Below are 57,671 nucleotides of genomic sequence, written 5' to 3'. Positions count from 1 at the left end.
GAAACTAGAATATAGAGAATAAACTCTAGAATCAGGAAACAAGACAATCGTCATCCCGGACCTGCCCGTCCGGCAGGCGGGCTTTTTTCAGGATCTCATCCAGCTGAGAACGTGATGAGAGGAATGAATGACAAAAGAAAAAGTCTAACTTCTAAAAAAGGTCGCGCCAAAAAATAAAACGATTCCCTGGGAAAGTCCACAGGGGTATATGATAATAATTTGGTTTCGAATAGTTTACTATTAAAATAATACGAAACCGTAAACTCTCGATTGTCGAGATGAATAAAAAGAAAGTAACTGCCGTTTTTGATATTGGGAAAACCAACAAGAAATTTTTCCTGTTCGATAAGCATTACCAAGAGGTATTTCGGGATTACACACGTTTACCCCTTACGGTAGATGAAGACGGTTATCCCACCGAAGATATCACGCTCTTACAGCAATGGATCAAAGATACCTTTCATTCGGTTTTGGAAAGTGAGCAGTACGAAGTGAAGTCGATTAACTTTTCAACGTATGGAGCCAGTTTGGTGCATTTAGATCATCACGGCAATGTGTTGACGCCTTTATACAACTACACGAAATCGATTGAGCCGGAAATTACCGATGAGTTTTACGCAAACTATGGCGATGAATTAAAGATTGCTGTAGAAACAGCTTCGCCACAATCGGGAATGTTGAATTCTGGCTTGCAATTATTTTGGTTGAAGAAAAAATACCCGGAGATTTTTAAAAAAATCAGGTACACGCTTCATTTACCACAATATTTGTCATTTTTATTTACCGGAATTCCGGTGAGTGAATACACGTCGATAGGCTGCCATACCAATTTATGGGATTATGAGAAGGAAGATTACCATAATTGGGTATATGAGGAAGGTTTTGATCAGTTATTGGCTCCCATTGTACCCACAGCCAGTAGCATTAATACTTCTTATAAAGGCGAAAAGATAAAAATTGGCGTTGGGATTCACGATAGTTCTTCGGCATTATTACCTTACATTTTGAGTAAAAAGAAGCCCTTTTTACTGCTTTCAACAGGAACTTGGAGTATTTCGCTAAATCCTTTTAATGAAGAAAGTCTAGGCGAAGAAGACATCAAGAATAATTGCTTGAATTACTTGCGTGTAGATGGAAAACGCGTAAAAGCATCCCGCTTTTTTATGGGAAATGAATACCGGATTCAGGTCGAAAAATTAGGCGAATACTATGGGAAAGAATATGGCTATCATCGCGAAGTTCAGTTTGACCAAGATTTGTATTTACGCCTGATTGAAAAACCTTCGATTTATTTCAAATTTGAAGGAATTTCACTAAAACGTAAAGAATTGCATCAAACCGATTTGAAACCTTTTGCCACGTTTGAAGAAGCCTATCATCAATTAATGATCGAGTTGATGGAATTACAAATCCATACCATTCGAAATGCGATTGGAAACTCCCCCATCAACAAAATATATATCGACGGTGGATTTACCGACAACGATGTATTTATGAAATTAATGGCCCATCATTTTAGTGAATTTAAAGTATTATCAACACATTCCCCTTTAGGTTCGGCCTTAGGAGCTGCGATGGTGATTTCCAATAAAAAGGTAGATTCGAAATTTTTAAAAGAAAACTACCGAATGAAGAAGTTAGTTCCACTCTTGCTGACGAAGTAGTTATAAGTAGTGAGAATTGAGCGCTTAGAAAATAGAAATTAGAATATAGACATAGACTAAACAAGAAACAGGAAACAATAACCAAGACAAGCGCCATGCCGGGGCTTGATCCGGGATCTCATCCAGTTAAGAACGTGATGAAATCCTTAACGGCGGCTGAGTGATTGCGACATAGGAGCAATGGTATCGAAGCCAGAGTGGAATGAAAAAGTAGGAAGTTAGAAAATAGAGAATCAACAAGAAACAAAAATTGTCACTTCGAGTGATTTTATTATAGCGATAGCGGAAATAAAATAGTATCGAGAAGTAGTGAGAAACGAGGTCTCGATACAAATTTCAATGATCATTGAAATTCTCTCGACCTAAAAAGAAAGTAGAAACTAGAATATAAAGCTATAACTATAAAACCAAGCTATTAACCGTAAACAGTCAATTAAAACAAAACAATGGCCTTTCCATTTAACACCGAATATCCCTCTATAGAATCGCTTCGGGAGCGTGCCCGAAAGCGTATGCCGCGTTTTGCGTTTGAATACTTAGACGGAGGCTGTAACGAAAACATCAACATAAAAAGAAATACTGATGAAATCAGGGAAATTCAGCTAAAACCCCGATACCTGAAAAATTACAGTAATTCAAGATTAGAAACCGAATTATTCGGACTAAAATACGATGCGCCTTTTGGCATTTCCCCCATCGGATTGCAAGGTTTGATGTGGCCCAACGCTCCGGAAATTTTAGCCAAAGCCTCTTTAAAGCATAACATTCCGTTTATCTTAAGTACGGTAACAACCACCAGTATTGAGCGTGCCAGTGAACTCACCGAAGGTCGCGCTTGGTTTCAGCTTTATCATCCCACGGAAGATTGGTTGCGCGATGATATTTTAAAACGTGCAGAAGCCGCTGAAGTACCGGTGTTGGTGATTTTGTGTGATGTACCCACCTTTGGGTATCGTCCTAAAGAAATTAGAAACGGCTTGGCGATGCCACCGCAAATGAATTTTAGGAATGTATTACAAGTGATGGGAAAACCGGCCTGGGCAATGCAAACTTTAAAGCATGGCGCACCCAATTTTGCCACGATGAAAAAATACATGGATAAGGGCATGAGCATTAAACAGCTAGGCGCTTGGATGAATGCCACTTTTTCCGGTCGGTTAAATGAAGAAAAAATCAAACCATTACGTGATTTATGGAAAGGAAAACTGGTTTTAAAAGGCGTAGTTTCTGATGAAGACGCAGAAGAAGCCATTCGATTAGGTTTCGACGGAATTATCGTTTCCAATCACGGTGGCCGACAATTAGACGCCGGGGAATCGACCATCAAACCACTTTCGCATATCGCTGAAAAATATAAAGACCGCATCACGGTAATGATGGACAGTGGCATACGTTCCGGTCCTGATATCGCTAGGGTAATGAGCAGTGGTGCCGATTTCAGTTTCTTGGGCCGATCGTTTATGTATGGCGTAGGCGCTTTAGGCGAAGAAGGCGGCGATCATACCATTGCGATGCTAAAAATGCAATTACAACAAGTCTTAGAACAGGTTTGCTGTGAGAAAGTAACCGATTTACCGAAGTATCTGGTGAAAGAATAGTTACTAGTAGTTAGGTATTAGAAAATAGACGCTAGATATTAGAACATAGAAACATAGAATCAAGAACCAAGACGTCAAAGCGGCGGCTGAGTGATTGCGACATAGGAGCAATGGTACCGAAGCCAAAGTGGAATGAAAAGGTAGGAAGTTAGAATTGAGAAGTTAGAAAATAGAGAATGAACAAGAATCAAGAAGTGTCACTTCGAGTGATTTTATGGCAGCGTTAGCAGAGATAAAATCGTATCGAGAAGTAATAAGAAACAAGGTCTCGATACAAATTTCAATGATTATTGAAATTCACTCGACCTGACAAGAATTGAGAACATAGAGAATAGACGAGAAATAAGAATCAGGAACCAAGAACCAAGACGTCAAAGCGGTGGCTGAGTGATTGCAACGCAGGAGCAATGGTACCGAAGCCAGAGTGGAATGAAAAGGTAGGAAGTTAGAATTGAGAAGTTAGAAAATAGAGAATGAACAAGAATCAAGAAGTCAAAGCGGCGGCTGAGTGATTGCGACATAGGAGCAATTGTATCGAAGCCAAAGTGATGCTGAATAAATAGAATATAAACCCAAGAATCAGGACAAGCGTCATACTGAACAGGCTGGCTTGATCCGGAATCTCCTCAAGCTGAGAATATAATGAGATTCGGAATTACAACAGAATGAAAAACTCACAACTTCAACTAAAACAATTGAAGTCTTAGGGTAAATAAATAGAAAAAGATTATTATTAGTACCAAAAAGCTTAAATGAAAAACCAATGAGTCAGGCACAAATAGAGCAAGAAGTTATTGAAGCGGAAGTTTCAGGAGAATTTGAACGCGCACGTGTACCGGAATCCAAGTTAAAAAGTTGGAAAAGCTTTTTAGGAATGTACGCCGGGGAACACGCTGCAGGAACTGAATTTGTGATAGGTCCCTTATTCCTTACCACCGGAGTGAGTGCTTTTGACTTAATTATTGGCCTGCTTTTAGGGAATTTAATGGCCGTGTTAAGCTGGCGTTTTTTAACCGCAGAAATCGGAACAAAATTTAGATATACGCTGTATTACCATCTCGAAAAAATCTGCGGAAAGCAATTGGTGACGGGTTATAATCTGGCAAATGGAATATTATTTTGTTTTCTGGCCGGGGCAATGATTACCGTTTCTGCTACAGCTGTTGGCGTTCCTTTTAATATGGAAATGCCAAAGTTAACCGATACCATGCCCAATAGTGCTACTTGGGTGATTATTGTATTGGCGATTGGCGCGGTAATTTCTATCATCGCAGCAAAAGGGTATAGCACGGTGGCAAAAGCTGCCAATTGGATGAGTCCGATTATCGTACTTGCTTTTGTGCTTTGCGGAGTGGTTTCTATAGTCAATTTAGACGTTCATAGTTTTTCTGATTTTTGGAATATCTGGGGAGAAGGAAGTGAACCTTTTCCCGGACAAATAAAATATACGTTCTGGCACGTTTTCCTTTGGTCTTGGTTTGCCAATGCCGCAATGCATATCGGGATGTCAGATCTTTCGGTGTTTCGATTTGCTAAAAAAGCACGAGCAGGCTGGACCACCGCTGCAGGAATTTATATTGGTCACTACATTGCGTGGATTTCCGCCGCATTATTATACGCGGTGTATTTAAAATCACCGGAAGCCCAGTCAATTTTAGCGGGTGGCGAAGCACCTTCGGTAGCTCCAGGACCTTTAGCCTATAATGCAATTGGCGTCTTCGGGATTATCGCAGTAGTTTTAGCGGGATGGACCACGGCCAACCCCACGATTTACCGAGCCGGATTGGCTTTTCAGGCGATTATTCCAAAAGTTTCTACCGCTTGGGTCACTATTATCGCCGGAACAGTAGCCACTATCGCCGGATTGTTTCCTGCCTTTGCGATGAAATTATTAGGTTTTGTGGCACTCTACGGATTCATTCTAGCACCCATCGGAGCCATTATTGTCTTTGAATACTTCTTCGGTAAGAAATTCGGTATCCAATCCTTCTATGCCGAAAAGTCGGGAACCAAATTTAATCAGGCGGTCTTTTGGGCTTGGGTGATTAGCTTTGGCATCTTCTACTTTATTTCGGTTCAGTTTGATGTATTTTTATCCTTTCTTACCCTTCCCGCTTGGCTTTGCTGTGGATTTTTATATTTGGTTTTTAGTCGGGTAGTGCAGAAGAAAAAGATTACTTAAATTAATCTGCGTTAGGGATAGAACGCTTTGTTTGAGCTCTTTTAAAATTTCTGTTCCTACAGTAATTTTAAAAAGCGAGTAGTGATAGCCCGCCCCCTTGACCATAGGAAAGGGAAACGCCAAAAAAATAATAGTTATAGAACAGGAACGTACAGGATACCCGCTATCTGATTTCCTCTTAAATTTGAGTAGTAAACTTAGATTTTCATAAAGTAAAACTGTCAAGTAAATAGCAGTTTTTGTGTTTGTGCTTGCCATCACTCCATTAGGGTGATGGTTTTTTTATTCAGGTAGGAGCAGGATAGGAATTTTGGTAAATTCAAAGATCTTAGCATAAAACCAATAGACTTGATGAAAAATAGATTTTTAGGGATGTTCATCCTTTGTATACTACTTATTTCCTGTAAAGAAAAAAGCAAGGAAAATCCTCCGAATACTGCTACTTCCACCTCAAAAAACCTTCCACCGGATTGGATTGCTAAAGTAGGAGCGAAAGCTTTTCCCATAAAAGAACAAACCTACTGGGTAAACGATTACGGTGTAAAGAACGATTCTACTAGCTTAAATACCGAAGCCATACAAAAAGCGATTGATGATTGTGCCCAAAAGGGAGGAGGAAGAGTAAGTTTTCAACCGGGAATTTATTTATCGGGTTCCATTTTTGTGAAAGCAGGCGTGCATTTAGAAATCCCTAAGGGCGTAGAAATTCGCGGGAGCGAAAACATAAATGATTATCCTGAAATTGATACTCGTGTGGCCGGAATCGAGATGAAATGGCCGGCCGCCTTAATTAATGTGCGAAACCAAAAAAATGTAAAGATAGATGGGGAAGGTTTAGTTAACGGACAAGGAAAGGTCTTTTGGGATTACTACTGGAATTTGCGCAAAGAATACGAACCTAAAGGCTTACGTTGGATTGTAGATTACGATGCAAAACGCCCTCGAACTTTTTTAATCTCGAATTCGGAAAATGTTTTCTTGGAGCAGTTAAATATTCAGAAAGCCGGTTTTTGGACCATTCAGGTATTGTATTCCAAGTATGTGACGGTAGATGGGGTGACCATTAGAAATAATATTGGAGGACACGGGCCGAGTACCGATGGCGTCGATATCGATTCTTCCAAATGGATTTTAGTGCAAAATTGCGATATTGATTGTAACGACGATAATTTTTGTTTAAAAGCCGGTCGCGATTGGGATGGTCAGCGGGTGAATAAATCTACTGAATATGTGGTGATTCGGGATTGTATTGCCCGAGCAGGTTCCGGACTTTTTACCATTGGAAGCGAAACTGCCGGAGATATTCGTCATGTATATGCTTCTAATATTAAAGGTTTAGGGACTAAAAATGGTTTAAATATAAAATCGGCCATTACCCGAGGCGGAACCGTAGAAGATGTGTATTTAGAAAACATTGAAATGGATAGCGTTCGTACCTTTATTGAAGTTTCGATGAATTGGAACCCGAGCTATAGCTACTCTAAATTACCTGAAGGCTACGATATTGATTCGGTACCCAAACATTGGCGAACACTATTAAAAGAAGTAAAACCCAAGTCGAAGGGAATCCCCACTTTTAAAGATATTTCTCTAAATAATATTGAGGTGCGTGGCGCTAAAAGGGCGATTAATGTGAATGGATTGGAAAATTCTTATATCACCAACTTCCATTTAAAAGATGTGCACATTCAAGCAGCTACCGCGGGACAAATTAATTACAGTAAAAACTGGAACTTAGAAAATGTAAGCCTGCAAACCGACGATAATTCTAAGGTGAAAATAGAGCATTCGCCGGGTGTACAATTACCAGATTCACTATACATTCAATAACCTCAGAAACGCTTTTTTATGCGGAATGTTTTTAGAAACATCAGCTTATGTATGCTTCTTGTTCTCTCTGTGGAACTGGTGGCACAAGAAAATTATTGGCACCAAGAACCTCGGGAAATCCACTACCAACCTAATGGAAACGCTTTTGAGTTGGTTCATGGAAACCGAAAATTTAATCGAGCACTTTATGGGACCAATACAGGTTTTCGGGTTGAAGCCGGGGATTTACCGGAGTTTGCGATGTATATGCCGGGAATGGGCGGTAATTTTCAATTAGGGATTTCTTCTGATAAAAAAAGCAAATGGATTACTGAAGCCAATCATATCAAAACCTCCTACATTCCGGGAAGAATGGAATATAGCATTGAAGATGAAATCTTGCAAGGAGGAAAACTTCACTTACAAATCCTCGCTTTAGCTGATGATGAAGGTTTTATTCTACAAGTAATTCCTGAAAATATCCCTGCGGAAGTTGATTTAATTTGGGTTTATGGTGGCGCCAGCGGAAAGAAATTTCATCGTGATGGTGATATCGGTGCCGACCCGGAATCGGTTTTTTACCTGCAACCCGATTATTGTGAGCATAACGATTTTGAAATCACCAAGAATACCTTTCAGTTAGATTATGCTTGGGATGCTAAAAACAAGGAAACCCGAAAAATGATGACGGGCGTTTTCCCTGATGCTGAAGTAAAATTAGCCGATGTACATCAATTGGAAAATCCACTCAATTTATGGAATTCTACTGCGGAAGAATTACCGGTTTTAGTCGGAAAAATCAATGATTTGAATGCTGAACTTTATTGGGAAATTGGTAACGAGCTTCAAATTAGAAACAAATCACAGAAAGATCTTCAGCAAGATTTTAAAAAAGCTTTTTCAAAAGCAGAAGAATTAGCAAATCGTGTTCAACTTAAAACGCCAGACCCGTATTTAAATACGCTGGGCGGAGCTTTAGCTACCGCTGCCGATGGTATTTGGGAAGCGCCCGCTTATTTGCATGGTTCAGTAGCTTGGCGAATGCATCTCAATGCTTGGCGTGGTGCCTATGTAGCCGATCCTTTAGGTTGGCACGATCGAGCAAAAACGCATTTTTCCAGTTACGCCAATTCACAGGTGTTAGAACCTGAAAGCGGACCGGTAGTTCCCGATACTTCCCGCCATTTTGCCCGACAAAAAGAAAAAATAGGGACTTCCATGTTTAGTCGTGGATATATTTCTCGTCATCCTAATAAAAATACAGTCGCTCATCATTACGATATGAATTTGGTGTTTTTCGATCAGTTATTGAAACATTTTCAGTGGAGTGGTGATGTGGAATACATTAAAGAACTATGGCCGACATTGAAACGTCATCTCGCTTGGGAAAAACGAAATTTTGATACTGACGGCGACGGACTTTATGATGCTTATGCAGCTATTTGGGCGAGCGATGCCTTGCAATATTCCGGTGGGGGAGTGGTCTATACTTCGGCTTATAATTATAGCGCTAACAAAATGGCCGCGAAACTGGCGAGCATTATTGGTGAGAATCCACAAGCTTATGAAGAAGAAGCTGAAAAAATCAAGAATGCTATTCAGCAAGAATTATGGATTCAAGAAAAAGGAATTTTTGCGGAGTATAAAGATTTGTTAGGGGAACAAAACCTGCACGAACAACCGGGAATTTGGAGTGTTTACCATACGATTGATGAAGGTGTCCCTTCAGAAAAACAAGCTTTACAAATGCTGAATTATGTATCGACTGAAATTCCACATATTCCGGTAAAAGCAGAAGGCTTAGATCGAGATTTATCATTGATTTCTACCACCAATTGGCAACCTTATACCTGGTCGGTGAATAATGTAGCACTGGCTGAAAATCTACATATGGCCTTGGCGTATTGGCAAGGCGGTAATACAGAAAAAGCTTACGATTTATGGCAAAGCGCATTGATCGAAAGTATGTATTTGGGTGCTTCTCCCGGCGGTTTTCAGCAGTTGTCGTTTTACGATGCGATTCGTGGGGAACTGTATCGTGATTTTGCCGATCCTATCGGGATGGCCGCTCGAAGTTTAGTAGGAGGTCTATTTGGGATTCAACCGAATGCTTTAGAAAATGAATTAAAAATCACTCCCGGTTTTCCAAAAGAGTGGAAGGAAGCTTCTTTACAACTCCCGAATATTGCTATTGAATTTCAGCAAAACGGGAATTCGAAATTTTATAAAATTCAGCAAGATTTTTCCAAGGAATTAGATTTAAAAATGGAAGTGGGAATTACTTCGGAAAAAATCGAAGAAGTGTTGGTCAATGGAAAATCAATTCCTATCACATGGAAAAAAGTAGCCTACACTTCTCCAAAATTAATTATTGAAGCTCCTTATGCTGAAAATTATGAAGTTGAAATCAAGCAAAGCGGAAATGACCTAGAAAATCCAGAATTACCTTCCAAGATCGCTGCCGAAGAAACTTTACACTTAAAGCTGAATGAAGCTAAAATTGTTGGCATGGATGATCCGCAAAAGATCATTAAGAATTACAATCTCAAATTAGGCGAATTTCAACTCAATAGTTCTTTAGGAAATAAAAGTTTTTTTGTGAAATTGCAACAAGGCGAGCAACGTTGGTGGAAAATGATAGCTATGGAAATCGTACCAAAATTAGAGGTCATCGAGCAACAAATTTCGGGCAATCAATTGCAGCTGAGTCTAAGAAATAATACTTCGGCAAGTATTGCCGGAAAAGTGATGTTGAATTCAGCCAAAAAGAGTGAAAAAAAGATTGAGTTAAAAACTAATTCAGTAACTGAATTTAAAATCCCGATAGCCTATGTAGTTTCAGGAACTAATCACATTCAGCTAGATTCAAAAAGCGAAACTTACGACTTAGATTTTCAAAATTGGGATATCAGAACTTCAACAAAATCAAAATTTGAAACGATTGATTTGAGTTCCATTTTTAACAGTGAAGTCAGCGATATTTTTACCGATCAGTATCAGGAGCCAAGACCTTTACGCCCTAGCTTGCAATTGCCCACTACCGGAATTGGTAACTGGTGTTACCCGTGGATTGCCAAAGAAGTGCATATCGACGATTCAGGATTACGTGAAAAAGCAGGTGAAAACCAACAACTATTGACTCCGCAGGGAATTCCGTTTCAAACGCCTTCCGCAGAAAAACAAGAAAATATTGCTTTCGTATCCAATTGGGAAGTTTATCCAAAACAGCTAGCGATTCCGCTTTACGGGAAAGCTTCCCATGCCTATTTAATGATGGCCGGGAGTACAAACCCCATGCAAAGTAGGTTTGTGAACGGAGAAGTTATTGTCACTTATCAGGACGATTCTACAGAAATTCTAGAACTCAAAAACCCAGAAAATTGGTGGCCAATAGAACAGGATTATTATGTAGACGGTTATGCGTTTACTACCGATGCACCGAAACCACCACGTGTTTATCTGAAAACCGGAGAAATAACGAGGGAATTTGATGATTATTACAACATTCACGGTTATTCGAATAAAGGAATTAACGGGGGAGCTGCCACGATCTTAGACTTGCCGCTGAACCCAAAAAAGAAGTTGAAAAGCCTCATTTTTAAAGCACGAGCTAATGATATAGTGATAGGATTGATGAGCTTAAGCTTAAAACGAAAGTAATGAAACGAAGAACTTTTTTGCAGCAAAGCAGTTTAGCAGCCATGGCGAGTTGCTTGCCTTGGCAATCTATTTTACGGCTTTATAGCGATCCGGAGTTGTCTTCTTTTGAAAAGCGCTTAAGTCCGGTAGGAAGAGCCTTGGAATTTGAAAATCAATATGTGTGGTGCAATAGTCCTATAGAAGGTCCTGATGGAAAAATCCATGTGTTTTATTCTTGCTGGCCCAAGAGCGAGTCGATGAGCGGATGGACTCATGCTTCGGAAATAGCCCATGCAGTAGCCGAAAAACCTGAAGGGCCTTACGAATATGTAGCGACCGTTTTGTCTCCGCGAGGCAAAGGGTTTTGGGATGCCACGACTTGCCATAACCCAAGCATTCATTTTGTAGACGGGAAATATGCGTTGTTTTTTATGGGCAATTCTAATGGGAAATTGGACACTCAGCGTATTGGATTGGCTACGGCTGATTCGCTTTATGGCCCTTGGGAACGACCCGATGAGCCTCTTTTATTTCCCGGGGAAGCAGGAAGTTGGGACGATCACTGCACGACCAATCCTTCTTTTCTAAAATTTCAGGATAAATATTGGTTGTATTACAAATCTTTTGATTCAGAAGGTTATTTGCATCCAAAATTCAGTATTCGAGGAAATCGGAAATACGGATTAGCAGTGGCCGATCGATTGGAAGGTCCCTATCAAAAATATAAAGGCAATCCGGTGATTGATTTTTCAGGTATGGGAAATAACGAACAATGTGAAGATGCTTTTGTCTGGCGTGAGAATGGCAAGTTTAAAATGCTGGCGCGTGATTTAGGAACTTTTGGAATTGATAATGGTTTGTATATGGAATCTGATGACGGCAAGCATTGGAGCAAACCGAAAATAGGTTATCAACCATTGGAAAAATATGTGAGCCAACCTCCTGCACCCAAGCACTTGAATCGCTATGGCAGGGCAGAGCGCCCACAAATTCTATTTCAAAATGGGAAGCCGAGCTATCTATTTACCGCCTCACAAGGTGGGAAATACGAAACTGCTTCTTCTTTTATTTTTAAAATTGATTAGCAAGGAATTATAAAGAGCGTCATCCTGAACCTGACCGTCCGTCCGGCAGGCTTGATTCAGGATCAGATCCTACTGATAATATGATGAGCTACTTAACGGCGGCTGAGTGATTGCGAGGTAGGAGCAATTGTATCGAAGCCAGAGTATTAGGGTATAGAAGTTAGAATATAGACTAAATAATGAGAATCAGGAGACAAAAAGAAGTGTCACTTCGAGTGATTTTATTACAGCGTTAGCGGAAATGAAATCGTATCGAGAAGTAATAAGGAACAAGGTTTCGATATAAATTTAAATAGTGATCGTAAGCCTTGATTTCCTGAGCGTCCGTCCGGCAGGCGGGCTTGATTCAGGATCAGATCCTACTGATAATATGATGAGCTACTTAACGGCGGCTGAGTGATTGCGAGGTAGGAGCAATTGTGTCGAAGCCAGAGTATTAGGATATAGAAATTAGAATATAGACTAAATAATGAGAATCAGGAGACAAAAAAGAAGTGTCACTTCGAGTGATTTTATTACAGCGTTAGCGGAAATGAAATTGTATCGAGAAATAATGAGGAACAAGGTTTCGATATAAATTTTGATTGAACCAATGAAATTCATTTGATCTGAATGCTAGTTAGAGCATAAAATAAGATGCCAGAATTAGGAAAAAAGAAGCAAAACAACCGCCTTTAAGTAGACGAAAAATGATAAAATTCTATAAATGACCCAATACTAAAAACCAATAATAACCCTTACCTTATGAAAAAATACATTTCCTTACTTTGCTTCAGCTTGTTGCTGTTGAGTTGTGCTGAAGAACAGAAAAAAGAAGTGAAATCTTCGCCACAAGAACAATTCTCTAAAATCGACCGTCAAGCGGTTATTGCTAGAAATAACATACAGATTAACCAACTGGATACCCTCGCTTCCTTAAGTGTTGGTAACGGTGCGTTTGCGTTTACCACCGATGTTACCGGATTGCAAACTTTCCCAGATACCTATCAATATGGTGTTCCGCTGGGAACAGAGTCGGAATGGGGTTGGGATTCTTTTCCAAATACTGAAAATTACAAGTTTGAAGAAACCTTGGAAGATTACGATCAATACGGTCGAAAAGTGAGCTATTCGGTACAAAAGAAAGGAGAACGAGCTAGCAAGGCTGTCGATTTCTTTAGATCGAATCCGCATCGCGTACAATTAGGAAATCTAGGATTCGATTTGGTGAAGAAAAATGGAGAAAAAGTACGGCCGGAAGACCTAACCAATATCGAACAGGAACTGAATGTGTGGACAGGAGAAATTACCAGTAGGTTTAAGCTGGAGGGAATTCCGGTAGAAGTCAAAACTGTTTGCGATCAAAAGGAAGATATCATTGGGGTTGAAGTGAATTCTGAATTGATTGAAAACAAGCAGTTAAAAATTAGACTTCGATTTCCTTATCCTACCGGTGGTTGGACCGATTTGGGAACACAGTGGGAAGCTGAACATTTAGATTTCCCAAGTGAAATTTCAGCAAATGAAAAAAATCACGCCATAGTCACACGTCAAATGGATTCGTTAAACTATAAAGTTGGTTTTAACTGGCAAGGAGAAGCAAAATTCAGTAAAAAAGAAGATCAGTATTTTGAGTTAATTCCGCAGCAAAACAAGTTTTCGTTTACCTGTCAGTTCACCAATAAAGCCATCAATAAAGAAACTGATTTTAGTTCTGTAGAAACAAGTAGCAAAAATGGTTGGGAAGAGTTTTGGAAGAGTGGTGGAATTGTTGATTTTTCTGCGTGTACCGATGAACGTGCTCCGGAATTAGAACGTCGCGTGGTTGTATCGCAATACCTCACCAAGTTGCAGTGTACCGGAGAAATTCCACCACAGGAAACCGGGTTAACCTATAATTCTTGGTATGGAAAACCACATTTAGAAATGCACTGGTGGCATGGAGTTCATTTTCCATTATGGGGAAGACCGGAATTGTTAGAAAAAAGCTTGCCTTGGTATAATCGTGTCTTTAAAAAAGCGAAACATCTAGCGGAACGACAAGGTTTTAAAGGAGCAAGATGGCAAAAAATGACCGACCCTTATGGGGATGAAGGGCCATCTTCTGTCGGCGCATTTTTAGTATGGCAACAACCGCATTTTATTACCTATGCCGAATTGATGTATCGTGCCGATTCGACTGCTGCAACTTTAGAAAACTATAAAGAACGTGTCTTTGCTACAGCCGATTTTATGGCTTCGTTTGCGCATCTGAATGAAAATGGTACTTACGATTTAGGTCCGGGCGTCATTCCAGCACAAGAACGTTTCCCGAAAATGAAAACTTTTAATCCCACTTATGAATTGGCGTATTGGAATTGGGCTTTAACCACTGCCTTAGAATGGAAAGAACGTTTAGGCGAAACACCACCGGAAGAATGGAAAAAAGTAGCCGAAAACTTATCGCCGCTTCCCGTTCAGGAAGATTATTATTTAGCTACCCAAAGTGCCACCGACTCCTATACCAATCCTGAATATTTAACCGATCATCCTTCGGTATTGGGTACTTACGGAATGCTTCCAGTAACGCCGATGCTCGATAAGGAAATAATGAACAATACGTTCAATAAGGTTTGGGAGATCTGGACGTGGGAAGATACTTGGGGTTGGGATTTCCCCATGACCGCTATGGCTGCTGCCCGATTGGGAAAACCTGAAAAAGCAATCGATGCGTTATTTATGGATGTACAAACCAATACCTATCTAAAAAACGGACATAATTACCAAGAAGAGCGCTTAACCTTATATATGCCTGGGAATGGCGGTTTATTGACCGCTGTGGCGATGATGTGTGCCGGTTGGGATGAAACTACCAAGAAAAACCCGGGATTCCCTGATAATGGTAAGTGGAATGTAAAATGGGAAGGCTTGAAAAAAATGCCTTAACAGGAATGCACAGGATACATGTATGAATTAGAAAAAGTAATTTTCATTTTTATAGATGAAGTCCTCTTGCACTTGATCTACTGAAAAAGCGATGAGATGCGTAACGGCGGTGGAGTGATCGCAACGAAGGAGCAATTTTGTCAAAGCTAAAGTGGTACTGAGGAAAATAGAAGTTAGAATTAGAAAAAAAGATTCAAGAATCAGGACAAAAGATAAGTGTTCGTAAGCCTTGATTTCCTGCCTGCCGGCAGGCAGGTTTGGTTCGTTTTGTATCAAGACAAAATGAACAGATAGTTTAATTTAGGATGTGTTGAGATTGCTTATCAAGCCTGCCCGTCCGGCAGGCGGGCTTGATCCGGGATCTCATCCTACAGAGAACGTGATGAGATTCCGTGTCAAGCACGGAATGACGATAAAAATACTGTCACTTCGAGTGATTTTATAGCAGCGTTAGCTGAGATAAAATCGTATCGAGAAGTAATGAGAAACAAGGTCTCGATACAAATTTCAATTGTTATTGAAATTCACTCGACCTGACGAAGATGAGAATTTTAAAATTCGACTATTAATTAATAAAATTAAAATGACCAAAAAACTACATACCTATTCATTAGTTACTTTTTTGTTGATATTTTCAGTCTTGACTGCTTGTAAAGAAAAAAATAGTATCAATCAACCAGTAACTTCAGAAGAGGAGAAAGATACTGTTCCTGTTTTAATGACAGGAGAAGGGGAAATGCCCACTACTTGGATTGATAAAACCACCGGTCATCAACTCAAAAAGTTAACTTCCGAAGGAAATAACCGAAGTTTTTATTTTCATAATAATCCTTTTGTCAAAGCTAAAAATGGTAAAGATTGGTTAATGGTTTTTTATAAAAATAGTAAGAAAGGAAATCAGCTCTATTCTATCAATTTAACTACACAAGAGCAAAAAGCCATAACTACTCAACCCGGGAAAAAGCGTGGTGAAATTGTAGGAACTAAATCGAGAAAAGTATTTTATACCTTGAACGATAGTGTTTTTGCAACGCATATTGATACGCAAAAAACCGATTTCATCAAAAAGTTACCGGAAGGAGTAAGCGTTGGGACCAATACGCTAAATGCTTCGGAAGAATTATTGGGTGGCGTCGTAGCTACCGAAGAAGAAGCTGAATTATTCAGAAACAATCCTAAAAAGTCAGACTACTTCAACTTGATTTATGAAGCACATTTGCCTCGGTATTTAATGACCATTAACGTAGAGACCGGGAAATTGACCAAACTATACCGAGAAAATGCTTGGCTCAATCACGAGCAGTTTTCTCCTGTTGATCCTAATTTATTAATGTATTGTCACGAAGGACCTTGGCATAAAGTAAATCGTATTTGGACCTACAATTTAGCTACCGGTGATACTACTTTAATTCATAAAAGAACCGTACATCGCGAAATTGCCGGGCACGAATTTTTTAGTCCGGATGGGCAAACCATCTGGTTCGATTTGCAAATTCCACGAGGAGAAACTTTTTATTTAGCCGGAAAAAACATCCATACAGGAGAAGAAACGCGCTACCAATTAGAGAGAAACGAGTGGTCTATTCATTATAACATTTCACCCGATATGAAAACATTTGCCGGAGATGGAGGCGATAGATCTCAAGTAGCCCATGCCGAAGATGGACAATGGATTTATCATTTTACTCCCAACGGCACTGAGCTGGATTCTGAAAAATTAGTAGATATGAGCAAGCATAACTACGATTTAGAACCCAACGTACATTTTTCACCCGACGGAAAATGGATTATTTTTAGAGCAAATTTTGAGGGTGATACTCAAATTTATGCCGTAAAAATTGAAAAACATAAAGCCTAAGGATGAAAAAATTACTTGTACTTAACTTATTATTGATAGGAAGCATAGCTTTTGCCCAAAGCTCCTTTTCGGGACTTCCTGAGATGAGCAACACCCAAAAACCTTGGACGCGTTGGTGGTGGATGGGAAATGCGGTGGATAAAGAAAATCTACGGGATAATTTAATACAACTAAGTGAAGCCGGAATAGGTGGGGTAGAAATCACTCCGATTTATGGCGTAAAAGGAGAAGAAGAAAATTTTATCGATTATTTGTCGCCTAAATGGATGGAGATGTTGGATTATACGCTCCAAACCGCAGATAGTTTAGGCATGCAGGTAGATATGGTCTTGGGAACGGGTTGGCCGTATGGAGGTCCTCAGGTTTCTCAGGAAGATGCCGCTACCAAATTGATCGTAAGAAAATATGAGCTAAAGAAAAACGAGCGCATCAAAGAGAAAATTCAGCCGAATGAAAAAGAAGCGTATGCGAAGTTAAAATATGTAGTGGCTTACGGTCACCAAGGAACTTACCTCGATTTAACCGATGAGTTGAACGGTGATGAACTGAACTGGAAAGCCAAAAATGAACATTATACCCTTTATGCTATTTTTATAGGAAAAACCGGTCAGCAAGTAAAACGTGCCGCACCGGGTGGCAAAGGATTTACCTTAGACCATTATTCAAAAAAGGCGTTTGAAGATTATGTAAAACCTTTTGATAAGGTGTTGCCGCCATTTAAAAATAGAATTCGAGCTATTTTTAACGATAGTTATGAAGTTTATGACAGTAATTTTACGCCTGAATTTTTTGAGAAATTCGAAGCCTATCGCGGTTACGATCTCAAAAAACATTTGCCGGAACTTTTTAGTCGAATGAATACCGAACTTGCTAATCGCGTAAAAGGAGATTACCGAGAGACTTTATCAGATTTGTTACTAAATGATTTTAATAGACCTTGGACCGATTGGGCGAATGCTTACGGTTTTAAAACCAAACTGCAAGCGCACGGTTCTCCCGGAAATTTAATCGATTTATATGCTTCTGCCGATATTCCGGAATGCGAAACTTTTGGTTCCATGCCGTTTGATATTCCCGGTTTGCGCAGAAAAGCAGAAAATATTAGAAATGGCGATGCCGATCCGGTGATGTTGAAGTTTTCTTCTTCTGCGGGACATATTGCCGGTAGACCTTTAATTTCTTCGGAAAGTTTTACGTGGTTGCGCGATCACTTTAAAACTGCTTTATCACAAACCAAACCTGAAGCGGAAGAATTATTACTCAATGGAGTAAATCACATGTTTTTTCACGGAACCACCTATTCCCCTAAAAGAGCCGCTTGGCCGGGTTGGAAATTTTATGCTTCCGTCAATATGAGTCCGAATAACACCATTTGGGAAGATGCTCCAGAAATGTTTTCCTATTTAGCTCGTTCGCAGCAAATTTTACAAGCCGGAAATCCGGATAACGAAACCTTGGTGTATTGGCCTATTTATGACGTTTATAATCGTCAATTAAAAAATAAATTATTTTTCCAATTTAAAATACATTCCTTGGATGAGTGGTTGCACGGTACTTCTTTTTATGAGGTTAGTACCGATTTAATGAAAAAAGGCTACGGGGTCGATTTTATTTCTGATGCATTTATTGCGGAAGCAAAGGTAAAAAACGGAGCACTTCAATTACCCGGCGGAAGTTTTAAAGCCTTAGTGATACCGGAAGTAAAATACATGCCCCTAGAAACACTGAAAAAATTACTTCAACTTAAAAAAGAAGGAGCAAACATCATTTTTAAAGCTTTACCTCAAGGTGTTCCCGGTTTTAAGGATTTCCGAAGTAAAGAAAGAGAGTTGACGTATTTATTAAAGTCGAATCAAATACAACCGCAACAAAACATAGACGCGGCATTACAAGCAGCTCATGTAAAACCTGAACAGTTGGTAAATAGCGGCTTAAAATATATTCGAAGAGAATTAAACGGAGAAAAAATTTACTTTTTGGTGAATCATACGGCTAAGAAGGTCGATGAATACATTCCTATTCAGCATCAAACCAATCAAGTTACTTTATTTGATGCACTGAGCAATACCAAAGGAAAAGCGAAAATTGAGCAAGAAGGAGAAGTGACCAAGGTTTGGGTTCAGTTGGAACCGGGTGAAAGTGTATTCTTAAAAACCGGTCGTGAAAATGAGGTGAACGATTGGTTATATGTAGAAGAAGAAAAGGAAAGTTTTGAACTCACCGGAAATTGGAAAATCGATTTTTTACGCGGTGGTCCAAAATTACCGGCTTCAGGAGAAATGAAAAACCTAAGCACTTGGACCGATTTAGGAACCGATGCTGAAAATTTCTCCGGAACAGCGAGCTATGAGCTAAAATTTGATGCTCCCATTTCAGATGTAAAACTTTGGAAACTAGATTTAGGGGAAGTGCGAGAAAGTGCTAAAGTATGGCTGAATGGAGAATATGTAGGGAGCAGTTGGTCGATTCCACACCAGTTGATTTTAAAAAACTTAAAAAATAAAAATAATACGTTACGTATGGAAGTGACCAATTTACCGGCAAATAGAATTCGAGCCAAAGAGAATCGGGGAGAAGAATGGAAAATTTTCTATGAAATTAATATGGTGAATAAAGATTATAAAGAATTTGATGCCACTAAATGGGAAGTGACACCTTCTGGTTTAGTGAGTCCTATAAAATTAATTCCGCTTAAAAAGAAATAAATTATATAAAATGAAAAAAGTATATACCACCCTCACTTTATTACTGGTAGCAAGTTTATCGTTTGCACAATCCTCGGTAGATCGAAAACAAGTCTTAGAAGAAATGATGTTGGCTAATCAGTATTTTATGGATAAATGGCCCGACACCGGAAAAACTATTATTACCAATAAAGAGCGGCCTAGTAATATTTGGACACGCGCCGTGTATTATGAAGGCTTGATGGCTTTGCATGAGATTTATCCCAAAGAAGCATTTTATCAATATGCTTTAGATTGGGCAAATTCTCATGATTGGGGATTTAGAGGAGGGAATACTACCAGAAATGCCGATAATTATTGTGCGGCACAAACGTATATTGATTTATATAATTTACAGCCTAATCCTGAAAAGTTAAAGAATACCCGGGCATGTATGCAGAAGTTTTTGCACACTCCCCAGAATGATGATTGGGATTGGATTGATGCCATACAAATGGGAATGCCGGTATTTGCCAAAATGGGCGTGTTAGAAAATGATGAGCGTTATTTTGAAAAGATGTACCAGATGTATATGGCTTCTCGAAATGAAATAGGAGAGAAGGGCTTGTTTAATGAAGCAGACGGACTTTGGTGGAGAGATGCCGACTTTATTCCACCTTATCAAGAGCCGAATGGGGAAGATGCTTATTGGAGCCGTGGAAACGGTTGGGTCATTGGTGCGTTGGCGAAGACCTTAGCAATTATCCCCGAAGACGCTCCACATCGCGATCAATATATCGAAGATTTAAGAGCAATGGCAGCCGCTCTAAAAAAAGTACAACGTAAAGATGGCTTTTGGAATGTAAGCTTGCATGATGAAAAACACTTTGGCGGTAAAGAACTATCGGGAACCGCTTTATTTATCTATGGAATGGCGTACGGTGTAAACAATGGATTGTTAGATCGAGAAGAGTATTTACCGGTCATTTTAAAAGGCTGGAAGGCTATGGTGGAAGAAGGTTTACACGATAATGGCTTTTTAGGCTATTTGCAATCTACCGGAAAAGAGCCGAAAGACGGTCAGCCACTTTCTTATGATAAAATGCCCGACTTTGAAGATTATGGATTAGGCTGCTTTCTATTAGCGGGCAGCGAAATGTATAAATTGAAACACTAGATTTATATGGTTTTAATTTGTATTTGGTGATGAATCCTGCAACTAAACTTGCAGGATTTTTTTTATTCCTCAAAACGCTTTTATCTATGAAATATGTATTTAGTCTGATTTTATTTTGTAAATTAGAGTAATATTAACTTAAAAACATATATTATGAAAAAAGTTATTTTAACCTCTCTAGTTTTATGTTTAAGCTTTTTTGCGTTTGCAACACCAATTGACAATGCGAAGAAATTAAACGATTGTGAAATGAATTTTTTTGTTCCCTATGGAACCATAACAATAGTTAGTGAGACCGCTACTCATTATACACTTAAAGTTACCGGCGACCCTGCTCCAACATTATACATCTTTGTAAATGGAAATAATACAGGGAATACGGTTAACGTAGGTGGAACATTTACCGTACATAAAGGAAGGAACTCCATACTTGTTACCCTTGCTTATCCTATAGGTGATAATTATGGACTTTATGGTGGAGCAGAATTTCCATAAATATTATTTTCCATATCGGAAAACAATTATTGTAAAGAGGCTGTATAAAAAGGGTCAAAAATCGTCATTCTGAATTTAATTCAGAATCTCATCCTGCTAATGATCAATTTAGTAGGAGAACCTGAAACACGTTCAGGTTGACGAAAATCATCTTTTTAGACAGCCTCTTTTTTATACTCCATAAACTTAACTTTAGAAGTTATTATTCTTTCTTTCCTAAAAAATGCTTCTAATATATTATAGAAGTATACTGAAAATGAGCTAGCTAATAGTAAAGGTAAAGGCATCTTAGCTGAATAAAAATGAGCAAAAACATTTCATTAAAATATATCCTAATCTAAAAAACAGGCTTGATTTTAATTGATCCTGCATGATGATCAAACTTAAGCAAATCTTAAGAAGCCTTTCATCGATACTTAAACCATTTTATTGAATATTTGAATTGTAAGAATACTAACTAGGATATACAATGGCTTTTTATGTTTAAATCCGCTTCATTACAAAACAATAACATGTAAAGGATTAGGCCTTAATAGCTAAGAAAATATGTAGATGCTACGGGAGCCAAATGAAAGATAGAAAGTACTTTTGGCCTGGCAACCATGTAAATGTATTGTTTTTTTTAAAGGAATTAAAAAATCTATGACCGGCATCAAGGGGATTTAAAAGTTTTTCAGATATTGAATTAAAAAAACAAATTATGGATAAGTCAAATTCACTAGACGACTATTTAGAAAATCATTATATCAATAGAAGCAATTGGTTAAGAGCAGCAGTGCTTGGTGCTAACGATGGTATTTTGTCTACTGCCAGTCTTTCTATTGGTGTGGCTGCAGCGAATAATTTTAGAGCACCTATTATTTTGGCAACAGTTGCCGGATTAGTGGCAGGTGCTTTATCCATGGCAGCAGGAGAATATGTTTCGGTAAGTTCACAAAACGATATTGAAAATGCCGATATCGATCGTGAAAAACAAGAGCTTAAAGAAATGCCGGAGTTAGAATTGCAACGGCTAGCTGAAATTTATGAAAAACGAGGATTAAAAAAAGAAACAGCTATGCTCGTGGCTAAGGAACTTACAGCTTTTGATGTTCTGGGAACCCATGTAAGAGATGAATTAGGAATTAACGAAATAGTCCATGCTAAACCATTTCAAGCAGCAGGGGCGTCGTTTATATCTTTTAGCGCAGGCGGCCTTTTACCACTATTGGTCACTTTGTTTGCTCCCATAAATTTGATGGAATATTTCTTATATGCCTCTGCCATTTTATTCTTAATCATTTTAGGAATGTTATCCGCAAAAATGGGAGGCTCAACTATTAAAAAAGCTGTTGTTCGTATCACCTTCTGGGGCACAGCAGCGATGGGGTTAACGGCTTTAGTAGGCTACTTGTTTGGCGTGAATTTAGCATAAACCACTAAAGTTAATCTTAAAAAAGCTAGGGAAAAGCCTTAAGGTGATCATTATCATTTTGGAATGTTATATATCAGCGAAATAAAAACTCCGATCTATATGACCGGAGTTTTTATTATTTACAATATTATCACTTCTTATTTTACGATCAATTTTTCTGTGATGGTCTGCTTCCCATTATTAAATTGAACGAAATAAACTCCGGAATGTAGAGAAATATTTATACGATTATTTCCTTTATCGAGCTTTTGAAATTGAACCTGTTTTCCGCTCAAATCAAAAATTTTCAAACTTTCTAATTGCTGAATATTTTCAACCAAAAATTGGTTAGAAGCAGGATTAGGGTAAAAAGTTATCGCTTCCAATTCATTATTATTTACAGCTAGGTTTCCGCAGCCAACAGGATCATAAAGTACTTCACCTAAAGTATTATCATCAGCTTGATGAAAGATCACACTCTCAGCATCTGCTAAGGTGTTTGTTTGCCCTTCAATCCAGCAATTATGCAATGCGGTAATCGTATTTGAAGTATTGTTGTAAAGGGCATAAGTGTTTCCACCATTCCCATTGTTAGCAAAAATATTTCCACCGGGGTTGTCTGAATTATCTCCTAAATTAATCGAGGCTTCACCAATAACGGTAATTCCCCATAAATTCCCTCTAATCTCATTGTTTGTCGCTACAACTTGTTGCGTATTAGACGAAGAGTTTAAAGAAATTCCGCTTCCACCAAGATTAGGACTTCCTTGAGTGTTGTTGTTTTCAATTGTATTATTTCTAATGTAGGCGAATGAATTTCCGCCAACCACTGTAATTCCGTAGCGATTATTACTTATCGTATTATTATCGATAATAGCTCTAATTTCACCACCGGTTAAGTTCGCTACAGCAATACCACCTACTTGGGTCATTGCGGGATCTCCAATAATCGTATTCTGTGTGATTTTCAAAGTATCGATTCCACTAGGACCCATATTAATTTGAGGTCGGTTTTGGTTACTTTGTCCATTTCCTTCTAAATAGTTACCCGTTATAATGGCAGCGACTTCTTGGTTAGCTCCTGAAGCAACTGCAGGTAAATCGTTTTCTAAAAAGGTATTGTTTTCTATAATTGGCGATCCGTAAGAAACAGAAACCACAGCTCCGGTTGCAGCACCACTTACATTATACGCTAAATAGCTATTGGTAAGTGAAAAATTTGGGGTAAGAACACGTAAACCACCTCCGTTTTTGATTACCGTATTGTTAATACTAATTTGAGAATCATTTTCAAATCGTAGTCCTTCATAGGGCGTTAAACTATCGGTAGCCGTAATTACCATTTCTCCACTTGCAGGGTTACTAGTAAAGCTACCATACACTTGAATAAGCACATCTTGATCTACATATAATGAATCTGCAGTGCTGAGGTTGAAGCTATCATTTTCTGAAATAATTAAATCTTCGGTTAATGTATAGCTGCTTCCGTTGAAAATAAGTGGAGATGAATTGGCGTTCAATAAATCTTGAAGGTTCCAATTTACTCCGGTATCAGGAGTCGTAAATTGGGCTTGAGCACCTACTAAGCAAAAAAGGGCTAATAGGCTGAGGCTAAGTTTTTTCATAGTAAATAAATATTGTTTTATTGATTATTGGAATAAATATAAGGGTTTGATATTTAAAATAGAAAAAGCTAGAAATAAAAAAAGCTTCTCGATTTGAGAAGCTTTTTTTGTGCGGGCGGAGAGACTCGAACTCTCACACCTCGCGGCACTAGATCCTAAGTCTAGCGTGTCTACCAATTCCACCACGCCCGCATAATACTTAGCAACAAACTTAGGACGGTTTGCTAAGCGGATGCAAATATAAATAAACATTTTAATATTCAAAGAAAGTAATGATAGAAAATTTCACTTTTTAAAAACTTGTTGGTATCTTGGCATTTCATCAAATTTTGAATATCCATGAACAAAAGCAAAGCTTATATAGAAGAGCATAAAGAACGTTTTTTACAAGAACTTGTAGAACTATTAAAAATACCTTCCATCAGTGCCGATTCAGCTTATAAAAAAGATGTCTTAGCTACGGCAGAAGCCGTCAAGGAAAGTTTGGCAAAAGCCGGATGTGAGCTTACGGAAATTTGTGAAACACCAGGATATCCCGTGGTTTACGGAGAGAAAATAATTGACAAAAATTTACCAACCGTATTAGTGTACGGCCATTATGATGTACAACCACCCGATCCTATTAACTTGTGGGATTCGCCTCCTTTTGAACCGGTCATTAAAAAAACCGAAGCGCATCCTGAAGGGGCTATTTTTGCACGTGGCGCTTGTGACGATAAAGGACAAATGTATATGCATGTGAAAGCTTTAGAATACATGGTAAAGAATGATGATTTACCGTGTAATGTAAAGTTTATGATTGAAGGAGAGGAAGAGGTAGGAAGTGAAAACTTAGGTTGGTTTATTGAACGCAATCATGAAAAGTTGAAAAATGATGTGATTTTAATTTCCGATACGGGAATGATTGCCAAAGATACGCCATCGATCACCACCGGTTTACGCGGATTGAGTTATGTGGAAGTAGAAGTGACGGGCCCTAATCGCGATTTACATTCGGGATTGTATGGTGGTGCAGTAGCCAATCCTATCAATGTGTTGACCAAAATGATTGCTTCCCTTCATGATGAAAATAAACACATTACCATTCCCGGTTTCTATGATAAAGTAGAAGAGCTTACCCAAGAAGAACGAGCGAAAATGGCAGAAGCGCCTTTCAATTTAGAGAACTATAAAAAGGCCTTAGACTTGAATGACGTCTATGGGGAAGAAGGCTATACGACGAATGAAAGAAATTCCATTCGACCAACCTTAGATGTTAACGGAATTTGGGGTGGTTATATTGGAGAAGGAGCGAAGACCGTTATTCCGAGTAAAGCTTATGCGAAAATTTCGATGCGTTTGGTACCTCACCAAGATTGGAAAGAAATTACCGAACTTTTCAAAAACCATTTTGAAAGTATTGCGCCAAGTGGAGTTACCGTAAAAGTAAAACCACATCACGGAGGTCAAGGTTACGTAACGCCTATCGATGGAATTGAATACCAAGCTGCCAGTGATGCTTATAAAGAGGTATTTGGAAAAGAACCCATTCCGCAGCGAAGTGGAGGAAGTATTCCTATTGTTTCTCTATTTGAAAAAGAATTGCAAAGTAAAACCATTTTGATGGGCTTTGGTTTGGATACCGATGCCATCCATTCTCCCAACGAACATTTTGGCGTTTGGAATTACTTAAAAGGAATTGAAACCATTCCGTTCTTTTATAAGCATTTTGCTAAGCTTAAAAAGTAATCACAACCAAAAAACCTCTTCCAACGGAAGAGGTTTTTTTATTTTTCAATTGAAATAATTACTGAATAATCAAATTACTTTTTCTTTTCTTCCTGAAAGGCATCTTTAAACTCAATATCTTCATCTACTTGTCCTTTAAAGGCAGAGATCCAAGCATTTTTAAAGATATTAAAAACCGTAGGCCAGATTTTGGTTTTGGTTTGATTCAAGTCTCCTTCAATAGGTGCTTTGGTGGCTAAGGTATCGGTTCCTTGGTTTTTCAGAATAAATTTAAACACGCCTACAAAACCTTCCCAAAGCGTTTCTAAAAAGCCGTCTTCCTTACCGATTAATTTCGTGTCTTTTAGCAAAGGTTTTACATACCCTTTTAAATAACCATCGGCAATTGCAAATTCGGTATAAACCCCCATCGTACCTTCTTCAAAATCAAGTCCGGCATAATAATTCGTAAAATCATTAAGAGCGGTTACACTAGCTCCTTCCAACGAAAGGGAAACATCCATATCGGGTATTTCTTTAATTAGGTTGATTCTACCGTCAAGATTGAGTTTTCCGTTTCCTATACTCGTTCCGCTGGCAGTCACCGGTGAAGGTAACTTACGTTCGGTTTGCTTTACATTTCTTAGGTTTTGCGCACTTAAACGCAAATCGTTGATGTACAGGTCAATGTTGGGATCTGCTTGTAACTGTACAAACGCCAATTTTCCGTTATAGACTTGAAAATCGTTCACATCGAGTGGAACCAAATCGGTTAAGGCTTTCGTCCAGTCTTCTTTATCTGGTTCTTCTTCAGCAGTTTTTTCCTGATCTTCAAAAACATAAATTACTTCCGGACTTTTCATTTCTATTTCACTTACAATTTTACCCTTGAAGAGTGATTTCCATTCAATAGAAATATCGGTTTCGGGAAAATTTAAAAAAGGGATTTCACTTTCAGCGGTTTTCTTGTTGAGGTAAAGTCCGTTAATCGTATAAGCTCCCGTGATTAGCGATAGGTCGATATCTTCCACTTGCCCATAGTACCCGGGAATATCGGCTAACACTTTATTAACGTAGTTTTTGATGAGTGTGGGCAAGTAAAGTCGAAAAGCAATAAGAAGAACGACAATGGTAATAGGAAGTACGTACCTTTTTTTCTTATATCGTTTTCTGCTTTTGGATTTACTCATAGCTGTTATTTTTAGCTAAATTGTAGGTTTTTTCAATAAAACTAGGTTAATGAAGTCATAAAAACATTCAGGGTGATGAAGTTGAAATCGAGGCTGAATCTAACTTAGAAAATACAAACACGTTTCAATTTACGCTTAGCTGAACATTGGCATCTGTTTTTTAGAGCATTTACTTCTCGATACCATTTTACTCCATAAATTCCTTCAAGCAATTATTTCGAGGAAAGAATAGGCTGAATCTTTTTTGATTCCGTTTATTTTTTAAAATATTATGAAATTCTGTTATTGTTTCATTAATAAGGATTTTGTTATGAATAAATGTGTCTACATTTATTTCAAAACCAAGAAAACTTATTATTAGAAGATGAATGCGGCCGTAAGAGAACAACTTCAGGTTTCCAATTCTATTTTGGAAACGATTGGAGATACCCCATTAGTAAGATTAAAGCATATTCCTGTTAGCGCTACCACAGAAGTTTTTGCGAAACTCGAAAGTTTTAATCCCAGTGGGAGTGTAAAGGATAGAACTTCTTATAATATTCTTCAAAAAGCAATAGCGTCGGGAGATTTAAAAAAGGGAGATACCGTAATTGAGTCTAGTTCAGGCAATATGGCCATTGGTCTTGCGCAAGCTTGCTTGTTATTAGATTTAAAATTAATTGTCGTGGTAGACCCTAAATTAAATAAGGCTACTGAACAGTTATTGCAAACCTATGGTGCTACCATCAAAATGGTGACCGAACCTTTACCGGAAGGAGGATTTCTTGGTGCCCGATTGGCCAAAGTAAAAGAACTTCTTCAAACTACTAAAAATAGTTATTGGAGTAACCAATACGGGAATCTCAATAATCCGCTAACGCATCACCAAACCACTAAAGAAATTTATGAGGCACTAGCGGGAAGCTTGGATTATCTTTTTGTGGCCACCAGTACTTGTGGTACTTTAATGGGATGTGCGAGTTACATAAAAGAACATCATCCTCAAACAAAAATCATTGCCGTAGATGCCGTAGGAAGTGTTCTTTTTGGAGGTGAAGCAGGACCTAGAAATATACCGGGCCATGGGGCCGGCGTAACTTCACAATTTTTAAATGAACATTATATTCACGATTTTATTAAAGTGAATGATCTTGAATGTGCCATGGGGTGTTGGGAGTTGCTCAAAAAGGAGAGTATTTTAGTTGGCGGTTCCTCTGGAGCCATTATTAGTGCTTTTCATAAGTATGAATCTCAATTAGAAGAAGGAGCACGCTGTGCACTTTTATTGAGCGATGGAGGAAATAGGTATTTAGATACTATTTATAACCAAGAATGGTTGCTAAAGCATATTCCCGGAGTTTATGATTCGTTAACTCCCATTGGAGGTTGGAAGGTTCAACCTGTTTCTGAATTTAATGTAGCGATTATTGGTGTCGGTCCCAAAGGTTTATATGGGTTAGAGCGTTTATTGGCTACTATAAAAGAGGCGGAGATTGAAGGGAAAATTCATATTCATCTTTACAATAAGAATCATTTTTTTGGGGCGGGAGATGTGTATAGAACCAACCAGCCTAGTTATTTAAAAATGAATTTTGCTAATGAAAAAATAGACATTCGTCCCACAACAAAACCTGAGCCTATTACCTCCCGATTAAAGAATTATGTAAGTTGGTTGAGTGACTATTTAGAGGAGGAAGAGAGTTCCTTAACAAAAAAAATTTCATCCCGTAGCACTGTTGGTAAATACCTTTCTTATTGTTTTGAAGTTTTAGTAGCTGAAGCTCCTAAAAATGTAAAATTTCATGAGCATACAGAAGAAGTAGTGGCTATTTCTAGAAAAGACGAATTCCTACAGATTGAAACTTCATCTTTTTCGCATAGAAAAGAAATAGTACAGGTGAATCAGTTGCTGTTAACCACAGGACACGCTGGTAATTTAACTCCGGTTTCAGCAAAAGAAAAGAAAAATGCTTCTACTATTGATTTTATATATCCCGTATCTAGAAGATTGTTAACTGTTCACACAAATTCAGTCGTAGCGATAAAAGGAATGGGGTTAACATTTATAGATGCGTGTTTAGCTTTAACGGAAGGAAGAGAAGGAAGTTTTTTAGGAAAAGCTGAAGAAATGCACTATATCAAATCGGGAAACGAGCCTCGACTCATCTATCCTTATTCTAGGTCTGGTGCGCCCATGATTCCAAGAGTAGGAGCAATGCCCAGCTCGCCATCATTGCGTTTTTTTACTGTTGAACATATTCATAAGCTGAAGAAAAACTCATCGTATAAATTCAATTTTGAAGAAGAATTATTACCCTTGATTCAAAAGGAATTTACTTATCGTTACTATAAGTTAGCTTTTAAAAATGCAGGTGAAACGCTAACTGATGCTTTAGCGTTTGAAGAGATGCAGAAAGAAATCGAAACTTTTCATCATAAGCATCCAGCTGAAAAAGGGTTTAATTTTGACGAACTGAAAGATCCTTTTTCAAGCAATGAGAATTATAATTCTTCTACGGTAAGGCAATATTTAGAAGAAACATTGGCACAAGTGTCGTTAGCAAGTAAAAGTCCATTGTTGGCTGCTATTAGTGCCTGGCATGATATTAGTCCGATATTTAATGAACTCTATAGCTTTGGCGGACTTACGGCAAAATCACATCAAGTTTTTGATACCGAGTATGCGCCATTTTTTAACCGCATTAGCTACGGACCGCCGCTAGAAAATATGTATAAGATGTTAGCGCTTTTAAAAGTTGAACTTCTTGATTTTACCTTCGGCAAATCTCCTCAACTAGAACAACTGGCTCATCAAAAATTAGCCATCAGCACTTCATTAAGTAATACCAATCATCAGGTAGAGATCGATTATCATATTGATGCGCGTATTCCTAAAATGAATATGAAAACACAATGTTCCCGACTTTACCAACATCTTTTAAAAAGTGGTTTGGTAAGACCCTTTCAGAATGTAGATGCTGAGAATAGTTATTTTACCGGCGGCATTGATTTAACAGAAAATGGAAATCCGATAGATGAAGAAGGAAAAGTAATTGATAATATCACCGTTTATGGAACTCCTACGGAAGGCGTAACCTTTGATAATGATAGCCTTTCCAGAAGTAGAAATGATTTTGGATCAATCTGGGCGAAGAATGCTGTAAAAGCAATAAATACAACTAATTAAGAATTAAGATTACATGAGTAAAAGTACTTATACAAAAGGAAATCAACAAAAAGGACTTACCCCAATTACATCCGATTGGATGCATAAAATTATGAAAGAACCGGAGTTGGTTCAAGCGCTTTTTGCCACCTATGGTTCTCCGATGAATATTCTAAATCCCAATTCTTTTGCTAAAAATTGCACTGTCTTTAAAGAAGTTTTTCAGCAGCATCAAGTTAAAGCTCAACTGTTTTACGCAAGAAAAGCTAATAAAGCTAAGGCTTTCGTTAAGCGAGCCTTATTAGAAAATATTGGTGTCGATACCGCTAGTGAACGCGAACTTGAACAATCGTTAGCACTTGGGGGTGATGGAGATCATTTAGTGCTTACTTCCGCTATAAAAACAGAAAAACAAATTCGTATGGCACTTCAACATCAAGTGCCTATCATTATTGATAATCATGATGAATGTATACTGATCAATAACTTGGCCCAAGAGCTTGATTGCCAAGCACGCGTAGGTTTCCGATTAAGCGGATTTAGCGTAGATGGCGAAAAACTTTATAGTCGTTTTGGCTTTGATATCGATGAAGTAGAAGACTATTTAATGACGCAAGTAGGAGAAGATAAAAAGTTAAGTAGGTTTAATGTAGAAGGTTTGCATTTTCATTTAGATGGTTATTCCACACATCAAAGAAGCGAAGCTTTGTTACAGTGTATTGAGCTGATAAAAAGACTCAAGAATAAAGGCTTTTCTTTTCGGTTTATAGATATGGGAGGAGGTATTTTAATCAACTATTTAGAAAGTAAAGCAGAATGGTTAGATTTTGATGCAAGGTTGAAAGAAAGTTTAAAGGGTGAAACTTCATCGGTTACTTTCAATAATAATGGACTCGGATATTGGCTTGAAGATGGAATTATAAAAGGAGAGCGAAAAACCTATCCTTATTATAACGAAATAAATAGTGGTGAATTTTTAACTAAAATTCTGGAATATTCAGATAAGGATGAAAACACCATTGCTTCCTTACTTCGAAATCAAAATTTAGAAATTCGTATCGAACCAGGTCGATCTTTGGTGAATCAATCTGGAATCACGATGGCAAAAGTAGTGCATCGTAAACAAGATGCCAAGGGGCAATGGTTGGTTGGTTTAGAAATGAATATGAGCCAAATGATGAGTTCAAGTGCAGATTTTATGTTAGATCCTTACGTGATGTATGCCGATTTAAATGAAGATAAAGCTGATGCTGTAGAGGTTTATTTTACCGGTGCTTATTGTTTAGAACGAGATGTACTATTAAAACGAAAAATAAGTTTACCAAAACTTCCAGAAATCAATGACGTGGTAGTATTTGTAAATACTGCCGGTTATATGATGCATTTTTTTGAAACCCAAGCCCATCTTTTTGAATTGGCAACCAATTTAGTTTATAACGAAAAGTCAGATTCGATTCGATTATCTGACTTTAAAAAAGATGCTGAAAGTTAGGTTTTAAAAATACCCAAAGATAAAATTTTATACTGGACCTCATTTCTTCTTCATCGATGAAGAAGAAATGAGGTTTATTTATAAGTGATAAGGGATTTTACTTTACCGGGTTTGTTTTTATATTTTTCGATTTTTATTTTAAAAGTGGTTCCTTGTTTTTTAGTACTGGTGAGTTCAACTTCACCGCCGTGAGCCTCTGTAACGGCTTTAACTAAACTTAATCCAATCCCCCAGCTTCTTATGCCATCTCCGTTATAAGATTTACTTTGTTCTAAGTAATTAAAAATTTCAGCTTGCTTCTCTTCAGGAATAGGTATACCTTTATTGTGAACAGTGAGATTAAAACTATTCTCAAATTCGTGAACGTTTACTTGTATGGGGTGAGTTTGATCGCCATACTTCACCGCATTGGTGACAAGGTTTTCTAACATTCTTCTTATGGCGGTACCATCAAAAACCCCGATAATACTAGAAGAGTTAGAGGTTAATATGATTTCTGGGGTAAATATCATTTTAGCTTCTTCTATTACCCATTCAATATCTTTATAAATGTTTGCTTTTTCAAAATTCAGTGTGATTCCTTCTCCTGCTTCCACACTAATAGCATCTAGCAAGCCTTCAATAAGTTTTAAGGAGTAATTAAGACTACTGGTAGCCATTTTTTTTGTTTCTTCAATAGTCTCTGGAGAATCTTCGGGATCAAGTAGATCTAAAGCTAAAAAAGCGTAAGATATCGGGTTCCTAATATCATGCGCTAATGTACCTACCAGCTTTTCTTTCATATCATTAATGGCACTCGTAAAAGAACTGGCAGATTTTATCATAGCCATTTCTAACGTGTATTTTAAAATGCTGCTGGTACTTTCATCGTAGACGTTTGCTTCCCTTAAATTATCTGTTAACACACGATATAGTACAAAGTATTCTTTTAAAATTTCAGCAACAGTATAATTTGTAGTGGTCGCTCTATGCCTTCCGTGGTCTAAACTGTTTTTAATGATTTTTTTGTATTCTTCATCATTCTTTGCAGGTTCAAAGTCATTATGTCTTTCCATTATTTCCGCTATATCTTCCAATATGTGCGGAAGTTGATTCCTTAAGGCTAGACTACTGGTTTTCTGGGAAACTTCAATTTCAGAATTAACTTTTTCTTCCCATTTTTTGATGATCTCTTTATTATTTTCTTTTAATAATCGTGCAGCTTTTTGCATCAAGTTTAAATTATATTATAACTGAAGTGCATATACAGGAATATTTCTTTAGGTAAAAAGAAATAGAAAGTATTCTGTTAAGTAAGCTTTGATTTTCTTTTAAACTTATGACTTTTATAATTTTATTTAATTAAGCTATATAGGCAAATCTTAGATAAGTATAATACCTGTATGGCACTTCAAGGTTTTTATTAGTTGAGCACAAATTTGAAAATAAATAGTAATGAATTTTAGCGGTATTTTATAAATATTATCACATATAGGTAGTAAATTACCTATGAAGACTTTATTAAATCTCTGGGAGAGATACCGTATTTATCTTTAAATTTTCGAGAAAAATAACTATGACTGCTCAAGCCTATAGAGTTAACCACCTCACTAATACTATTTTCATTGGTTTGTAAAAGTTCTAATGCTCGCGACAAGCGTAAATCTTGTATATATTCATTTACAGTTTTACCATATACTTTGTGAAAGCAATTTTGTAATTGACGTTCTGTCATACCAGCGATTTCTGCCAATTGCTTATTGGTTTTTCTTTCTTGTAAATTGTGGTTAATTGTATTAGCAATTAAACTAATAGCATCGTATTCTTCAGGTTTTAGCCCTTTATGCCTATTACGAATGATATCTTTTTGATAAGTAGATAAGGTGGAAGCCATCATTTCTAAAACTTTTGCCCCTAAAAAATTTATTCTAGGTAAACCTTTAAGATCACATTCCCATACCGCTTTTACAATCTCGGAAGTAAAAATATTAAAACTTGAAGGTAAAAGATGACCATATAAGATATGAGAATTATGAAATAAGTCGTAGAATAATGGATTGGCATCGTTGATGTTGAATGGTAAACTTTCCGTGTAAATCTCACGATTTACTTCTAAATACGATATTTTATAAGCTACATCCTTTTCAAATCTAAGTGTATGGTCTTCACCTAATCGAGATGAAACAATCGTGTATTGGTGAGGTTTTAGTAGGTGTTTTTTTTTTTCACTTTTTAACCAACTTTCTATAGAGCCTTGAATACACTGAATAATTTTTACTGGATTTATAGTTTGATGTTTGAATGAAATTAGAGTAGTCGAGTTAAATTTACAGGAAAAATTATATAGCGATAAACCACTAGGAAATTGAAAACCATTTATTAATCCTTCACCAACATCCTTAGGGATTAATAGTGAATATTCGCCAAGTGTTTCTTTGTATCCAATTTTCAATTTTTCAGCTAAAGAAGAAAAAATATCTTCTATAGTTTTAAACTTAATATTTAAATGATTCATTGTTCAGGATATTTAATGGCTAGAATCATTAATAAAAAACACTTTTATAATGACTGGAGAATATGACGGGAACTGCAGATGAAAGTTTAATTAATAAAAATAACGAATTTTTATTTCATTTTCCTTAAATCACTACAGATAATACATCATAAAGTGAAGTCTTTTTCAGGCTATGCGTGGTAGATTTTTTAAAATAAAAACGTGTTGAATTTATCGTGTAGAACTAAGTATAAAAAGATCGTCTATATGTTAATTTCCTTTAATCCTATCCCACAATTCTCCCACTAATTTTTTTGCTTCTTGGGTGTTTCTTTCTTTTTCGGTAATGATGACTTCTCCATTTTTCTTCTCTAGTAGAAAGCTGAACGTAAAGTTGTTAGCTGCTGGTGAAAAGCCTAATAAACCAAAGCGTAAATCGTTGAGGTATAAATTTCCATTTTCTTTGGTGATGGTGTACCAGCCTTTGGTAATCTTGATAAGACGTTGTATTTTCTCTTCCTTTTTAAAGTCTCCTAACCATTCATGATGTTTTGGGTAAGCGGTAAACTGAATGGGTTGCGAATCGAATAAGGAATAATGACCGATTAAATAAGCATCTTCTGTAGCTACATTAGCGCTCCATAAAATTGTGTTGAACGGAGAAGGTTTGGTTTCAATTGCTGAATATGGAATGTTTTGTTGCTGAAGGGCATTTTCAAACTTTTGATAGGTAATTCCTTTCAGGATAAGGGTAATCAGCATATAAGCAGAACTAATGATTAGTCCCCAATTATTTAATTTTCTTCGTTGAGGAGAAGTACGTTTTTGCCGCATCGCCAAGATGACAAAGATTAAGAAAGGCAAGGTGTAAAGCGGATCGATAACAAAAATATTCTTATATGCCAAGCGAAGATCCAAAGGCCAGAATAATTGGGTTCCCCAAGTGGTATGGGCATCTAACAACGGATGGGTGAGAAATCCCCAGAAAAACAGCCACGACCAGTTTTTCCAACTTGCTTTCTTTTCCCAGCGCGAGACGAGCCAGCCAAAAATGGGTGCAAAAACTACAGAGAAGACGATAGAATGGGTGAAACCACGATGAATTTCTAAGGCGGTAACCGTATCGGTAAAATGGGACGCAAAAGTATCAAAATCAGGAATGGTACCGGCTATGGCTCCGTAAAGCATCGCTTTATTGCCCACTTTTTTCCCTAATACGGCTTCGCCAACGGCAGCCCCCAAAACGATTTGTGTTAATGAATCCATTTTCTATTATTTTAAATTGAAATCGAAGTTGAAGTTTTGATTTCGTTATCCTGGACCTGTCCGTCCGGCATTCGGGCTTGTTTCAGGATCTCATTACGATTTTTTAATTATAATTTTAAAATTTTGACTTATCATCATTCCTCACTTCATCTGGAGTTATATCATAATTAGCAAGGATAACTTTTAAAAAATTTGAAGCTGAAAAATTTTCATTCACCTCAAAAATTAAAATCTTTCTAACCTCTAACTATCCACAATATTCATTTTACGAAGTAAAAACGACGCATTCATATTTTGGCAAATTCCATCTTTAAATCGATAATCAAAATGCAATTCATCGTTGATGATTTCTGCATCAAAATAATGATTTTTCACTTGCGGCAATTCTTTCGCTACTTCACATAAACTTAAATCATGCGTTGCAATGATTCCGGAGGAGTGGGAGTTGACGAGTTTTTCGACAAATTTTCGAGAGCCAATCGCCTTGTCGGTAGAGTTGGTTCCTTTTAAGATTTCATCGAGAATAATAAAGTATTCGTCATTTTTAATTTCATCCACAATAAACTTTAACCGACTTAATTCTGAATAAAAATACGAGGCTTCATCAGCTAAAGAATCTACCGTTCGCATACTTGTGATGAGTTTAATGGGCGAATATTCACAAGTTTTGGCGCAAACCGGAAGTCCCACGTTGGCCATCATAATTTGTAAAGAAACCGTTCTTAGAAAAGTACTTTTCCCCGCCATATTGGCACCGGTGATAATAAAAAATTCTTCTTTATTGATTTGGTAATCGTTGGTCACCGCATCGGTAGGATTGATTAACGGATGTACGGCTTCAGTAGTTTTTAAAATCACTTGATTTTGCTGAATTTTCGGGAAGGTATATTGCTGATGGTTAAAAGCAAAACCTCCCAAGGAATTATAAGCATCAAAAAAATCGATGACTTCAAACCAATTTTCTACGCGATTGTAATGTTGATTCATCCACTGTTCCAATTCATAAGCTTTCCATAAATCCCAAAGCATAAAACCACTTATGGCTTGCCCAAAAAACAATACGTTTTTACGTTCCAACGCATCGATGGTTTTCGAGAATTCTTTTAGCAATAGGGAAGCTTTTTTCTGTTCATCGTGGATACGGTTTTGTTGTTCTTGATTGAATTCAGCTTCAAAAGTTGCTGTTTCAATAAGTTCTAATAACAAATGATACTGTTGAAAAGTGTTTTGCACTTCCCCTAAATAGTGCGAGAGTTCATTCACTTTTTTGGAAAATCTGCCAATAATTAACCAGCCTATCGCAAACCATCCTGCAAAATACCACCAGTGTATGTAATCTAGCGATAAAGCAATAAGTAAACTTAACGAAACAATAGAAAATACTTGAGGTAGCCATTTAAAAATCGATGGTACGAAAGCCTGATAATCGTTCAGCCAATCTAAAATAATTGACGATTTAATTTTAGCTTTTACCATGTTGGCAATCGCGGTGAATTCTTGTCGAAAATCTATTTTTTCTGCAAGTTCCTGAATGCCCTCTTGCTTTTCTTTAATTTGGTGAATATCATTACTGCTTAGTAAATCGGCTAATTTTTGTTTACCCGAAGCGAGTGCCGTACGGTTGAGGTATTGAAAAAACGAACGGTCGCCAAATAAATCGATATCCTGACTAAATTCGTGTTGCGGATTTACAAATTCTTTTCCGTTAGGAAGGTGATGAAAATCCCGTTGAAGAACTTTGATTTCTGTTTCGTTCAATGCAATAAGCTGTTTCAACTTTTCTTTTTCCTGCTGCAAGTCCGTATGCCTGGAGACTAAAAATAAGAAACCAGCGATTCCTAAAAAGATAAAGAGTAAAACCAGGGAGGTATTTCCGAAAAAGTAATAAACTAAAAAAGCAAAAACTAAGAAAACAGCTAACCGAAGCATACTGGAAGCAAAAAGTTTTTTCTTAATGCTACTTAATGCTGTTTGGTACTGTTCAATTTTATCTTGATAAACCGATAAAGGTGATTTCATGAATTCTCTGTTGAAGTGTATTTACTGCTAAAATACAGAACTTCCCGAAGAATTTATGATTCCATATCCTTTAATTCCTGCTTTTGTTTTTTGGTAAGTTTACTCACCACCAATTCATAACTGTGGGTAATAAAATGTTTGATTTGTTTTTCAGTAAGTTGCGGTCCGTTGATCACTACGGTGTTCCAATGTTTTTTGCTCATATGGTATCCGCCGTAAATTTCTTCGGGATATTTTTCACGAAGTTCAATGGCCTTATCCGGATCGCATTTTAAGTTGATGGCAGCATTTCCCAATTCCCATTTTTCTAGTCCTACTAACGCAAACATTTTTCCCATCACTTTAAACACCAAGGTATCTTCATCAAAAGGAAAATCTTCTGTGACACCTTTATAGCTTAAACAATATTCGCGAAGTTGTAAAATATCCATCGTTAAAAAGTAATATCGGGTAAAGGCACAAAATCTGTTTCTCCGGGAACTTTAGGGAATTCCTGTTTCTCCCATTTTTCCCGTGCTTCCCGAATGGTTTCTTTGGAAGAAGCAACAAAATTCCAATGGATAAAGCGCTCTTCAGGAAAGGTTTCTCCTCCAAAAATATAAACGGTGGTATTGGCTTCCATTTCAAACTCGCACAAAGAAGCATCTTTCGCTACTAAAATTTGTTTAGGTTCGTATTCGTAGCCTTCGTTAAATACTTTTCCTTCTAAAATATACAAAGCACTTTCTCCGAATAAATGTTCACCAATGGCTACTTTTTGGCGTTGGGTACTTTTAATTTCAATAAAATATAAATCGCTATGCACGGGAACAGGAGAAGATTTCCCGAAAGCTCTCCCGGCAATAAGCTTATAATGAAGTCCGTTTTCTTCCCAACTGGGAATATCTTTAGCATCTACGTGCGCAAAGGAAGGTGCTGTTTTTTCTAGTTCTTTAGGGAGTGCTACCCAGATTTGCAGTCCGTGTAAGTTTTTTTCTTGCTCACGAAGCTTTTCCGGAGTTCTTTCTGAATGAACAATCCCTATGCCGGCGGTCATCCAATTGACGGCTCCGGGATTAATCTGTATTTCGGTGCCTAAACTATCTTTATGAATAATGCTGCCTTCAAATAAAAACGTTAAGGTAGAAAGCCCAATATGCGGATGTGGGGGAACATCTAAATTTTCTCCGGCTTTTAAATGTGCCGGCCCCATATGGTCGATAAATGCGAACGGTCCTACCATTCTTTTTTGCCGAAAAGGCAATAAGCGGCCCACCATAAAATTACCAATATCGGCAGCGCGCTCTTCTATAATGAGCTGAAGGTTAGACATCTTTTAAAATTTTGGTTTTGTTTTCTAAACTTAGGTTTTCTTGCTGAATTTCTAAGGCAGAATAATCTAATTTCCAGTTGATGGTTTCTACCAATTTTTCAATAAGTTGAATGGTGTCCATCGCTTGGGAAGAAGCTTCTTTAAGCAAGCCACTGTTGGGAATTTTATCAACGATGTGTTGTTTGGCCTCCCGGTTAATATCGGTTAAATCTGAAGAAGTAAATGGGTTGGCCCAGCCTTCGCGTTTATCGTAATATTTAAAATCGGTTTCGATGGTGAGCAGCTCCGGCTGCGGAAAATTACTGAGGTAGATGGTTTTCTTTTCTACATCAGAATTCATTTTAATTTTGGTTAAATCAAAACCCACATGGGCTTTGGCTTCAATAAGCACCAAGGCTTTTTTGCTTCCTAAAAAAAGATTAAGCCATTTATCTTTTACATTGTGGTAATGATAGATTTCAGAAAAGTCGCCTTCTACCGTAATAAATTTACAAACGGCCCTAATTTTTTCCATTAACACCACCGACTGTTTTTCTTCTTTTCCCTTCCGTTTGGAAGAGTTAAAAAGCGAGTAAATAAAATACGCTGCAATAGCACCGGCGGCTAAACCTATAAAGAGTAATTCCATAGTTAGTTTCCTATTTCTCCCAGATGTGTAAATTTAAACCCTTTTTTTAATTTAAGTCCATAACCCAGCATTCTATCGAAACTGGAATGTGAAAAAAGTACAATTCCTATCATCTGTACGATTTCAGAAGTTAAAAAAATTCCGAGGAAATAAATAGCGATAGCCACAAATTTATGATGAAATAGATTATAACTCATCGCACCAACCTTATTGTTGACGGCATAGCCTAGCATCCCAATATCGGGCGCAAAAAATAAACCGATGAACCACCACCACGATAAATGGAGTTGAGAAAATAGGTAGATGCCGAGGAGGAGCATCGCGAGTTCTTCGAGTTTTAATGAGGTTTTCATTTTGATTAAAAAGTGGTTTAAGTTAGATCATTTACTTTTTTCATTTGAATAATCTATTAGGATGAGATACTGGAAACTACTTCGACAAGCTCAATGTGACCATTCTTTAAAATTTCAATTTCAAAACATCACCGTAACAATTTCCCCTCCTTGGGAGGGATTAGGAGAGTATTTTATAAAGCACCGGTTTGCTTGGTGTTGCATCATTTTTTATAGAAGCAATTTGCAAGTTCAGCAAATAATGGCCGTCTTCAATTTTATTAGAAACATAGATAAGTTCAGTAATCGTAGCATCCAGTCGAGTGTTTTCCGGATAATTCCAAAAAGCACGGTGGGCAAGGAGCAGTCCGTCATCCTTTTCTTTATCTACCGAAGGTAAATCAATCAGTAGGTGTTTAATTCCACATTCCCGAATATAAATAGCTGCTTCTTCCAATACATACGGCCAGTTAGTGTGGCTGTGTTTTTGTTGTCTTTTCTTTTTGGTATTGGGTAAAGTTCTAATCACCAAAGCTTCCGCTTCATTTTTCGCTACATAGCGTTGAAGTTGCTTTTTAGAAATCACGAAATCTTCCCCGTAATTTTCAGGCGCTACAGAAATAACTTTGGCTGTAAAGAAAAACTGCTTTAACGCTTTGTTCACACTGTAAAACTCCTCAGAAATATGACCAACAGATTCCGTATGGGTTCCGTGGGCGTGGGGATTAAATTGAATGTTATTAAAATTTACCGAAGCCCCTTCTGTTACTTTGGCAATCCATTTTCCTTCCTTTACCGGTTCGATGATAGGTTGCTCTAAATACCAAGCAATCGGGTTGTTTTCATCACCGCTTAAGGTGATTGAAATATCGAGTGGTTGCGCTAAATCTACCTTAATGGTTTCTTGATCGAGTTGAATAGTGGTAATCATATGCTTTTTTTGTTCAAGTCCCAATATAACTAATTCAGTAGAAAAGCAAGTAAAACGAATGTAGTCTTAGCGTAAATAAGTTTTTATCACAAAGAGGATGGCGATAAATAAAAGAAATCCCGCTAAGATTAATAAACTGCCTTTGTAGTGTTTTTTATGGAGTTGAATGTCTTTGCGGTAGCTAATGATCATGATGATGACAAAAGCAATCACAAAAAAAACAGCGAACATCCATTGGCCTTGGCTAAACATTTTTTCTATTTTTAGGCAAAATTAATCTATTATTATGAAGAAACGTATCGACGCCGTAAAAGAATTTCATACCGCTTTTGGCTTGGGCTATAAAGAAGAATTAACCGCTAGTTTGGGAGAAGCTAAAAATTTGCTTCGTTTTAACCTGATGAAAGAAGAAAACGAAGAATACCTAGAAGCTGCCAACAATAATGATATGGTAGAAGTGGCCGATGCGCTTGGCGATATGCTATACATTCTCTGTGGGACGATTATCGAACATGGGATGCAACATAAAATAGAAGAGGTGTTTGAAGAAATACAGCGTAGCAATATGAGCAAACTGGGTGCCGATGGAAAACCCATTTACCGCGAAGATGGCAAGGTTTTAAAAGGTCCCAATTATTTTAAACCCGATATTCAACAGATTTTAGAAAAGTAGGGTGTTGCCTACGGCCGGGCTATCCGTTGCAAGTCCGCAGTAAAAGCATAAAAAACCAAAGCCTAGCAAAAGCTTCTTGCGTCGCTCTTGCTAGGCTTGTTTTTTTAGCTGCTTTTGCTTTACGGGCTTTTCACTTCTATCCCTAACACGGGAGGAGTTAGGTGGTAGGTTTTAGGGATTAGGTTTTAGGTGGTAGGTTTTTGGATTTTAGTTTAGTTTTTGTTGTGGTTCCGTTTTTTGGTTTAATAAAACTTATGTGAGATAATATTACCTCCGTTTTTTATAAAATCAGAAATTGATTCCTTGTCAATTTGTAGAGATTCACCAGCACTGTCTGAAATATCTTGATAATAATTTTTGTAGGGTTTAACTCTTTTCCAATAATTTCTGTAGGATTCAAAAAGTTTCTTTTTTTGAGAACAATTTTCACTTCTTATCCACTTTATATATTTAAGGTCATTTCTATTTAATTCGGAGTTAATTCTTTTAACCCATTCTACATTTTTATCGGAAGAATATTCTTTTGAATTCAATATTGATATAACAATTTCATTTTCGATATTGCTTGTTAAAGATACCATTCCAGTTGTCATAGAATCAACATCAGCTGAAAAAACCAAGTGAGGAAAAGTTTTATTGGATTTTAATGATTTGAGCCAAATTATATAGCCTGGGATATTTTCAGTTTTCATCATTCGGTTTTTTTATTCAAAATGAAACATAAAGGCATTTTATAATTGTCAGTTGTGGATTGATTTAAACTAAGATAGTTAAAATTTCAGACTTGTATGTTCAAGGTATTGTGTTCGAAAATATATAATCGATATTGCTGGATATATCTTTTAGTTTATCTTCTTAATTTATCTTTTGCTAAACTTTCAATTCTTTCTGTTGTTTTTATGTAGATTTTATCTAATACTAATTCTAAAATTTCAAAAGCATCTAAAATATCTTTAGTTTCTGATTTATGATTATGACTTCCTTTGTTTCCTATAATTTTTAGAGCTAAAAGTAATTCACATAACTTACGTTTAGTTTTACTATAATGCGCTATTCGTTGGTGAAGATTAGGAATTAATTTCAGTTTACCATTTTTTAATCTTTTTTTTGGTGCTTTTATATCATCTAAGATTAATTCTATTGAAGTTCTAATTTTATTAGCACAAGTATTATTATCATAAAAGTAATGTGCGAAGGCTAAATCTACTTGTTCAATTATTTGTTTGGGTATTAGGGTTGGTAAATCGAACATTCTCAAATTTGGATAAAAGAATTTTGGTTTATTAATGGATACTTCTTTTATATCATATTCCCCATTGGGTAGCTCAATTTCTTCTAATATATTTGTTAAAAGTAATCCATTTACAGAAAGTATAGCATCACATTTATTGCATTTTAAAATCCCACAAAATAAATTATCAATTCCGTATGGATAGCCATATCTTGATAATTCTTTGCCACCTTCCGTTATTTGAGAAATTTTATTTTGACCAATCAAACTGCCAGAAAAACATTTTGGACAAGGAAAAATTCCATTTCGAAATGTTTTATGTTCCCAAATTTTTCTATTCATTTTAATTTTTAGTAAACAGTTTTGTATAAATTTTATTTGGGAATAATTAGATACTAAGTTAACCAAAATTTCTTACTTCATACTTCTGTACCGTTTGAGAAGAAATAGGAATTTACTTGACGAAATTATCGTATAATTCATTGACATTTGTTCTGTGGATAAAGAACAACTTAAAAAGAAAGTCGGTCAGCGTATGGTTGAGTTAAGAACCCAAAAGGGCTGGAGTCAGTCTGATTTGGCCCGTGCTTGCCATAAAGATAGACAAGCCATTGAAAAGTTAGAGAACGGAAAAGTGAACCCAACTATTTATTCGCTGTTGGAAATTGCCCAGGCGTTGGAGGTAGAGTTAAGGGAGTTGGTTTCTTTTTGAGTAGGGGAGGTTGTTCTCCCATTATTTTTGAAACGGTTCTTTATTTTTTGGTAAGTTTAATTACTAACTCATTCAATTCATTTCGTTCAGCATCATCTTTTACAATGTATTCCTTTGATAAATACCCCTTTTTCCAAATTTTAATTTTTGGTTCTAAATCAGGGCACATTCCATAATTATTAGAATTCATAAAAAAATGACCTGAAGAATCAGTTTCAAATATTCTATTGACAGTTATAGAGTCGGATGATTTACTGTAATCATAACTCTTAATATTAAGAAACTCTACCTTAGCACCAATAATTGGTTTTTCAGTCTTTGAATCTACGATATTACCATATACAACAATCCAACAATCACAGGATTGTAAGACTAATATTATCAAAACTGAAATCGTAAACACTTTGTTTTTTACCATAGAGTTTTAAAATTTATATATTTAGTATTTTTATTCTATGAAAGAGAGTGATTATTAGTGAATAACAAATAACAATCCTAAATGAATTCGTAGGTGATCTAATCTGCTATAATTCCGGTTATATATAGTTATTTCAAGTATTATTTTCGATTATAAATTAGTACGTATTTTTCTCTATCAGCAATAGTCATAGATTCATTAGAATAAATCAATATTTTTTTCTGTATAGGTTTTTGGTAATAAAACCCATCTTTTCTTTTCGTGACAATTTCTGCTTTTTTCAAATAAGATAAGTATGGGCTATCAGGTTCAATTTGCAATTCAAGATTTATTTCATTCTTTTCTTTGTCAAAAAACCAAGTCCCGAATGAAGTGTTTAAAGGGTTAAAACTTTTATAAGTTCCATCTTTATTAAAAATATAACTATCGCGATTTACATTTTCTATTACCGTATCTCGACCAAATCTAGTTAGAGGTATTTTGGTTTGCTTTTCTCCGTTTTCATCTTGTAGTTCGATAAATGTCCACTCTCCGATTAAATCGGATTCAGTGATTTTTTGAGAAAAACCAATTTGGAATTTAAGTATAATTAATAATGTGAAAACAATTTTTTTCATATTGTTCTTACAGATTTGTATGACAGTAAATAGTATGTGGTTAAAAATCAAAATAAATTAATTTTTCTAAGAATTAGAAACTTGGGCAAAGATCTCTTAACAAGCAGTTTTATTCTTGAAGCAGTTTTTGTATTTCTGCAGCTAATTTGTCTACGTTTCCTTCTGAATTTCCAATAGAAATATAGTTTATAATTCCATGTTGGTCAATGATGAAACTTTTTGGTATTGCTCCAGTTGCATATTGATTCCAAATTTCTTTTTGGGGATCAATACCCACATTAAAGTCAACTCCGTATTTTTTCATCTTGTCCATTTTCTTCTCAACTTTTTCTTGGCTTTCTCCTATAGCTATTGGGATTAAAACAAAATCTTTATCTTTAAAGGGTTCAATTATTTTTTCTGGAAATTCTGCAAATTCCATAAGGCAAGGAGCGCACCAAGTAGCCCAATAATTTAGGAGAACAACCTTTCCTTTTAACTCTGAAAGATTGATTTTCTGACCGTCAATCATTTGGACTGTAAATTGAGAGGCAGTATCGTTAATATTTAATTTTAATTCGTTATTTCGATTTTTTACTGCGGAAATCTTTTTATTATCTAAAGTTGCTTTCTTTTGACGTTCTGCTTTTTCTTTTTCGGTTAATAAATCTATGATAATTACAAACTCCCTATCTCCAATTTTATCGCCGAATTTTTCTGCAAGTTCATTACGTTTTTCTTCGGTTACACCTTTATTCATTCCTTTAATCAATCCTTGTTGTCCTAATTCTCCAAGTTTTTCTTTAGTTATTACCTGATTGTTGGCAATGATTACGTATTCTGGTTTCTTAATATCTTTTTCTTGCGCCAATAGTGTAAACCCATAAAGTGCGAAGATTAATACAATAAGTTTTTTCATAGTTGTTTTATTAGTTTAAAATTGGATGGAGGCGTTTTTTCAATTATAGGAAGCGTTATGCTTTAGTTTTCGGGTTAAGGTTAAAGGTAACTAAAAGAAGTGAATTTGGAGTAGGCGTATTTTGTTAGCATGCCATAAAGCGCAATTTTCGTGATAGTCTTTTATAGTTATGCTTATTAATTATTCTTTAGTTCTTTACCTGCCAGTAAATTTTTAAAGAAATCAGCTACTTTAGAAGCACCTGTTTTTCCTCCGTCATCGATATTGGATAAAATGACCACGGTATAATGATCATTCATAAAATCCATTAATTCGCAGTGTATTCCATACCATCCACCGCTGTGCCCAATTATAGTTTGATTGTAGCGATTATCAATATCAATTCCATATCCTAAATGTGTATTATAGCCTTTCACTTTAGGTTCTAACATCAAATCTGTTGTTTCTTTCGTTAATAATTTATGGTTTCTTAAAGCTTTTGAGAATTTAAACAAATCTTCCACTGTTGAGTAGTAGAATCCAGCTGGAGAAGCTTTAGTTAAGTAATATTCGTTTTTCTTTAAATTTTTATTTTGACCAAATTGAGAAGTATAACCACTGGCTTTATTTTTTACAATGGAATCCACTTGAATTTCAGAAGTTGATTCCATGTGAGATGGTTTAAGAATATGCTTTCTAATATAATCGTAATAATTTTCGCCGGAAACTTTTTCGATGATTAATCCTAAAACCACGAATCCGCTGCCGCTATAATCATATTTCGTTCCTGGTTTGGATAGTAAAGTGTCATTTGAAAAAAGTGGAATAAAATCGGAGATTTCTTTATAGTCGGTATTTTTGATTTTATCTAAATCAGTAACGTAAAAGTTGTTTAATCCTGATGTATGGGTTAATAGCTGGTGTACTGTTACTGAGTTTCTAACAATTTCGTTAGGGTAATCTGGTAAATACTTTCCTATTGGTGTGTTAAGATCTATTTTACCTTGCTCATATAGTTGTAAAGCTGCCACAGCGGTAAACATTTTTGTAATGGAAGCGATATTGAATTTAGTATCAATTTTGTTTTTTACATCGTATTCTATACTGGAAAGTCCATAGGCTTTTTGAGCTATAATCGTATCGTTATGTGCTACCAATATGGTCCCTGAAAAATCTGATTTATTTAAGCTATCTAAATAATTCTTAATTTGAGAATTTGTGGTTTGAGAATAGATGGAGATGGTGGTAAAGGTTAAAATTAGTAAAATAAGATGAGGTCTCATATATTTTGAATTTATTAGAATCTAGGTGTTTTATTGTAGAGATAACTTTTCTTACTGAACTAAACTAGCCCATTCGGTCCAAGAACCATCATAGACTGATTTATTATTATTTAGCACCAATTCACTTGCTAGATAAACTATACACGCTGTTACTCCCGACCCACAACTAAAAATTAGTTCTTTAGATTCAGTATTTACTTTTTTAAATATTAACTTGAGTTCACTTTTTTCTTTAAATTTCCCAGCATTTAAAACATATTCAAATGGAATATTTTTGGAATTTGGTATGTTTCCACTTCTTAAATTTTTTCTTGGTTCTTCTTCTTTTCCGCTAAACCTTCCGGGAGTTCGTGCATCAATAAGTAATGAGTTTTTATTATTTAAATTACTTTTTACGTTCTCTATGTCGGAAATCATATTTTTCTGAAAATCAGATTTAAAATTTCCTTTGATATAAACTGGGCTATAATCTTTTTGAATAGGAAAATTTTTATTCATCCATTCAGGAAGACCTCCATTTAAAACAGATACATTTTTATGTCCCATAATTTTGAACATCCACCAAGCTCTGGCACTCGTGTAAATACCAATATCGTCATAAAGAACTACATAACTTGATTTATTTATGCCAATCTTTCTAGCATTAATTTCAAATTGATTCGGATTAGGTAAAGTATTAGGAAATTTTGAGTTTTTTTCGCTAAAATCATTTTTAAGATCAAAATATCTAGCTCCTTTAATCTTTATATTTTGGTATTTAGACTCTATTCCGGCTTTGTTAGATTTAGTACTACAATCTAAGATTATCAAATTTTCATTTTCTAATTCTTCTTTTAATTGTTCTGCACTTATGATTATATGCATTGGTAACGAAATGTAGTTAAGAAATAGTGTAAAGCGGTTTTGTATAATCGTCAGTCACGGATAAATATACAAAGTTTTTTGGTTTAGCCCTGACGATAGCAATTCCGAGTCGATTCAGTTTACACTGAGTAGGGTGGAAGTGTAGTCGAATCTGCTGTAATCTCAGGTACCATTGTTGGCAAGCGTTGTTATATTCCTAAATTCCAACCTAAAATTAATTTTAAAGTATTGGTTTTTACAGTTCCATTAACGTGTTTTGGAACTCCACCGGTATCTATAATTCCGAAATCATCTCTTATTTCAATTGTGATGTCATTTTTCTCATTTAGAGATATATTTGTGCCAATTCCAATAGAGAGTCCGAAATCTAATTTTTTCTGTTCTGTTACTACCTCACTGTCCTCATTAGGATAATCGGGTTTTATTTTATTATTTAGTAAATAATTAAAAAATGGACCACCATTTGCAAAAAAAAATAGAGTTCCCGAACTCATATTTTAATAAAACAGGAATATTTATATATTCATAAATTTCTTTAAAATCTTCTGTCCCAATTTCCTCTGCATTGTAGGTATAATAAGTCAATTCTAGTTTTTTTATTTTTCTTTCGTAATTAATGTTTGCTTTTAATGATAGATTTTGTTTTAAATAATAGTCGAAAGAAATACCTAATAGATATCCAACCTTAAAATTATTATATTTAGCATATTCATTTCCTCTAATATCTGGGTAATTCAATCCTGTGTTTATTCCGATTTTTAATTCATTTTGAGCACTTAATTTGACTGAAAAAATTAATCCAATTACAATCAACAACAATTTTTTTTTGTTCATTTAATTTTAAGGTTTTGAGTGAGTTTCAATGTTTGTCATCATGCAAATAAACACTATTGCGTTTATTTAAAGTTTATCGATTATTCAAATATAAATAATCTAAAAAGAGATTATATTTCTTTTTCATAGAGGTTGTAGGTAGATAAAGATAATTTTTTGATTCTCTCAGCAGCCTCTTTAAATAATTCTAAAACCTTGGTTTTTTCTATTTGTTTAAAATTAAATTCCATTTTTTATTTTAATCTTTCTTTTGGAAAATGCGATGAATAGCCAACTAACGATACTCCAAAATATGCGGTTCGCGGGAGTTGTATTCGTCTAACGAGAAGAGGTTATGGAAACTTTACGAGTTAAAATTTAAATAGATAATAGGTGATAAATAAATATTACTTTTTACATTGTTTTCAGATAATTATATTCTGCGTTTAAGATGTATTGTAACTAAAATGCATTTAAAAAATAAGGTATGATAAAAGCAGATTAAAAAAATTAGCTGTATAACATTTTGGTGGATAATTTTATTTATTCCAATTTCTCTACTCTTTTTTGTAATTCAAGAAACTTGGTTTTTAAGGATTTTAGAGATTCATTTTCTTCTTCAAGTTTTTCAATTTTAGAATTTTGAAATTTTAGTTGCTTTTCTTGCTCAATTGTATAAAGGGTTAATTCCTCTATTTTTTGAAGTAATTTAGCATCCATTTCCCCTAAGAAAATTCCATTTTTCTCTACTTCTTTAGCACTTGGGATATCTTTTAAGTGTCCTTTTTCTTTAATATGGTTTTCTACTTCTACCAATGTTGGTAAATTATAGTTTTTATGGAAAACAAAATCAGACCAAGCTGTTTCCACTTTTACTTCTTTGGCTCTCACTTTTCCATTGACAGCCAATTTCCAACCATTGGGGTCGTATGTCCCAATTCCTACATTTCCGTTTGGAATTGTAAACCTTTTAGCGCCATTTTCTAGACTTATTATGAAATTTGTTAAATCTGAATTAAATCCTACATAAGCTTTTCTAATCCCAGAACTATTTTTCCATTGTGTATATAGCCAGCCATCATCTAAAGTTTGGAAATTCACTATTCCATCTGAGCTAGATTTAACTGTTAAAGTTCCATTAACTACCTGATTTTGAGCATTCATTTTGATAATGATTCCTAATAATAGTGATAGGAATAAAATCTTTGCTTTCATAATAATTCTTAATTAAGAAGATTAGTTATAAAGCAATATAGTAAAAATTTATATATGTAAAGTAGTTAAGGGAAATATGGTGTATTAAATCATACTCTTATATGATAAAATTGTAGTTGAATTCATAGACATGCTGTTTGTGAATGATGAAAATTTGAAAAGAAAGTCAGTCAATTTATGGTTGAGGGAAGGCTTTAATTGCCGTATGCAACAAGCTACTAAAACAAGCTTTTGCCATTGCGAAATCAGGGTTGATTTATGACGATGCTTATAGAAGTAATTTAGTAAAAAACTAACCTAGATTTACTTGTTTTTTACCACAGTACTTTGTTGTACGCCGTTATTATCTTCTTTTCCATACAATGAAACGGATATTCTCTTTCTGGGAAATTGACGCTTATACGTATAAAATAATTTCGTTTCTTGTAGAATTCAATTACTCTCATATTTTGGCTATTAACATCTAATCTTATAGAAGAGTAATTATTCTCTTTTGCAAAACTTTCAGCAAAGTCCATCAATTTTGTGCGTATCCTTTTTTCTGATATTTTGGGTCGATTACAAGTCGATGAATGACTAATACTTTTGAATTATTAAATTCCCATTTAATCGACTCATATTTGGCTTCTTGTTCCTCACTTATGTTTATTGCTCCAATAATTTTTTGATTGCTTTTTAATGTATAAAGAACATTTTTTCTTAAATCATTTTCAATGATTGAGATTGTCGGATAATTATCTGTCCATTGATAAATTCCATTATTTTCTAAATCGATTTTACCATTTAGATAAATTTGATATAATTTTTTTAAAAGCACCAGTTTACTACACTACCAAGTATCAGTACTATTTTTTAAATAGTTTTATTACTTCCGAGGTATTGTTTTCATCTGATATTTGTAAAAAGTAAACCCCAGGTGTAAGGTAGCCAAAATATAATGTTGCATTACCAGAATCAATGTTGCCTTTGCTTATTTTGCTACCTAAAACAGTATAAATTGTATAAGATAAAGCTTTTTTAGTTGTAATGTTTATAATATCGTTAACTGGGTTGGGGTACACGGTTGCTAATGCATTTTTAAATAGCTCAGTACTTAAACTGGTAGCTTCTACTTCAGTGCAATACTCTTCGTTTCCGCAGTCATTGGTTACTGTTAAACAAACATTATAAGTCCCGGGATTGCTATAAGCGTATTCCGGATTTTCTTCTTCGGATGTTTGCCCATCACCAAAGTTCCACGAAATAGTATCATAAGGTGTTGTTCCTGTATAGCTAAATGAAAAGGTACTTCCGTTTTGTGTATCAGGAGTCACTCCAAAAGAGGGTTGTGGCATACTGCAATCACAGTTTTGCGAACCATATTTTGCAATAAAAAAATCCCATCCCTGTGCACCATCTGCCAGAGTAGTATCGCCTATATACAGTAAATTGTCAAATCTGCCACCCATATAATAGCTCCCATAAGTATCGGCAGTTATTGCATTCCCATAATCCCAATAACCAGCATTACCTTCAATATCTATAAGTCCTATAATATTACCATCTTGTTTGTTAAAACGTGCTAAATAAATATCATATCCTTCATTTGTTTCCTGTACCAATTCTAGTTCATCCCATGTTAATATACCAAAGCCTCCTGTTACGGCAACTTCATCAGCTTTTACAGTAATACCATATGCTGATGTTGAGCTATTTATGGTAGAACCATTAGTAGTCCATATAAATTCGCCTTGAGCATTTAATTTAACGATGTATGGAAACCCTCCGTTTGTTGGAGATGTAAAGGTTGTTTCTCCTAAGCTATTTCCATCAAAAGTACTCCCGGATAGGTAAATAGCACCATCACTATCTATACACATATCTGAAATGTCTGCAGAACCTTGTTGTATAGTAGAAACTATTTTCCATAAAAAGTTACCGTCTTCGTTAAAAGCAGCCAAAAACGAGTTGTTATCTACCACCTCACCATTAATATCCATATCTACTATATCTGTATTTATTTTATTACATACAATATAGAAATTGTTGTTGTTTTGGTCTAAAGCCAACTTCATATCTGGAATTGAGTTCATGGGAGAATTTTCTATAGGTTGCATTTCTGATTCGGATGCTGCTATAAAATTACCATCTGTGTCATATTTAAAAATAAAAAGATTATTTCCTTCCAGTGTATTTACAAAAGCCCCATCAGCATAAGTGCCCGGCGGGATGAAACAAAGCCAATAGCTATTACCCTCATCATCTACCTGAAAATCCAGCGATTTACTATTGATTAATGCATCTGTATAGCTTATGTCTTCAGGTTGTGGCATATTCATCCACAATAACTCTCCTTCAGAGCTGTATTTTACAATAAAAAGATTTTGCTTGTTCAGGTCAACTGAAGAAGAAGAGGTGGGAAGTACAATGTCATACCCTGTTTCTCCTCCAAAATAAGCTTCTCCGTTTCTTTTAATTTTCCCTACGGCATAAATGTTTCCTTCGGCATCAACTTGTATGCGTTGTATTTCATCGGTACCGGGTCCGCCTATAACCCTTGACCATCGGTACTCTCCACTACAACTAAAACTTGATATCATATAATCGATACCGCTAAAACCTTCTTTACTTACACCGGCTACCTGCAAACCGTTTACCCCTACATTCGAAAGGCTATATACATTACCATCATAATCGGTAACCATACATTTAACGGTTTCACTATTAGCGTTATCTGAATCAAAACTCCCTCCGCTAATAGCCCATTGCCAAGATTGGGCATTACTTATAGTGGTTATAAGGAATAAACTTAAAGCTAATTTTAAAAAATATTTTTTTTTCATACGCTTGAATTTTAAAACTTGAGGTAAATATAATGTATTCCACCTGCGTTGATAAAAAGTTCGTCTACATTAATTTCAGTACATACCACTTCTTCAAATAAGTCATTATCATTGCCTGATACTGGTTCAGTTATAGCTATTGGTAAGCCTGACTTCATAGTCAATTTTACAATTAAAACAACTATAAACAAAAAACTCCTACCTAAGTAAAAGTATTTTATTCTGTATGATATATTAAACTAACTTCTTCTAATATAATAAGAGCTAATAATAGCTGAGTTCAATTCGTAATACAACACGGCATCAATTTTTTAGTAAAGCGGCAGTATGGTAAAGTTAAAGGAATGTCTCCAGACAGATCCAAAACTCATGTTAGACTTGAAAGTGGAGGCATTTTAAGTGTCGATAGAAAAACAGTAGGTCAAACAAAAATGACTGAACTGATTTAAATAAGAAAAATCTAATACAAAACTATGATTCGGTGTAAACTGATATATAGTTACCATAATTTAATAAAACGTCTGCATTGGACCATCTATTATAACCCATTCGTCAATCCCCTTTGCAGCATTTTTTAAATCGTCTTTAGGCATAAAACCAATGGAAGCTAAATAAGTTCTATCTTTTGCAATCAATTTACATTTGTTGTCTTTTTTAGCCTCAATGGCTTGAAGCTGATTGTAATATTTTGCTGTAGTTAACCCAGGAAGAGTATTGTTAACTTGACTTGGTGACATTGATGTTGTACAAGAAGAAAGACATAGAATCAAAATTATCGTGCTAAAAAATATGTGTTTCATGTTAATCATATTTTTAAATTGTAGATAATGTATTTACTTTTAGCTAGATATGTGTTTTAGGAACCAATTTAGCAAATAAAAACTGAACCTGCCAGCCGGCAGGCTGGTAGAAAATCCGCGAGGATTTTCAGAAGTAGGTGAGAACAAGCAATTACTTATAGCCAGTGTTGTAGCACGTTTTTATTTTTGTTATCCAGTTATTTTTGTTTTCAATAATATCACTCGGTAATTCATTAATTTCGTTCTGTTCAATTTTCTCTAAACAAGCAGATAATATTGTTTTAGTTCCACTAATTTGTAGAATTTCATTTTGGTCTGGTTTTCCAAATTCCAATGTTATAAACGACGACCAAATTCCAACACGATATTGATATTCGATTATAAATTCAGCGAAACTTTGGAGTCCAATATCTTGTATTATTTCTTTTCCAAGTTCAATAATTGCTTTGTACTCGTCAGAGTCAGATTTACTAAAGTCAAAAGGATGAATTCCTAGTGAATAAAGGTTTTTACATCCGAATAGAAAATCAGTCATTTTGGTGGCCATCTACAATTGTAATTTTATCTACAGTTCCATCATAAAGATTGAAAACAATATATGGTCCGTTTTCAATTTTTATTGTAAACGAATCTTTGTCAATTCCATTTTGCGCTTTCCAATTCAGTTGCAAGTGATTGACAAAGCTGATTATTTTATGAATTTTACTTTTAGATTTGATTTTAAAATTTTCAAAAAGAGAAATATCATATTTTTTATATTCTAAATTGGGAAACTCAAATGGCTTTTCAATCAGTTTAAATTCTATTGCCATTTCATTAATTATGTCATCAGTAAATCCATAGCGATATTCTCCGTAATGTATATAACCGTAATTTTTTTCTCCGCTAACATTTGTTGGCTTTCCCAAAATCGAATATAGTTCGTCGATTTTCATTCCCATTTTTATTCCATTCAGAGTTTTTCCTCCTTTTAAAAATTCAATCATATTTCATTATGCGATTTTTTTTTTCAAATGTGCTACAACGTTTTTGCATATGGTTTGTTGCGTGGTTTAAGCAACTAATTTAGTAAATACAAACCGAACCTGCCTGCCAGCAGTCAGGGATAGCAAATTTGCGAGGACTTTCCGAGAGGAAAGTCAGAAGCAATGAACTATAGCCGGTGTTGTACAACGTTTTTTATTTTATTATTTGTCCGATTAAGTCCGTGTCGATTTTCTCGGTGTTTAATTTTATATATCGATAGGATTTGACTTTTGAATTTTCAAGTTCTAAAATCAAAACTTTGTTTTTGTTCGAGTAGGCAATTCCATTGTCAAAAGTCAGATAGTCATTTCCAAATTCAGATTCCAATTCCGTTTTAGTTAGTCCAACAAGATTTGCTTTGCCTAAATCGGAATCTTTATTAAAAACTCTCAATTCTATTAGGGTTTCAGTTTGGTCATCGTATTTATGTTTATTTTCTCCGTGTTTGAAAACTATGATTTGGTCTATTTTTCTTGGGTTGTCAAATTTTTCGGCTGGGTAATAATAAACATAGAAAATAGAGTCTTTTGTTTTTGGATTGAAATAGAATTCAGTTCCGTTAGTTACACTTGTCGTAACATTTCTACTTTTCTTTTCCTTAAAATTTTGTAACTCAATTGGGTTTTTAAGAAAAGAAGTCAGATTTTGATTTTTCAGATACTTTTCTTTTTCAGCCTTATCTGGTTCAGGAAGCAACTCAAATCTGTCTGATTTCGGTTCATTGGGTTTTCTTTCAGTTACATCTTTGCAACTTAATAAAGCGAGAAATAATATCGTTAAAATTGTAATTTTCATTTTATGGGTAAATGTTGTATAACGTCTCCTGCTATGGGTATTTGCATGGTTTAGCACTAAACTTTACAAGCCTGCCTACCGGTAGGCAGGTACACACCAAACTGAAAATCCGCGAGGATTTTCAGAAGCAGGCGAGAATAAGCAATTACTTATAGCCAATGTTAGCTTTTCGTTTTTATACGTTTTACAATGTCGTATTTTTCAAATTTTTCTTTAACAACCAAACTATTATTCTCCAAATAATAAAACATTGATTGAAGATATAAATCAACTTTTTTAAGGTAATCGGAATTCAAACGATTCTTGTTTTCTGCATTTTCTAGATAGTCAAGACATCTTTTCAAGAAAATAAAAACTCCATCAAAATCTCTTCCTTGAAAAAGGAAAATAGAATGATTTACATAAGTCACTAAATAATATTCTGGTATATTTCTTCTAAAATATCGTTTTGGAACAGTTTTATTAAATACCTTAATCCAATAGTTAATGTCAAATTCAATTTTTCTTTTAGTGTTTAACTGCTTGAATTCATCTAATTTTTCAAAGAATAAGTCAAAAGCCTTTTCTTCATCATTTCCACACTTTTCAAGTAATAATTCGTGAAATCTTGGTCCAGAAGATAGTGGAATATTAGGCTGTCCACTCAACCACCACTTAAACTCATTAAAATCAGGGTCTCCGTCATTATATATTTGTTCTCCACTATAATTTTTATTAGCATAAACCCAGTATCCCCAAAGATAATTTTCTAAAGCTGTGATTGATTTAGAGGTAAGAGCAATAAGAGGACGAATCCTTATATGTTCAAGGTTTTCGTAAATCTTATATCCATTGATAATTTTTATTTCTTCGCTCATCTTAAATGAAAGCTAACGTTTTTTTATATATATTGTAGGCATTAGTACTTTTTCTGTTCAATTTGGTATTCAAAAAGTTGATATTGTTTTCCTTGATGATCGTAAACTATCTCCTTAATTAGTTGATTTTCTTTATTGTAATAATATTCGATAGTATTATTGTTGACACTAAAATCAACATTATCATCGAGCGGGTATTGATTGCTTTCAAGAGTTTTTTTTGAAAGGTTACCATTTTCATATTGATAAGATTCTATAAAATACACACTATCCTTTATTCTTTCAATTTGTTTTATTCGGCCATCATCATCATAAGAATATTTTCCAAAAAGAAGAGTGTCGGTTTTGTTTATTTTAAATTCTTTATCAATCTTTCCATTTTTATAGGTATATGTTTTCATAAAATATTAGAATTTCTAATAAGTTCTTTGATAAGTCGATTCTGAGAATCATAGAATCTATTTTGGAGTACGTTTGCTGTATCTATATCAGCAAGTGAATCAAGCGTTCTCAAAGAACCAATCGGATTCTTATTCTCATCATACTTGATAAACTCCCAAATTCCAGCATTACAATTATGAAACCTGCAATGATTTATCTTGATTAATTGACCTTCAGTATTGTAAAAATATTGCGCGTGAAATTCGCCCCACATTTCTTCAATCAATTTTTCTTCCTTGTAAAACTCTAATTCAATTAAACGAACATTATCATCGTAAGAAACCTTTTTTTCAATGCTATAATCATATTCTATTTTATCTTTATAGTGGTTGACACTTTCCGGATTAAGTAAAATACTTTGATCTTGATTACAGCTAATTGTAGTCAGGATTAAAATCAGAAGTAAATATGATTTTTGCAAAGGGTTTAGTATTAATGACCGCTGTTTTGTGTATGTCTCGTAGCTTGCAAATTAGCGATTACTTTTCGGTTGAGCACGAGCCGAATTTTTAAATTTTCTTATTACTTTTTCTTTTCAATAAGCCAAATTAAAAAATTTGGCGGAATTCGCAAATATACCTGAACTTCTGATTAGGCAACTAATTAGTTGTGAGATGTATACGGTGTTAGCAATAGGTTTTTATTCCGAACAGTAATATTCATTACCATTTTTATCAATATAACCTTGTTTATTATCTTGTTTCTCAAAAAATGCTAGGTTTTGTTCAAATTCTCCCAGTTCTTTGTACTTAGGCTTTTTTGAGATTTTATAATAAAATTTTAAATCATTTTTGGTTAGCCTAACTAATCCTCCAATTACTTCTATATTGTCATAAAATTTTACTTTTCCGTTTTCTAAAATTCCTTTTCTACCATTTTTAATAATGATAGGAGTTGTAGATAAGCCTGATAATCCATTGATCATATTGCGATTATCTGAAAAATAAATATTGTCAATTTCATTTTTTTTAATTGAGTCAATTTTTTTACTAATGATTTTTTTCTCAAAGTCAATTATTTCCATAGTATCCTTTTTAATAAAAAAATATCCATTTTTTTCAGTTATTTCATATTTGGGAGTAAAGTCGGTGGTAAATCCACAAATTACTAGAGGTTCAAATTTAATTTCTTCAAGTAAAGAGTTATAGTATTTAATTTCGCAATTTCCTGTCAAAACCTGAAATCTCACACCTGAAATAACCTTAGCAAATTTAAGATTGTTTATTCTAATTGAGTTTCCATTTTCTGGTTGATAATCTAAACTATAACTTTTGGCTTCTTTGTCAAATAATATTTCTACGCCGTAATATTCTCTTACAACTTCATATCTGCCATTTTGGGAATACAAAACCGATGACAATAAAAATAATATGTATATGAATTTGTTTTTCATTTTAACTTGTTGCTAGCGGTCTCGTATAATCGTCAGTTACGGTTTAAATTAGCGATTATTTTTCTGTTTAGCAATTCCGAGTGGATTGCTTCGCCAGTTCGCATTTCGTGCTCGTGCCGGACGTAGTCAAATCCTCCGTAATTGCGGTTAGCATCTATGTAAAAGCAGCAGATCCAGTATCTTTAAAGTTCACCAAAACAATAAGACCTGCCCGCTCGGCAGGCGGGTATAAAAACTGTACCCACTG

46 protein-coding genes, 1 tRNA gene and 3 pseudogenes are annotated in these 57,671 nt (G+C 35.5%); 18 read left to right on the top strand and 32 right to left on the bottom strand.

Annotated features, from left to right (window positions below):
- The first annotated feature begins 278 nt into the window (after positions 1 to 278).
- From FVB9532_RS08435 to FVB9532_RS08380, 12 genes are all read left to right on the top strand, one after another.
- On the top strand, positions 279 to 1,664 hold the full coding sequence (locus tag FVB9532_RS08435; protein ID WP_150544778.1) for an FGGY-family carbohydrate kinase: 1,386 nt from the start codon (positions 279 to 281) through the stop codon (positions 1,662 to 1,664).
- 446 nt (positions 1,665 to 2,110) lie between these two features.
- Complete coding sequence (locus FVB9532_RS08430) at positions 2,111 to 3,262, top strand: alpha-hydroxy acid oxidase (RefSeq protein WP_150544777.1); 1,152 nt, start codon at positions 2,111 to 2,113, stop codon at positions 3,260 to 3,262.
- Between the two features lie 763 nt (positions 3,263 to 4,025).
- On the top strand, positions 4,026 to 5,444 hold the full coding sequence (locus FVB9532_RS08425) for a purine-cytosine permease family protein (RefSeq protein WP_150544776.1): 1,419 nt from the start codon (positions 4,026 to 4,028) through the stop codon (positions 5,442 to 5,444).
- Between the two features lie 351 nt (positions 5,445 to 5,795).
- A complete protein-coding gene (locus FVB9532_RS08420; RefSeq protein WP_150544775.1) occupies positions 5,796 to 7,274 on the top strand; it encodes a glycoside hydrolase family 28 protein in 1,479 nt (492 codons plus the stop codon).
- 18 nt (positions 7,275 to 7,292) lie between these two features.
- On the top strand, positions 7,293 to 10,913 hold the full coding sequence (locus FVB9532_RS08415; RefSeq protein ID WP_150544774.1) for a DUF4450 domain-containing protein: 3,621 nt from the start codon (positions 7,293 to 7,295) through the stop codon (positions 10,911 to 10,913).
- A complete protein-coding gene (locus FVB9532_RS08410; RefSeq protein WP_150544773.1) occupies positions 10,913 to 11,977 on the top strand; it encodes a glycoside hydrolase family protein in 1,065 nt (354 codons plus the stop codon). Before FVB9532_RS08415 ends, FVB9532_RS08410 begins: the two co-directional genes overlap by 1 nt.
- A 744-nt stretch (positions 11,978 to 12,721) precedes the next feature.
- Positions 12,722 to 14,881 carry a hypothetical protein gene (locus FVB9532_RS08405; RefSeq protein WP_150544772.1) on the top strand — a complete coding sequence of 720 codons (2,160 nt, stop codon included), beginning with the start codon at positions 12,722 to 12,724 and terminating at the stop codon, positions 14,879 to 14,881.
- Positions 14,882 to 15,464: 583 nt separating this feature from the next.
- Positions 15,465 to 16,739 (top strand): oligogalacturonate lyase family protein, encoded by a 1,275-nt coding sequence (locus tag FVB9532_RS08400; RefSeq protein ID WP_150544771.1) that lies wholly within the window; start codon positions 15,465 to 15,467, stop codon positions 16,737 to 16,739.
- A gap of 2 nt (positions 16,740 to 16,741) precedes the next feature.
- Positions 16,742 to 19,444, top strand: a complete 2,703-nt coding sequence (locus FVB9532_RS08395; protein ID WP_150544770.1) for a glycosyl hydrolase — start codon at positions 16,742 to 16,744, stop codon at positions 19,442 to 19,444.
- Between the two features lie 10 nt (positions 19,445 to 19,454).
- Positions 19,455 to 20,579, top strand: coding sequence for a glycoside hydrolase family 88/105 protein (locus FVB9532_RS08390; RefSeq protein WP_150544769.1), 1,125 nt, complete (start codon positions 19,455 to 19,457; stop codon positions 20,577 to 20,579).
- A 153-nt stretch (positions 20,580 to 20,732) separates the two neighbouring features.
- Complete coding sequence (locus FVB9532_RS08385) at positions 20,733 to 21,074, top strand: hypothetical protein (protein WP_150544768.1); 342 nt, start codon at positions 20,733 to 20,735, stop codon at positions 21,072 to 21,074.
- A 700-nt stretch (positions 21,075 to 21,774) separates the two neighbouring features.
- Positions 21,775 to 22,488, top strand: a complete 714-nt coding sequence (locus tag FVB9532_RS08380; RefSeq protein ID WP_150544767.1) for a VIT1/CCC1 transporter family protein — start codon at positions 21,775 to 21,777, stop codon at positions 22,486 to 22,488.
- 137 nt (positions 22,489 to 22,625) lie between these two features.
- Here the strand turns inward: FVB9532_RS08380 and FVB9532_RS19885 are convergent, their stop codons facing one another.
- Entirely contained in the window at positions 22,626 to 24,092 is a 1,467-nt protein-coding gene (locus FVB9532_RS19885) for a T9SS type A sorting domain-containing protein (RefSeq protein WP_150544766.1), read from the bottom strand.
- Positions 24,093 to 24,202: 110 nt separating this feature from the next.
- A tRNA-Leu gene (locus tag FVB9532_RS08370) sits at positions 24,203 to 24,284 on the bottom strand.
- Positions 24,285 to 24,431: 147 nt separating this feature from the next.
- Here FVB9532_RS08370 and FVB9532_RS08365 point away from each other — a divergent pair.
- Positions 24,432 to 25,820 carry a dipeptidase gene (locus FVB9532_RS08365; RefSeq protein ID WP_150544765.1) on the top strand — a complete coding sequence of 463 codons (1,389 nt, stop codon included), beginning with the start codon at positions 24,432 to 24,434 and terminating at the stop codon, positions 25,818 to 25,820.
- Between the two features lie 74 nt (positions 25,821 to 25,894).
- On the opposite strand, the gene FVB9532_RS08360 is transcribed toward FVB9532_RS08365, so the two are convergent.
- Complete coding sequence (locus FVB9532_RS08360; RefSeq protein ID WP_150544764.1) at positions 25,895 to 26,989, bottom strand: DUF748 domain-containing protein; 1,095 nt, start codon at positions 26,987 to 26,989, stop codon at positions 25,895 to 25,897.
- A gap of 364 nt (positions 26,990 to 27,353) precedes the next feature.
- On the opposite strand from FVB9532_RS08360, the gene sbnA reads away from it, so the two are divergent.
- Both sbnA and FVB9532_RS08350 read left to right on the top strand, forming a co-directional pair.
- The gene (gene sbnA / locus FVB9532_RS08355; protein ID WP_150544763.1) at positions 27,354 to 30,155 is read left to right on the top strand and encodes a 2,3-diaminopropionate biosynthesis protein SbnA; all 2,802 of its coding nucleotides are present in this window, start codon (positions 27,354 to 27,356) and stop codon (positions 30,153 to 30,155) included.
- Positions 30,156 to 30,168: 13 nt separating this feature from the next.
- Positions 30,169 to 31,626, top strand: a complete 1,458-nt coding sequence (locus tag FVB9532_RS08350; RefSeq protein WP_150544762.1) for a type III PLP-dependent enzyme domain-containing protein — start codon at positions 30,169 to 30,171, stop codon at positions 31,624 to 31,626.
- Positions 31,627 to 31,700: 74 nt separating this feature from the next.
- Here FVB9532_RS08350 and FVB9532_RS08345 read toward each other — a convergent pair whose 3' ends face one another.
- From FVB9532_RS08345 to FVB9532_RS08300, 10 genes are all read right to left on the bottom strand, one after another.
- Entirely contained in the window at positions 31,701 to 32,837 is a 1,137-nt protein-coding gene (locus FVB9532_RS08345) for a sensor histidine kinase (RefSeq protein WP_150544761.1), read from the bottom strand.
- A 275-nt stretch (positions 32,838 to 33,112) separates the two neighbouring features.
- The gene (locus FVB9532_RS08340; protein ID WP_150544760.1) at positions 33,113 to 34,120 is read right to left on the bottom strand and encodes a helix-turn-helix transcriptional regulator; all 1,008 of its coding nucleotides are present in this window, start codon (positions 34,118 to 34,120) and stop codon (positions 33,113 to 33,115) included.
- A gap of 249 nt (positions 34,121 to 34,369) precedes the next feature.
- Positions 34,370 to 35,365 carry a metal-dependent hydrolase gene (locus FVB9532_RS08335; RefSeq protein ID WP_150544759.1) on the bottom strand — a complete coding sequence of 332 codons (996 nt, stop codon included), beginning with the start codon at positions 35,363 to 35,365 and terminating at the stop codon, positions 34,370 to 34,372.
- Between the two features lie 243 nt (positions 35,366 to 35,608).
- Positions 35,609 to 37,384 (bottom strand): MutS-related protein, encoded by a 1,776-nt coding sequence (locus FVB9532_RS08330; RefSeq protein WP_150544758.1) that lies wholly within the window; start codon positions 37,382 to 37,384, stop codon positions 35,609 to 35,611.
- 53 nt (positions 37,385 to 37,437) lie between these two features.
- Complete coding sequence (locus FVB9532_RS08325) at positions 37,438 to 37,815, bottom strand: MmcQ/YjbR family DNA-binding protein (RefSeq protein ID WP_150544757.1); 378 nt, start codon at positions 37,813 to 37,815, stop codon at positions 37,438 to 37,440.
- A gap of 2 nt (positions 37,816 to 37,817) precedes the next feature.
- On the bottom strand, positions 37,818 to 38,696 hold the full coding sequence (locus tag FVB9532_RS08320) for a pirin family protein (protein WP_150544756.1): 879 nt from the start codon (positions 38,694 to 38,696) through the stop codon (positions 37,818 to 37,820).
- Positions 38,689 to 39,324: a DUF4230 domain-containing protein gene (locus tag FVB9532_RS08315; RefSeq protein WP_150544755.1), complete on the bottom strand. Its 636-nt coding sequence runs from the start codon at positions 39,322 to 39,324 to the stop codon at positions 38,689 to 38,691. The genes FVB9532_RS08320 and FVB9532_RS08315 overlap by 8 nt, the downstream gene beginning before the upstream one ends.
- 2 nt (positions 39,325 to 39,326) lie before the next feature.
- A complete protein-coding gene (locus FVB9532_RS08310) occupies positions 39,327 to 39,677 on the bottom strand; it encodes a DUF4260 domain-containing protein (RefSeq protein ID WP_150544754.1) in 351 nt (116 codons plus the stop codon).
- A 160-nt stretch (positions 39,678 to 39,837) separates the two neighbouring features.
- Positions 39,838 to 40,587: a cyclase family protein gene (locus FVB9532_RS08305; protein ID WP_150544932.1), complete on the bottom strand. Its 750-nt coding sequence runs from the start codon at positions 40,585 to 40,587 to the stop codon at positions 39,838 to 39,840.
- A gap of 66 nt (positions 40,588 to 40,653) precedes the next feature.
- Complete coding sequence (locus FVB9532_RS08300) at positions 40,654 to 40,839, bottom strand: DUF3810 domain-containing protein (protein WP_150544753.1); 186 nt, start codon at positions 40,837 to 40,839, stop codon at positions 40,654 to 40,656.
- A gap of 34 nt (positions 40,840 to 40,873) precedes the next feature.
- On the opposite strand from FVB9532_RS08300, the gene FVB9532_RS08295 reads away from it, so the two are divergent.
- Positions 40,874 to 41,260, top strand: coding sequence for a pyrophosphohydrolase domain-containing protein (locus FVB9532_RS08295; protein ID WP_150544752.1), 387 nt, complete (start codon positions 40,874 to 40,876; stop codon positions 41,258 to 41,260).
- 242 nt (positions 41,261 to 41,502) lie between these two features.
- Here FVB9532_RS08295 and FVB9532_RS08290 read toward each other — a convergent pair whose 3' ends face one another.
- Positions 41,503 to 41,952 (bottom strand): serine hydrolase family protein, encoded by a 450-nt coding sequence (locus FVB9532_RS08290; RefSeq protein WP_150544751.1) that lies wholly within the window; start codon positions 41,950 to 41,952, stop codon positions 41,503 to 41,505.
- A gap of 155 nt (positions 41,953 to 42,107) precedes the next feature.
- Complete coding sequence (locus tag FVB9532_RS08285) at positions 42,108 to 42,833, bottom strand: DUF4145 domain-containing protein (protein ID WP_150544750.1); 726 nt, start codon at positions 42,831 to 42,833, stop codon at positions 42,108 to 42,110.
- A 193-nt stretch (positions 42,834 to 43,026) separates the two neighbouring features.
- Here FVB9532_RS08285 and FVB9532_RS08280 point away from each other — a divergent pair, with 193 nt between their 5' ends.
- Positions 43,027 to 43,203 carry a type II toxin-antitoxin system RelB family anti-toxin gene (locus FVB9532_RS08280; protein ID WP_228482274.1) on the top strand — a complete coding sequence of 59 codons (177 nt, stop codon included), beginning with the start codon at positions 43,027 to 43,029 and terminating at the stop codon, positions 43,201 to 43,203.
- A gap of 40 nt (positions 43,204 to 43,243) precedes the next feature.
- Here the strand turns inward: FVB9532_RS08280 and FVB9532_RS08275 are convergent, their stop codons facing one another.
- From FVB9532_RS08275 to FVB9532_RS08240, 7 genes and pseudogenes are all read right to left on the bottom strand, one after another.
- Entirely contained in the window at positions 43,244 to 43,621 is a 378-nt protein-coding gene (locus FVB9532_RS08275) for a hypothetical protein (protein ID WP_150544748.1), read from the bottom strand.
- A 140-nt stretch (positions 43,622 to 43,761) separates the two neighbouring features.
- The gene (locus tag FVB9532_RS08270) at positions 43,762 to 44,238 is read right to left on the bottom strand and encodes a lipocalin-like domain-containing protein (protein ID WP_150544747.1); all 477 of its coding nucleotides are present in this window, start codon (positions 44,236 to 44,238) and stop codon (positions 43,762 to 43,764) included.
- A 109-nt stretch (positions 44,239 to 44,347) separates the two neighbouring features.
- Positions 44,348 to 45,136 (bottom strand): TlpA disulfide reductase family protein, encoded by a 789-nt coding sequence (locus FVB9532_RS08265; protein WP_150544746.1) that lies wholly within the window; start codon positions 45,134 to 45,136, stop codon positions 44,348 to 44,350.
- Between the two features lie 176 nt (positions 45,137 to 45,312).
- Positions 45,313 to 46,398, bottom strand: a complete 1,086-nt coding sequence (locus FVB9532_RS08260) for a serine hydrolase domain-containing protein (protein ID WP_150544745.1) — start codon at positions 46,396 to 46,398, stop codon at positions 45,313 to 45,315.
- Between the two features lie 51 nt (positions 46,399 to 46,449).
- Positions 46,450 to 47,262: a sulfurtransferase gene (locus FVB9532_RS08255; RefSeq protein ID WP_150544744.1), complete on the bottom strand. Its 813-nt coding sequence runs from the start codon at positions 47,260 to 47,262 to the stop codon at positions 46,450 to 46,452.
- 188 nt (positions 47,263 to 47,450) lie between these two features.
- Positions 47,451 to 48,096: pseudogene (locus FVB9532_RS20045) on the bottom strand (porin family protein).
- A 522-nt stretch (positions 48,097 to 48,618) separates the two neighbouring features.
- A complete protein-coding gene (locus FVB9532_RS08240) occupies positions 48,619 to 49,290 on the bottom strand; it encodes a hypothetical protein (protein ID WP_150544741.1) in 672 nt (223 codons plus the stop codon).
- A 191-nt stretch (positions 49,291 to 49,481) separates the two neighbouring features.
- Here FVB9532_RS08240 and FVB9532_RS19710 point away from each other — a divergent pair.
- Positions 49,482 to 49,586, top strand: a pseudogene (locus FVB9532_RS19710) (IS110 family transposase); the annotation flags it as partial.
- Between the two features lie 18 nt (positions 49,587 to 49,604).
- Here the strand turns inward: FVB9532_RS19710 and FVB9532_RS20040 are convergent.
- The 10 genes and pseudogenes from FVB9532_RS20040 to FVB9532_RS08180 form a co-directional block, all read right to left on the bottom strand.
- A pseudogene (locus tag FVB9532_RS20040) lies at positions 49,605 to 50,107 on the bottom strand (GNAT family N-acetyltransferase).
- A 28-nt stretch (positions 50,108 to 50,135) separates the two neighbouring features.
- Positions 50,136 to 52,112 carry a PKD domain-containing protein gene (locus tag FVB9532_RS19980; RefSeq protein ID WP_150544738.1) on the bottom strand — a complete coding sequence of 659 codons (1,977 nt, stop codon included), beginning with the start codon at positions 52,110 to 52,112 and terminating at the stop codon, positions 50,136 to 50,138.
- Positions 52,113 to 52,621: 509 nt separating this feature from the next.
- Entirely contained in the window at positions 52,622 to 52,912 is a 291-nt protein-coding gene (locus FVB9532_RS08215) for a hypothetical protein (protein WP_150544737.1), read from the bottom strand.
- A 151-nt stretch (positions 52,913 to 53,063) separates the two neighbouring features.
- Complete coding sequence (locus FVB9532_RS08210; protein WP_150544736.1) at positions 53,064 to 53,459, bottom strand: hypothetical protein; 396 nt, start codon at positions 53,457 to 53,459, stop codon at positions 53,064 to 53,066.
- Complete coding sequence (locus FVB9532_RS08205; RefSeq protein WP_150544735.1) at positions 53,440 to 53,898, bottom strand: hypothetical protein; 459 nt, start codon at positions 53,896 to 53,898, stop codon at positions 53,440 to 53,442. The genes FVB9532_RS08210 and FVB9532_RS08205 overlap by 20 nt, the downstream gene beginning before the upstream one ends.
- A gap of 193 nt (positions 53,899 to 54,091) precedes the next feature.
- The gene (locus tag FVB9532_RS08200; protein ID WP_150544734.1) at positions 54,092 to 54,733 is read right to left on the bottom strand and encodes a hypothetical protein; all 642 of its coding nucleotides are present in this window, start codon (positions 54,731 to 54,733) and stop codon (positions 54,092 to 54,094) included.
- A 161-nt stretch (positions 54,734 to 54,894) separates the two neighbouring features.
- Positions 54,895 to 55,590, bottom strand: a complete 696-nt coding sequence (locus FVB9532_RS08195) for a hypothetical protein (RefSeq protein WP_150544733.1) — start codon at positions 55,588 to 55,590, stop codon at positions 54,895 to 54,897.
- Between the two features lie 41 nt (positions 55,591 to 55,631).
- Positions 55,632 to 55,991 carry a hypothetical protein gene (locus tag FVB9532_RS08190; RefSeq protein WP_150544732.1) on the bottom strand — a complete coding sequence of 120 codons (360 nt, stop codon included), beginning with the start codon at positions 55,989 to 55,991 and terminating at the stop codon, positions 55,632 to 55,634.
- Positions 55,988 to 56,452, bottom strand: coding sequence for a hypothetical protein (locus FVB9532_RS08185; protein ID WP_150544731.1), 465 nt, complete (start codon positions 56,450 to 56,452; stop codon positions 55,988 to 55,990). The genes FVB9532_RS08190 and FVB9532_RS08185 overlap by 4 nt, the downstream gene beginning before the upstream one ends.
- 219 nt (positions 56,453 to 56,671) lie before the next feature.
- The gene (locus FVB9532_RS08180; RefSeq protein ID WP_150544730.1) at positions 56,672 to 57,424 is read right to left on the bottom strand and encodes a hypothetical protein; all 753 of its coding nucleotides are present in this window, start codon (positions 57,422 to 57,424) and stop codon (positions 56,672 to 56,674) included.
- Positions 57,425 to 57,671 lie beyond the last annotated feature (247 nt).

Origin of the sequence: Mesonia oceanica, assembly GCF_902499555.1 — a bacterium.
Taxonomy (GTDB): domain Bacteria; phylum Bacteroidota; class Bacteroidia; order Flavobacteriales; family Flavobacteriaceae; genus Mesonia; species Mesonia oceanica.
Note: the sequence above shows the minus strand (reverse complement) of the source record. Positions and strands in the feature narration are given on the sequence as shown.

Bases quoted from the DNA above. Each gene is read 5' to 3' on its own strand.
- FVB9532_RS08435 (WP_150544778.1), top strand. From the start codon at position 279: ATGAATAAAAAGAAAGTAACTGCCGTTTTTGATATTGGGAAAACCAAC.
- FVB9532_RS08430 (WP_150544777.1), top strand. From the start codon at position 2,111: ATGGCCTTTCCATTTAACACCGAATATCCCTCTATAGAATCGCTTCGG.
- FVB9532_RS08425 (WP_150544776.1), top strand. From the start codon at position 4,026: ATGAGTCAGGCACAAATAGAGCAAGAAGTTATTGAAGCGGAAGTTTCA.
- FVB9532_RS08420 (WP_150544775.1), top strand. From the start codon at position 5,796: ATGAAAAATAGATTTTTAGGGATGTTCATCCTTTGTATACTACTTATT.
- FVB9532_RS08415 (WP_150544774.1), top strand. From the start codon at position 7,293: ATGCGGAATGTTTTTAGAAACATCAGCTTATGTATGCTTCTTGTTCTC.
- FVB9532_RS08410 (WP_150544773.1), top strand. From the start codon at position 10,913: ATGAAACGAAGAACTTTTTTGCAGCAAAGCAGTTTAGCAGCCATGGCG.
- FVB9532_RS08405 (WP_150544772.1), top strand. From the start codon at position 12,722: ATGAAAAAATACATTTCCTTACTTTGCTTCAGCTTGTTGCTGTTGAGT.
- FVB9532_RS08400 (WP_150544771.1), top strand. From the start codon at position 15,465: ATGACCAAAAAACTACATACCTATTCATTAGTTACTTTTTTGTTGATA.
- FVB9532_RS08395 (WP_150544770.1), top strand. From the start codon at position 16,742: ATGAAAAAATTACTTGTACTTAACTTATTATTGATAGGAAGCATAGCT.
- FVB9532_RS08390 (WP_150544769.1), top strand. From the start codon at position 19,455: ATGAAAAAAGTATATACCACCCTCACTTTATTACTGGTAGCAAGTTTA.
- FVB9532_RS08385 (WP_150544768.1), top strand. From the start codon at position 20,733: ATGAAAAAAGTTATTTTAACCTCTCTAGTTTTATGTTTAAGCTTTTTT.
- FVB9532_RS08380 (WP_150544767.1), top strand. From the start codon at position 21,775: ATGGATAAGTCAAATTCACTAGACGACTATTTAGAAAATCATTATATC.
- FVB9532_RS19885 (WP_150544766.1), bottom strand. From the start codon at position 24,092: ATGAAAAAACTTAGCCTCAGCCTATTAGCCCTTTTTTGCTTAGTAGGT.
- FVB9532_RS08365 (WP_150544765.1), top strand. From the start codon at position 24,432: ATGAACAAAAGCAAAGCTTATATAGAAGAGCATAAAGAACGTTTTTTA.
- FVB9532_RS08360 (WP_150544764.1), bottom strand. From the start codon at position 26,989: ATGAGTAAATCCAAAAGCAGAAAACGATATAAGAAAAAAAGGTACGTA.
- sbnA (WP_150544763.1), top strand. From the start codon at position 27,354: ATGAATGCGGCCGTAAGAGAACAACTTCAGGTTTCCAATTCTATTTTG.
- FVB9532_RS08350 (WP_150544762.1), top strand. From the start codon at position 30,169: ATGAGTAAAAGTACTTATACAAAAGGAAATCAACAAAAAGGACTTACC.
- FVB9532_RS08345 (WP_150544761.1), bottom strand. From the start codon at position 32,837: ATGCAAAAAGCTGCACGATTATTAAAAGAAAATAATAAAGAGATCATC.
- FVB9532_RS08340 (WP_150544760.1), bottom strand. From the start codon at position 34,120: ATGAATCATTTAAATATTAAGTTTAAAACTATAGAAGATATTTTTTCT.
- FVB9532_RS08335 (WP_150544759.1), bottom strand. From the start codon at position 35,365: ATGGATTCATTAACACAAATCGTTTTGGGGGCTGCCGTTGGCGAAGCC.
- FVB9532_RS08330 (WP_150544758.1), bottom strand. From the start codon at position 37,384: ATGAAATCACCTTTATCGGTTTATCAAGATAAAATTGAACAGTACCAA.
- FVB9532_RS08325 (WP_150544757.1), bottom strand. From the start codon at position 37,815: ATGGATATTTTACAACTTCGCGAATATTGTTTAAGCTATAAAGGTGTC.
- FVB9532_RS08320 (WP_150544756.1), bottom strand. From the start codon at position 38,696: ATGTCTAACCTTCAGCTCATTATAGAAGAGCGCGCTGCCGATATTGGT.
- FVB9532_RS08315 (WP_150544755.1), bottom strand. From the start codon at position 39,324: ATGGAATTACTCTTTATAGGTTTAGCCGCCGGTGCTATTGCAGCGTAT.
- FVB9532_RS08310 (WP_150544754.1), bottom strand. From the start codon at position 39,677: ATGAAAACCTCATTAAAACTCGAAGAACTCGCGATGCTCCTCCTCGGC.
- FVB9532_RS08305 (WP_150544932.1), bottom strand. From the start codon at position 40,587: ATGATTACCACTATTCAACTCGATCAAGAAACCATTAAGGTAGATTTA.
- FVB9532_RS08300 (WP_150544753.1), bottom strand. From the start codon at position 40,839: ATGTTTAGCCAAGGCCAATGGATGTTCGCTGTTTTTTTTGTGATTGCT.
- FVB9532_RS08295 (WP_150544752.1), top strand. From the start codon at position 40,874: ATGAAGAAACGTATCGACGCCGTAAAAGAATTTCATACCGCTTTTGGC.
- FVB9532_RS08290 (WP_150544751.1), bottom strand. From the start codon at position 41,952: ATGAAAACTGAAAATATCCCAGGCTATATAATTTGGCTCAAATCATTA.
- FVB9532_RS08285 (WP_150544750.1), bottom strand. From the start codon at position 42,833: ATGAATAGAAAAATTTGGGAACATAAAACATTTCGAAATGGAATTTTT.
- FVB9532_RS08280 (WP_228482274.1), top strand. From the start codon at position 43,027: ATGGTTGAGTTAAGAACCCAAAAGGGCTGGAGTCAGTCTGATTTGGCC.
- FVB9532_RS08275 (WP_150544748.1), bottom strand. From the start codon at position 43,621: ATGGTAAAAAACAAAGTGTTTACGATTTCAGTTTTGATAATATTAGTC.
- FVB9532_RS08270 (WP_150544747.1), bottom strand. From the start codon at position 44,238: ATGAAAAAAATTGTTTTCACATTATTAATTATACTTAAATTCCAAATT.
- FVB9532_RS08265 (WP_150544746.1), bottom strand. From the start codon at position 45,136: ATGAAAAAACTTATTGTATTAATCTTCGCACTTTATGGGTTTACACTA.
- FVB9532_RS08260 (WP_150544745.1), bottom strand. From the start codon at position 46,398: ATGAGACCTCATCTTATTTTACTAATTTTAACCTTTACCACCATCTCC.
- FVB9532_RS08255 (WP_150544744.1), bottom strand. From the start codon at position 47,262: ATGCATATAATCATAAGTGCAGAACAATTAAAAGAAGAATTAGAAAAT.
- FVB9532_RS08240 (WP_150544741.1), bottom strand. From the start codon at position 49,290: ATGAAAGCAAAGATTTTATTCCTATCACTATTATTAGGAATCATTATC.
- FVB9532_RS19980 (WP_150544738.1), bottom strand. From the start codon at position 52,112: ATGAAAAAAAAATATTTTTTAAAATTAGCTTTAAGTTTATTCCTTATA.
- FVB9532_RS08215 (WP_150544737.1), bottom strand. From the start codon at position 52,912: ATGAAACACATATTTTTTAGCACGATAATTTTGATTCTATGTCTTTCT.
- FVB9532_RS08210 (WP_150544736.1), bottom strand. From the start codon at position 53,459: ATGGCCACCAAAATGACTGATTTTCTATTCGGATGTAAAAACCTTTAT.
- FVB9532_RS08205 (WP_150544735.1), bottom strand. From the start codon at position 53,898: ATGATTGAATTTTTAAAAGGAGGAAAAACTCTGAATGGAATAAAAATG.
- FVB9532_RS08200 (WP_150544734.1), bottom strand. From the start codon at position 54,733: ATGAAAATTACAATTTTAACGATATTATTTCTCGCTTTATTAAGTTGC.
- FVB9532_RS08195 (WP_150544733.1), bottom strand. From the start codon at position 55,590: ATGAGCGAAGAAATAAAAATTATCAATGGATATAAGATTTACGAAAAC.
- FVB9532_RS08190 (WP_150544732.1), bottom strand. From the start codon at position 55,991: ATGAAAACATATACCTATAAAAATGGAAAGATTGATAAAGAATTTAAA.
- FVB9532_RS08180 (WP_150544730.1), bottom strand. From the start codon at position 57,424: ATGAAAAACAAATTCATATACATATTATTTTTATTGTCATCGGTTTTG.